This is a genomic window from Paenibacillus sp. EB106-04-04-XG159 (assembly GCF_058791835.1).
Map to the genome: position 1 here is coordinate 57,672 of NZ_JBYTDY010000014.1, position 57,671 is coordinate 115,342.

A 57,671-nucleotide genomic window follows, 5' to 3' on the forward strand; every position below is an offset into this window, starting at 1 on the left:
TTCATCTCCTTCAAAATGAAATCATTCGTCTGTCAGCCGAAGCGGAATCGGTTAAGAGCAAGGTGTCCGAAATGAGCGGTCTTGAATCACAGTTAGAGCAATTCATTCATACATATCTAGGTCAAGACGGAACCGAGCCTATTACGTCTCTTTCAAACGATGGCTGGAACAATGTCAGCAACGTGGGCGGTGAAGCTATCGGTGTCACGAACGAACAGCTGATATCATTGGCCCAAAAGTCCAGCTATGAGTTAGAAACTGTCCATGACATGCTAAGGTCTATGGAAGCTTCCATGCCTGTGACGCTAAACGAAGCTCGCAATGCACAAACGTTAATAGCCGGCACGCCGTCCATCTGGCCGACGACTTCGCGCCGCATCACATCAAGCTTTGGCTATCGGCAGGATCCGATAACGAAGCGAGCTTCTTTCCATGCCGGCATCGACATCGGCGGCGAGGTGGGCGATCCTGTATATGCCGCGGCAGACGGCAAAGTAGTCACTGCAGAATTCAATGCCTCCAGAGGCAATTACATCGTCATCCGCCACGCCAGCGGCCTCGATACTTGGTATATGCACTTAAGCAAGATTACGGTTGAAGAGGGCCAAGCAGTGACGAAAGGTGAACTCATCGGCAAGGTAGGCAGCAGCGGTCGGAGCACGGGGGCTCATTTGCATTTTGAAGTGATCCAGGAAGGCAAGACGATCAATCCACTGCCTTATATGAAGGCGGAGCGCACTTCAGCTCAAGAGAAGATTCGTTCGTAGAATGCAGTAACAGGGCTCCCTATCCCTTATGGAAGAGAAGGTGAAGGATGTATGTTTGGACGGAAGAAAAAGATGAAATCTGTTCGATCCAGCGGAACGATCGATACATTGATCAGCTATGGCACGGTGATCGAAGGAACGATACACAGCCCTGCCAATCTTCGGATCGACGGTGTATTTAAAGGTGAAATTATTACTCAAGGCATTATCGTTATCGGGGAACATGGAGAAGCTCACTCCAACATGACCGCTGAGCAGATTATTGTGGCAGGTAAAGCGGTCGGCGATTTAAAGAGCAGAGGCAGGCTGACCATCACCTCTTCCGGCGTCGTATGCGGCAATTGTGAATCCGAATATCTGATCGTTCATGAAGGCGGAATATTGAATGGCAGCAGCATTATCGACCGCAAGGAAGCCCCAGTGCCGATCCAGACCACTAAACCTAGTAAAGCCAAAGGAAATGATAAAGCGGAAGAACGGAAAGGAAAGCGAGAGGAAAAGGCGAACGAGAAGCAAGCGGGGTAACCACTTGCTTCTCGTTCTTTATGTGGAGGAGGAGGGATACCTATTCAAGTAAACAATTGATTAATGTTACATTTCGTATCATTACTGTACGTCAAATCGACCGCTCTGTCAAGTATTCCCTTTCCTAGCACGGACACTTTATGCCTGCGGCATCAGCTCTGACATGCAATCCGCAAGCGCTTCACGCCAATGACGCAGCGCGGGAAATCCGTTCAACCGCAGCGCTCTTCCTTCGAGCGCTGAATAGGCGGGACGCCGCGCTGGACGCGGGAATTGGGACGTCGGTGCGGATCGCACCAGCACGTCATATCCCGCTTCTTCCATAATCGCGCAGGCGAACTCATGCCACGAACATACACCCTGGTTCGTGATGTGGTACGTTCCGTAGCGGTCCGTACCGAGCAGCTTTATGATCGCTGCGGCTAAATCTGCAGTATATGTCGGGCACCCCACTTGATCGTGCACGACCTTAAGCTCCCGCTGCTCTTTGCCGAGCTTGAGCATCGTCTTCACAAAATTGTCTCCGTTCCTGGAGAATACCCATGAGGTTCGAACGATAAACGAGCGCAGCTGGAACTGGCGCACCATCTGCTCCCCTTCCCACTTCGAACGGCCGTATACGTTGATGGGATGCGGTTTCGCAAACTCATCGTATGCCTTCCCTGTTCGACCATCAAACACATAGTCCGTACTTACGTACACCAGCTTCGCGCCGATCTGCTGGGATGCGACCGCCACATTGCGTGTGCCGTATACGTTCACACGATACACTTCGTCACGCTCGGTCTCTGCCAGATCCACCTTCGTGTACGCGCCTGCGTGAATAACTGCCGCAGGTCGTTCTCTGTCCATTACCTCCATGACTTCCTCCATATCGGTAATGTCCAGCTCACTGCGGCTGCAAGCTATGACCGTATAACCCGCGGCTTCTAACGCTTGCACCATATCAAGGCCAAGCTGTCCTCGGGCTCCTGTTACTAGCACTCGTTCCTGCTGCTTCATCTCATTAATCACCTGTCTTTCGCTGCGTTCTGTTACGCAACATATCTGTCTCAGACCAGAACGGAAGCTGTCTGTCCTTATTCGATAACACGGCTTCACGAGTCGGCCAATCGATGTTCAGCTCCGGATCATCCCATCGAATGCCGCGATCATGCTCCGGCGAATAGTAGCTGTCTACCTTATATAACACTTCCGTATTCGCTACCAGCGTGCAGAAGCCATGCGCGTGACCCTTCGGAATCAACAACTGCCTTCTGTTCGATTCACTCAGGATGACGCCGACCCATTGTCCGCACTGTGGAGACTCCGGCCGAATATCAACCGCAACATCCCAGATCGCGCCGCGAAGCACTCGAATCAGCTTCGTCTGCGCATACGGCTCCAATTGATAATGAAGGCCGCGAACTGTTCCGCTCTCTACGGACAAAGAATGATTATCCTGCACATATTCATACGGAAGTCCGAGAGCACGCAGTCTATCTTTATGGTAGCTTTCCATAAAGAATCCTCGATGATCTGAATATGCCTTCGGTTCCAGCACATAGACTCCGTCTAAGGACGTTTCCCGCACCAACACATTGCTCAGCTCCGTTCTGCATAGCCATTAAGAATTCAGTATATTCCACTGCACTTCAGTTGGTTCTCCTAGAACATCTCATTTTAGCGTTGCATAGAATAGATATAATCTAAAAGAGAGGTGAATCAATATATGAGTTTATCAATATTGGATATACGAGATTATGGGGCAGTCGGCGACGGCGTTACAGATTGTTCGAACGCGATTCAACAAGCTGTGAACGATGCGAACGGCGATACCGTCTATATTCCAAGCGGCGTATTTATGTTGTCCAAGCCTATCCTTCTACCCGAAGGCAGAACTGTGCTGCAAGGTGTAGGTACCTTGAAGAAACGCAGCAACTTTCAAGGAACTGGCCTGCTCCTCGATTCGAATGGTGCTGTGGAAGGACTTACGGTCAGCGGGATCGCCATCGACGGCAATGAACAGAATCAGCCCCTGAATTCCAGCAACTATCATGTTGGTGTAAGACTCGACTCATCGCAGAACGTTACCTTTGACCAAGTTCGTTTCTACTATACAGGCTACCGCTCCATTGATACGCGATATTGCGATGGGGTGCTCATCACGAACTGCTTGTTCGAGAATTGCGGTATTGATATTGCGAAGCAGGGTGGTGCGAACAGCGTCAGCGGCAACGCGATCAGCTACGATTATTGCAAGAACTATGTTGTATGCAACAATATGTTTCGCCGTTGGGGAGATGGCGGCTGCGATGGTGTTGAAGGAAGCAACGTCACCATCCAGAACAACATCTTTCTAGGCGCAGGCTACTTCGGACAGCGGCCAACTGCGCAAGAGACTGCTATCGGGGCTTGCAGCACTTCCGATGTCATCATCTCAGGCAATATCGTGTACGCGCGCAAAGCGATCGGCGTTGAGCCTTTAACGATTAGCGGCAGCGATATTCTTATTTCCAACAATGTAATTAAGACGAAGGCTATCTGTGGTATTTTTATAACCGGACGAGCTGATCTTAACGCGAGCATCTCGAATGTTCGCGTCCAGAATAATACAGTGGAAATGATATTCCCAGGAGATGAATCGACTGGGGGAATCTATGTCGGAGCATATGTAAGTGATATCTCGATCACGGGCAATACCCTTTACGGCAACGGGGACAAGTCATCCAATATGGACGGCATTCACGGCATTACCATTCGAGGCGATCAACAATCGCACGCTATCCGTGTAACGATTAGCGATAACAGCGTGACAGGCTTCCGAGGATATGGAATATATGCTAGATATGCCGATACAATCGATATCTCACGCAATCTGTGCCGGGATAATTCCAAGCAGCATTCTCCAGTCGGCTATCGCGGCGACATCTATATGCTGGAATGCATAGATGCATTCTGCGATCGGAACAACGTAATAGCAGACCCTCGTCATTCTCTTAATGCGATCTTTATCAATACAAGCGTCTGTACGCTTGGCGCTAATTCGACAACAGCACCAAATATCTACGAAGAGGTAAACTCTAAGATCCTGCCGATCGCTTATGATGCAATTAAGATCGAAGGCTCGCGCATAGGCTTCGTGTCCGATCTGCCGCAAGAGGGAGCATACCGTCAAGGAGATATCCTCTATCGCAGCAATCCTTCCCCTGGAGCTTACATCGGATGGGTATGCACCACCACGGGAATAGCAAACCGCAACAATTGGGCGGCTCGCACGGCCTATGCGGAGGGTACGGAAGTTAACGCCAACGGTTATATATATCGCGCGACGAAGGCAGGAACTTCAGGTTCATCCTCCCCTTCTCGCACCAACGGTACCACCGTAGACGGAACGGTGCATTGGAAGTATGTGTCCCCGCTAGCCGTGTTCAAAGCATTTGGGAGCATCAGCACCTAAAGGCGGCGCTCCTGTTGGAAGCGTCGAGCAAGAGTTCCCGCATCCTATGATGCCTGTCATCCATGCCATGCAAGGAACTCTATGTGCTCTGCTTCAAGACAACTGCTCCGCGATCTGCTGATGAACCCGATCGATCTCTTCTTGATCGACCCCTAAATAGTAGATATGATCGATCAATTGTCCTTGACCGTGTATGGAGTCATGGATATAGGAATAATGCTGCGGCTTATATTCCATGAATAAGGTCTTCATTTCATCCCAGGTCAGATTCGTCTTCACCACTTGCTTCATGATGTCCAACACGCCTGGTAATTCGGCAATATTGCCAATATCCTTAATCGATTCGAACAGAGAGACAAGCACATCCTGCTGGCGCATCGTACGCCCTAGGTCACCGTTCGGATCTTCTTTTCGCATTCGAACGTAGGCTAGAGCCTCCTGACCATTCAGAACTTGCTCCCCCTGCTCGAACACGAAGCCATCCAGATCAAAGCGAAACTCGTTATTGACCTTCACGCCGCCGAAATTATCTACAATTCGAGTGAAGCCTTCCATATTGGTCTTGATATAATAATGAATTGGCACGCCTAAGAAATCTTCTACCGTCTCAACGGCCATCGCCGTGCCGCCAAACGCATAAGCATGATTGATCTTATCCGTCGTGTCCTTCCCGGCAATCTTCACGCGCGTGTCGCGTGGTATACTGATCATCAATACCTTCTGTTGATGAGGATTGATCGTGATCAGCATCAGTGTATCCGCCCGCCCTTTGTCATGTTCTGATTCATCTACTCCCATAACGAGCAGCGAGATCGGCTTGAGATCGGTGTTGCTGACATCAACAGACTCTTTCTTCGCTTCGTCACTGCTTGTCGGCACCTTGTCACTGAGATTAGACTGCTGGCTAGGGATAAGCACTATTTCCTTGCGTTTAGGCAAAGGCTCATACATGGAATCTACCGTTTCTTTGACGCTGATATATCCATATATCCCAATCCCCATTCCGATAAGCAACATGCAGAACACCACCGCTATCGCTATCTTTACCCATTTATGCATATCGATCAGTACGACTGCCGCTCCTCATCGTACCCCTCCTCAATCCGCATCATACGCATGCTGACATCCACTAGTCTGTACATCGACGGTATCGCTAGATCTTCAGGGATTATAACTACGATTGCTCTTCTCGGATCCAATCGTCGCAAACCTGCTATAAGATCATCATCATATAGCGCGTCAACATCGGTAATCCGATAATAGTCCGCACCGAGTCTACCAATCCTGTACGTGCCGCTAGGCGTCGTAACACACAATGTAGAGAAATGATAGATGCTGTGCATCTGCTCTGACTGATCATAATCAATCAGGCTATATACGGGTTCAGCTCCGATCTCAACGGATCTCGCGTCAGCTTGTACATACCATGCCGTCTTCTCTCGCGGTACGAAGCCAAGCCGCTCATACCAGCTTAGCGCTCTTGCATTCGAGACGAATACATCCAATGACAGCCCTGGTAGATGCCGCTCTTTAGCAAACGACATTCCCCATAACATAAGTAATTTCCCGATTCCTTTGCCGCGGTAAATAGGATGTATGAGCAGCTGATTCAGATGAAGAATATCCTCTATCAAGCGCCATTCCGCATAACCAGCCAGAAGACCCTCATGCATGATGCCGATGAACCACGTATTGCGGTGCTCTTGCTTCTCTTCCAATTGATTGCGGACATAGCGCTCGTATCCGATACAGGATGTGATGAAGTACGAATATGTTGGAACATGATCTTCATTTCGCTGCAATTCCGCTATTAGATTCGCATGTTCAGCTCCCAGCTCTACACAGTCGGCTATCTCAATCTCCTTATTCATATGCTCTCTCACTCACTTCACAGCCATGGATAAGCACTGCAGCAAGTGTTCAATGACAAAGGCTTGATTATCCAGCGTCAGATTAGAAGCGGAAGGCAGGCAGATCCCGCTCGCGAATAGTTCATCGCACACACTATGGTGCTCCTCGTGAGGATAGTATGGACATGCCTCAAACAGGGGCTGAAGGTGCATCGGCTTCCACACTTGCCTAGCTTCGATATCATAGTTCGCTAGAGTCTTCACTACATCAGACGGTTCCAACTCAAGCACGCTCTTATCCAGCGTGATCGCGGTCAACCACCGCGTCGAACGACCGAAGTCCGCCTCAGGCATAAAGGATATGCCCTTCACAGTGGACAGCGCTTCTTCATAGCGCTCATACACCGCCCGACGAGCGGATACTCGATCCTGCAGCACCATCAGTTGACCTCTGCCAATTGCTGCCGAGATATTGCTCATTCGATAATTGAAGCCCATCTCGCGGTGCTCATAATAAGCTACCTTCTCCCTAGCTTGCGTAGCCCAGAAGCGCGCCTTTTCGAGCGCCTCCAGGTCATTCGATACGAGCATCCCGCCTCCAGAGGTAGTAATGATCTTATTGCCATTGAAGGAGTAGATGCCGTAAGTTCCCACAGCGCCGCTGCACTTCTTGCCGTATGTAGCACCCAAGGATTCAGCCGCATCTTCAATCACAGGCACACCGTAGCTGTCACAAATGTTTATAATGGGCTCCATATCCGCGCTCTGACCGTACAAGTTAACCACGATTACCGCTTTCGGCAGCTTGCCCTTCCGTTCCGCGTCAACAAAGGCGCGCAGCAAGGCCTGCGGCGACATATTCCACGTATCCGGCTCGGAGTCGATGAATACCGGCTCTCCGCCTTCATATAGTATCGGATTGGCGCTTGCAACGAAGGTGAACGAGGAGCAGAACACCACGTCCCCCCTCCCCACTCCGACAAGTCGCAGCGCAAGATGAAGGGCAGCCGTTCCCGAGCTCAGCGCTAAGGCGCCCGCCGAACCGACTGAATTCGCCAGCTCCTGCTCGAAGGCGTCCACGTGCGGACCAAGCGGTGCGATCCAATTTGTATCGAATGCTTCCTGGACGAGCTGCCGCTCCAGCTCGCCCATATGAGGATTGGACAAATAAATGCGCTTGCTAGTCGCTAATGCCACAACCTTAACCTCCCATAGACTCTCCTATTGATGAGTTGGTGATCACAACGAAGCTATCTGTTCAGCAGGCGTTAGATTGGAGCGATAGATTGGAAAGTATGCCGCGCTAGTGTCATACCCTTTATCCTGCATGACTTGGCGGAGCTGCTCATATACCTGCTGATTATGCGTTTTCTTACCGATATAGAACTGATTCAGATTGTTAGGGGCAAAGGAGCGCTTGAATCGTAATATGCCGTCATTCTCCTCATAGCCTCCGCCCAGCAGATAGTATTGAATCCCCTTCTGCTGTGCCCACAAGATGGCATAATGCTTCAATAGATTTTCCGGACAGAGATAGAAGGTGTCCTGTATCGTACCGCCTAGCAAGGAGTATACGTAGGTATCATCATAGAAAGTGAGCTCAGACGAAATAATTCGGCCCTCATGCCACGCGTGGAACAAGACAAAGTCGCCCTTCATCCGCTTCACAATATCCTTGAAGTAGGATTCAGAGAAATAATAGTAATCCGAGGCGTTTCTACGATCCATCGTGTGATTGTAGATGTCCATGAACGCGTCTAGATGTTCACCTGTTTCATCCGCTGTGACATATACGCCAGAGCGCATTGCCTTTTTGACTTTGTTGCGGCAGTTAGGGCGATAAGAACTGAGAAAATCATCTTCAGTCCACTCCGGATGAATATGTACATAGACATTAAGCTTCTTCGCTTCTACCTCCATTACGTCCTTAAGCCATTGTGAGCCTGACATATGCGGCTGAAAGCGAATGAATTCTGCTATGATATGATGGCGTGCGCAGTACTCATCGAAATGCCGGCGAAATTCGATCATCAGTCGCTCTTGATGTTCTGGCGAAGCGAGTACGGCAGGTTCACCGAAGCCATAAGCCGTCGTGATGTCATAGTATTGGGAATTCATCGACGCCGGCAGCCACTCCAAATGGATAGCCCGCTTAAGGTACGGATAAAACACGAAGCCATCGCTGCCTTCATACACGGCAGCCTCTGGCATCCCCTCATTCATGTACAGCTTATAGTATTCCAGCTTCCACAGCACGGTATCTCGAAATCGGCTCACACATCTGTCCCATTCTTCCTCTTGCAAATGGCTAATGATGCGTAACATCGGCTTTATTCCCCCTTATATCATTCATTTTTGATCCGAATCTATCTCTCTTAAGTGCAACGACTATATATACAAACTCATAAAATGTCTGACGTATCCGCTGTTGGAAGTAGAATTGCGCAAGGAGACGTTGACCCACGGCAACATGAGCTCGATATCCACCAGCCGCTGTTCTGCCGCTAACAACGATATCGTTTCGGCTGTTGAGTATGCGTTCGAAGCGTCCACGCCTTGTCGAATAATGAGCTCGCCATCATGCTCAAGCTTAACTACACCCCGCAAGCGCCGATAAGGGGACGGCTTGAACCAGCCGTAATTCTTCGTTACTCCTGGACCGATCGTACTGTAATCGGATATCCACTTCTCATCGATCATGGGGTATGCCGGAACCGGCAGCGCAGATAGCGCAGCCCAAGCCACGCCTGTCAGCTGTGTCCCGCCTGCCTGATCTCCGCCGCTGACGAAGAGCAGCAAGCGATCGCCATGAGGAACCGGACATGATTTATATATTCGCCATGCCAGCTCAGGACATATATTCTTCGGAACACAAGGCATCTCATCCAGCAACCAGTTGTCTCCGTCCAGACTCGTGCCGTAATATAGCTGTGTAGTATTAAGCGTGTTGAATCCGCTCGTACCGGCGCTGGCCAGCACATGATACAGCCCGCCATCCCGCCACACCTCACAATGCCAGATCGTCAAATTCATTCTTACGTTCGTGCGGCACTGTCGTCCTGATCCCCAATCAATACCGTCGTCAGATTCATAGATGTAGAGCCCGCCACCTTGATCCTGCTGTCCAGCCCACATATACCATCTGCCGTTCATATAGAGAATGGACGGCGATACGACGACCTCGTTCGATGTGCATAGCTCGCGCGGAGTCCAAGTTGAGCCGTCTGTTGTCGATCGACGGAGCAATGTGGAACCGTCACGATAATACACATACAGCACTCCGCTCTTATATACGAGATACGGATCGGATTCAAAGGCACCGAGCACCGCCACATCAAGCGGGTTCGTAAACGATGGCGGAGCACTCCAAGTTGTCAGATCATTGGATACGAATATATGCGTGTTCTCATACGTTGCGATTCCATTCTTATAGCCTGATACCGCCATCCAGTATTTATAGCCGTTCCATCCCTCAGGAAAATAACGAACAGAAGGATGGACCGTCTGCCCGGAACCATCCGCTGTTGGCAGGAAGGGAAAGGTGATCTCAGAGTCTAATCGCAAGCGAGTTAGATAAGTCATATCAGAGCCTCCTCAGATTCATCCCGCAATTAATTGGTTTGGAGCACCTGCGCTCTTTCCTTATCCAGATCCTGCATAATAGCGTTAGGGTTCACGATCGTTCCTTCGCGCAGAATTACTTTCTTGGCGGTTAAGATCAAGATGATCAAGTCATTCGCTATACTCTGCTTCTCCACGTATTGCACATCCAACTCTAGCCGTTCCCCCCAGGAGAGCAGATTGCGCCCATTAATCTGGGATAACCCGGTAATTCCCGGTCGAACGGCATGCCGCTTGCGTTCGCGGGCCGTGTAATACGGCAGGTATTGTACGAGGAGGGGCCTCGGCCCAACCAAGCTCATATCTCCCTTCAGCACGTTAAACAGCTGCGGAAGCTCATCTAGACTCGACTTGCGCAGGAAGCTGCCGAAGGGGGTTAGACGCTGCTCATCTGGCAGCAGTCTTCCGTCATCTCCCCGTTCGTTGGTCATACTTCGAAATTTATAGATGGAGAAGGTATGCTGATATTGACCGATACGCTCCTGTGTAAACAACACAGGAGCGCCCAGCTTCCAGCGCACGAGCAGCCAGAGCACGAGCAACAGCGGAGATAGAACCAGCAGCAGCAGGACGACAACAGCGATATCAAAATACCGCTTGAGCATGTGAATCGCGCTGCTGCCAATGCTGTTGATACCAAGTGACAGCACGCTGCAGCCCTTCGCTGAAAGTAACTTGCGGCTCATACCCTAAGTACTGCTTGGCGAGCTGAATATCGGCTAAGCTATGCTGCACATCGCCTTGGCGAGCATCGCGGTACTGCGGCTGCAAGCTGCTGCCTAGCAGCTTGCTCAGCTGGCGATACAGCTCGTTGATCGAGATCTGTTCTCCACAAGCGATGTTGAACACTTTGCCGGATGCCTCTGAATCAGCATGGCACGCGAGCAGGTTCGCTTGTACGACATTATCGATATAAGTAAAGTCACGCGACTGCATGCCGTCCCCATAGATGTCAGGCGCTCGGTTCTCAAGCATGGCCTTTACAAACCGCGGAATGACGGCCGCGTACTGAGAATAAGGGTCTTGGCGAACGCCAAATACGTTGAAGTAGCGTAAACAGATGGTCTCCAATCCGTATACGCTGTGAAATACTGCGGCATAATATTCCGTCGCTACTTTAGATACCGCGTATGGTGATAATGGCGCGGGCGTAAGTGACTCCGACTTGGCCGCTGTCATCGCATTTCCATATGCGGATGAAGATGACGCCAGCACCATCTTCTGTACACCGGCATCTTTTGCCGCCACCAGCATGTTCAGCGTGCCGTCCACATTATGCTGATGCGTCGCGATCGGATCCTCTATGGATCGCGGCACCGATCCAAGAGCAGCCTGATGAAGCACATAGTCTGCTCCCTTTACAGCCTCTATACAGGTGTCGAGATCGCGAATATCTCCTTCGATCAGCTCGATATGATCTAGAAGATGAGCTAGATTCTCACGTTTTCCTGTTGAGAAGTTGTCCAATACCTTCACATCATGACCTAGCAGCACTAAGGTCTCGACCAGATTCGAGCCGATGAACCCGGCCCCTCCAGTCACCACATAATTAGACATAAGCAACCTCCGTCCGCACAGCAGAGCTGTTATCCGACGCTCGCTGTCCGCCTAATAGATAGATATGATCTCTTCGTATTCCCTTCGTGGCGTGACGCGTATCGTAGACAAGCGCGGCATGCTCCGCCACCCAGCCGTAGTCTATACAGCGGTGATCCGTCGTAATGATGATCAGATCCGCCTGCTGCAGCGTCGATTCCTCTAATGGAGCCGACAGCACCTCTTCACCGTTCTTGTCTCTGAAGCGTTCGACATACGGATCGTGGTAGCTGATATTCGCTCCCTTGCCGCGCAGCAGATGGAATATTTCCATGGCAGGCGATTCTCGAACATCATCGATATCGCGCTTATAGGCCATGCCCAGCAGCATGATGTTCGCGCCGTTCACCGACTTCCGGTGATCATTTAATAGATCGCTTACCTCCTGCAGAACGAAACGCGGCATATTTCCGTTCACATCGCTTGCCAGCTCAATGAACTTCGTGTAGAAATCATAGGTCTTCGCTTTCCACGACAAATAAGCCGGATCAAGCGGAATGCAGTGTCCGCCGATACCCGGCCCTGGATAGAATGGCATATAGCCGAACGGCTTGCTGGCAGCCGCGTCGATGACTTCCCATACATTAATCTTCATCCGCTCGCACATCAGCGCCATCTCGTTCACGAGCGCGATGTTGACACTGCGGAACGTATTCTCCAGCAGCTTCACCATCTCAGCTACACGAGTCGAGCTTACTGGAACGATGGTGTCGATAAAGCTGCCGTACAGCTCGATCCCCAGCTCCAAGCACTGCGGTGTTATCCCTCCGATCACCTTCGGGGTATTATGCGTGTGATAGACCGGATTGCCGGGGTCCACCCGCTCTGGGGAGAAGCAGACGAAGAAGTCCTCGCCAACCTTGTAGCCGAGCTTGGCTTCAATCTCATGAGCGATTAATTCTTCAGAAGTTCCCGGATAAGTCGTGCTCTCCAATACGATTAGCGTATCTTTACGCATGACGCTAACAATCTGCTCCACTGCCGCTGTCACATATGAGATGTCCGGATCTTTCGTCTTTCGCAGAGGAGTCGGCACACAGATACTGATCGTGTCTGCATCTTGAAGGATCGCATATTGCGTGCTTACGAGGAAGCGACCGCTGTCCATGCAATCACGAACCTGCTCATCCGACACATCCTTCACATAGGATCGACCTTCCATCAGCTGTTGAATCTTCTCCGGCGAAGTGTCGATCCCGTATACTAGATAACCGGCATTCACCATTTCCACTGCCAGCGGCAGTCCAACATATCCTAGGCCTACAACCGCTGTGACCGCTGATCGATCCACGAGCTTGCGTTTAAGTTCCATAACGGATCTCCTCTCTATTTGCCTGATGAGAATGGCGATGCAGCGCTTGGTAGAATTCACATCTTCGCTTCGTCAACACTTGAGTAGAATAAGATAATGACTTCTCATAATTGCGTTCGCCCATCTCTTGCATGAGCCGCGGATCTGAGAGAACGAAGAGAATCCTATCTGCCAATGCCGCGGCATCCTTTGGTCTCACCATGTCCTCGTCACGCAGCAGCTCTGGGATCCCCCCCACATTCGTCGCGATGCAAGGCAGGCTTCGCGCCATCGCCTCGATCAAGGCTCGCGGCAGTCCTTCGACCAATGACGGCAGCACAAACAGGTCGCACTGATCCAACTGAGAGGCGACCTGACGTGAACCGTGCAGCATACCGAGAAACCGCACGCGTTCGCTGATATGAAGTTGTTCTGCTAGTGTCTCGAATTGCGCTCTGCAGCGGCCATCGCCCACGAGCTGCAATTCAATGTCTAAGCCCTGATCGACACAGCGCTTAACCGCTTCAAGCAGTACATCTTGGGCTTTATAGGTCGTTTCCATACTGCCTACATGCGCGATCTTATACGGCTTCTTACCATTTATCTTCCTTGCTTGATACATCTCGTCATCCATCTCAATGGATGAATAATGGGAAGTCACAGCATCGATACGCGCTGGGTAGCGGCGCTGCAGCGTTCGTTCGGTTACATAGGAGACGCCGAAGGCTTGGCGGCACTGCCGTTTCAGCTCCCATGTGGACATGAGCCTGATCCATGGCCTCACAACGCTCTTAACCGTCCCTGGCGCTAGAGCCTCCCACGCATCGCTGCATACTTCAAGACTGTACCTCTTGCGCTGCTTCTTTAGCTCTTTCCATGCGATCGTCCCGATCGTCCCCGGCACTCGAAGAATTGCGCAATCGCACGTCGTTATCGCCTGCTTCGTTTCTCGAACAATACGACTCCGCACACGGGCGTACTGCCACGGGCCGATGTAGTACGGAAGATCGTGGAATTGCACCTTCGCCGAGTCCGCGCGAATCCATTTCTCAGGAACAGTTGAAACAGACTTCACTCGCGCCAACACCAGAATCTCATCAAATACTTGCAAGTACCGCTCCCAGAAGCTTGCGCCATTCTGCGCTTCTGTCCATACACTGCCATCGCTCGCGCGGTAGAATCTCGTCTCTACAGCAACCAAGCATTTCATAGACTCACATCCGCCCCGACAGGATCTATTCGTTTATGCAATAACTGATCATACAACTGCGCATGTCCCCGCCAAATGTCCAACGGTTGAAAGTCACGCTCCACTCGCTCCCGTCCTCGTTCCCCCATAAGTCGCGCTTCCTCAGGATGGCGCAGCAAATATTCCATCGCCTCGCGAATGCCGTTCACATCTCCGATAGGTACAATGATACCTGTAACCCCGTCTTGAACCCCGTCCACACAGCCAGTCGCCATCGATGTGATCACCGGCAAGCCTGAAGCGCAAGCTTCCAGATTAGCGCTGCTCATCCCTTCCCGATAAGAAGGAAACACAAATACATCCATACTCAAATAGTAAGGAAGTACAGGACTGACGTATCCAGGTGTTAAGATTCGCGGATGACGCTCGATGAGCTCCTTTGTCGACGGACTGATCGGATCACCCGCTTCATATTCGCCGCACAGCAGCAGATAGCATTCATCTTGATTGGCACATATGCTGTCAAAGGCGGCGACTAACTCTTCAATGCCCTTGTCCTTCGTCAACCGACCTACAAAGCCAAACACCTTCGCTTTATCAGGGATTCCTAGTGTCGTGCGAATCTCCTTAGCGTCCATCAGCCTCGATTCATCCAGCGTATAATCCTCTATCCTCACACCGGAGCAGCTCCCATGGTGGATGACTGCGGACTTGGCGCGCCTAGCAATCCCGAATGCCGCTGCCTGCTCTCTCAAGCTGTGGCTTACACACAAGACTTGATGGACGCAAGCGACCGCGACGCGTTCCATCTGAATCATAAGGCGCCGCTTGAACCCGCGCAGCGTCTCATGACGCAAGCCGTGCATCGTATAGATCCGAACCGGTATCCGCGTGACAAAGGCGGCGATGCTGCACAACAGCCCCGCCTTCGGGGTGCCCGCATTGATCACATCCGGCCGAATACGGCGAAATAGCAGGATCAGTCTCCATAAGCTCACGATGTCCTTGAGCACAGAGATTTCTCTCTCCATCGGCACCTCATATCGTTCCGCGTCGATCGATCCGATCTCACCAGGTGAACATACGATACCGACTCGATAGCCTTGCTGACGCAAATATTGGATCTGCCCTCTGTAGAATCCCGCGCTTGCGGCTATAGTAACAGCGAACACGATAAATGGCGCCCGTTCTTCCTTCCGACTCATGGCCCGTCTCACTCCTCAGATCTGGCCTTTCTCGAAACCAGCCATAGAAATAGAAATGGCATAAAACCCGACTTCACAATAAAGAAGACAAGATTGTCTGAATCTCCTACCAGCATCACGAAACAGAAATTAATAAGCAGCGGCAGCAGCAGGATCCGAATATCCCGGTCTCGCCAACGCTGCAGCAGCCTGCGAATCGCCCCAACGACAAAGCCCCATACCATAAAGGCCGCAGGAATCGCGATCAGACCAAAGTTCAACGCGCTCTCACCCAATAAGCCGTATACACGCGAGGACTGAAACTGAACACCCGCATAGGTTCCAGCACCGAACAGCACCTCAGTTCCGGCCTTTTCCTTCGTAGGTGGCTTATCAGACCACAGAAAGCTTGGTATAAGCAAGGACGCTGCCCCTAGATAAGTCTCGCCAAGAGCATAATCGTAGTCATCACCATGCTGAAGCAAACGATACAGCACATAAGACTGAATGTCGGTCCTCGCCAGATCGCCCAGCAGCGTCATCTTCAAGGAAGATCGATCATTCGATGACGAAGCTTGCTGTGTCTTGCCCTGCAGCATGTCCGTTATTCCTTCTATGCCTCTATCCTTGTAGAAGCCATACAGATACATAAATGCAATCACGAAGCACAATCCGACTAGAATAACCTTCTTCGTGATCGGGCGTATGTAGAGATGAAGAATGCCAACTGCCCAGAACAAGGACCATAATGTATTGCTGCGACTGCCGCGCAAGCCGCCGAACAGCAGCTGCAGCATCAGAAATATCGCGAGCACAAGCATCAATTTCCCCCAAGAAGGAATCTTATCGCTTCGGCTTCGATACCATAAGGCGCCGCCCATCATCAACAGAATAGGAAAGCTCTCGGAGAACATGAAGATAATCCCCATGCCAGTAAAAGCGTCGTCATGGGAAGCATAGGATTGGATATACCCCATAATGCCGCCAAATCGTGAATAAACGATCATCTGCAGACCGCAAGTTAACAGCAGCAGAGTAATCCAGATCGGCATCAGTTGTCCCGGCTGGAGCTTCCAAGCTTGAACGGGCCGCTGACTGCCGCTCCTCTTCCACGTCAGCGAGCGAGCCCAACGATACGCGATGATGCCCATTAGATTAAAGATCGACAAATACCCAACCCAGGTCCGCCAGTCATCCGGAGGCTGAACCTCGCCCATCCACAGATCCCATTTAATATGCAGCAGCGGAGCTAGAAAGAAATAGTGCATGCCCAGGAGACCAAGTATCCCCGCCAAGTCAAACGGATCGACCTTCCCTCTCATCCAGTCAACCGCATCCGGCAGAATGATGATGCCGCACAATAGGATCGGAATGAGGCTCCAATGCCATAAGGCCGAATTCGTGGCTAAGAAGCCCATTGCTATAAACAAAGACACATACACGGAAATGAGAGGACTAAGCAAATCGTAGGAGCGGACGGCTTGTAACGAACCTGTAGGGTATGATCGATCCGTCTCAGCATTAGCCGATCCGTTCCATCGACCGTTCCATCGATGATTCATCAAGCGTTATCCCTCCTTCATGTGCGACTATCCGCAATACATGGCTTGCAGTTTCTGACTAAGACCACCTATCTCCAGATTGCGCGCCACGATGCTCTGCTCGATGGTCTCCCAGGAAGCCGGCTTCCCGTTTAACGCTCGCTGCATGGCCGCCACCCATTCATTTGGCCCATGCTGGATACTGACCATTTCGATTAATCCAACACCCAGATCCACCTCCGCTGATAGTGAATCTGAGATCATGCACGGCAAGCCAGCCGCCTGGGCTTCCATGATCGACAGACCAAACCCTTCGTATAGGGATGGAAATAAGAACATGTCCATCGCCCTCAATACGTCTGGCACATCCTCGCGCACGCCCAGAAAATATACGCTCTCCTCTATACCCTGCTCCTTAACCCAAGCCTCCGACTCTGGACGCAGAGGTCCATCTCCTGCAAGAATGAGCTTGGCGGACGGCTGTTGACGCAGAAACTCGCGAAACACCTGCAGCAGGAAGCGATGGTTCTTCGGCGGATTGAACCGCCCGACATGCCCAACTAATACGTCCTCAATAGGCAATCCAAGCCTGCGACGCAGCTCAGCCTTGTCTTGAGGCGGTTCTCTGAACCGCTTTAGATTCAAGGCGTTATGCACGATCTCAATATTGTCCCGCTTCATACAACCCGGACCGAACAAGGCTTCACACGCCTCTGTTGAGACTCCCAACAAGTGAGTGGCGTGCCGCAATATTTTCTTCCTCATCGAAGCGCGGTAGCGATTGCGCAGCCATGAATTCTTATAGCCATCCTGTGTGCTGTTGCTATTCGCGATCCGCATGGTGATGCCGCAGGAATGAGCAATCTGAAGTATAACTCCTGAAAAATAGAGCACCTGGCTATGCACACCGCGAAATGGCCCTTCCTCCCGCAATATGCGAGTCAGCGCTTGGCGATACTGGCCGAGACGCTGCAAACGCGGCGGCTGAATCCTGAATATTCTTCCACCGAGACTGAGAATCTCCCGGTCATAGTGGCCTTCCTGCTCGGAGTGAACGACGAAATCAAATTGGACCTGATCGCGGTCCAGATGACGGTATACATCCATCACGAAGGTCTCCGCTCCTCCGCGATTCATCACGCCAAATACATGCAATATTCTAAACGGCTGTTGCGGCATATGCTTTCTTCTCAACCTCCCGATTACGGCGAACTGCGGCGATTATGACGATACCGCTAGCCAAAGTCTGAACCCCCGCTACAATCATCAGCGCGTATACTGCCCCTTCGATCCCCAGCTTAGGGATCAACAGCCATTGTGATATCAAGCTAACCGCGAAAGTAGCGGCAAAGAGATACGGCTGTATTCGAAATTTTCTGGCGGCTGACATCCCATAGCCCGTGGTCGAAGCCATATACAATACAGCCCCATACCCCATCAGCAGCACCAGCAGCGGGGAGTATGCTGCGAATTGCGGTGTATACAGCAGCGCAAGCAGCGGACTGCCGAGCCATATGGCGGCGCATATTCCCGCGATTCCTAAACCGAACGCGAGAAGAGCCATGTAGGATAGCAGCCGAAAGTATTGGCGGTATTCCCCTTGCGCGTAGTATTTGGCTAATCTAGGACTCGCCGATTGTCCTATAGCGCTCAGCACGGTGCTTCCAGCCACGATAAAGTATGCCAACGAAGAATAGATCCCTAGCATCTCGACGCCGAGATAATGCTCGATGAAATAACGCGGCAGGGCGTCATTCAGAGAGATAATCATCATGACGACGCCCAGCGGCAAGCTTAGCTTCAGCAGCGGGCGAACGTTAAACGCCGCGCGCGACCAGCGCAACATATGATGCTGAGCCGCATATCGCACGTCAACTAGGAGCAAGAGGAGCAGCCATGCGATACACATGCCGGCAACTCCTGCAATCAAGCTTCCCGTACTCCAGAATAGCGCGGCCATAACGAGCAAAGTGGCGGGTCCCCTGAGAAGCAGCGACTTCGAGATGAGATCCAGCCGTTCGCGCTGCTGCAGCAGCCCATAGATGACATCGCTAATCGCTTCAATCCCTTTCGATAGGCTGACAAGCAGTATAATGATTGCTGTTTCTGTGCTGTACGGGTTAACGATGAGGATGCCGCCAATGATCAGCATCGCTAGAACCAGCATCATAAGCCGCAATGCCACATAATTCTCGAAGCTGAATTGGCGCGCGGCATCCGTTGCTTGAATGGTGCGAAGCTGCAGATTCGTAAACATGAAGATAGGGGCGGATACAGCAAGCGCCAGCGCGTAGTGACCGACTGTCTCTGCCCCGCCCCATTTGGCCATAACAGCAATCATAGCCCACTGGCAGGCTGCGTAGACAACATTGCCAATGAATGTCCATGCGATATTTCCCCGCAGGGAGCGCACGCTCTCTCCTCCCATAACTGCGCGCCTTCCTCTCTAAGTGCCCGTTAACGCATACGCGCCTTGCGGATTCTCGATCATGACGGTATCATCCTTCGGTTGCAGCTGATAGCTTGGAACCATATGTTGAAGCGCCCCGCGGATCTTAGCGCCGTCAGGCAGAATGCTCACTTGCCTCAGCATTTCCAAGCCAAACAGCAGTCCCTCCGTGTTGATCTCTACTAATTTGCCGATAAAGATGCGCTCATGCTTCGTAGATGTTATCCCTTCCTCACTTGTAAGCAGCTCCTCATACAGCTTCTCTCCGCGGCGAATGCCGGTATACGTGATGGGTATATCCTGCTCAGGCTCGAATCCCGACAGACGAATGACATCTCTCGCCAGATCCGCAATCTTCATCGGTTTGCCCATATCCAGAATGAATACTTCCCCGCCCTTCGCTAACGCCCCCGCTTGCAGCACTAATTGCACAGCTTCGGGAATCGTCATAAAGTAGCGAATCATTTCTGGATGTGTTACCGTGACCGGTCCGCCTTGCTTGATCTGCTCTTGGAATCGAAGAATGACACTGCCTCTGCTGCCAAGCACGTTGCCGAAACGGACAGCGGCGAATATCGTCTCACTGCGTTGATTCATGTTCTGCACGATCATCTCGGCAATTCGCTTCGTCGCCCCCATGACGCTTGTCGGATTGACCGCCTTATCGGATGAGATAAGGACGAATCGCTCCGCCTTATATTCATGAGCGCATTCTGCTACATGCTTCGTCCCGAACACATTGTTCTTGATCGCTTCCGCGGGATTGCACTCCATGAGCGGTACATGCTTATGCGCCGCCGCGTGAAATACCACCTGCGGCAGATACTGGCGAAACACAGCTGCTATACGCTCGCTGTCCTGCACGTCGGCGATAATCGTTTCAAGCGCAAGCTGTGGAAACTTTCGCTGAAGCTCCATCTCCATCTGATAAATGCTGTTCTCCCCATGCCCGAGCAGCAGCAGCTTCGAAGGCTTTGCCAGCGCAAGCTGCCGGCATAATTCAGAGCCAATCGAGCCTCCTGCTCCCGTAACCAGCACAGTCTTGCTGTTCACATAGGAGCTTATACTTGCGAGATCCGTATGCACAGGCTCTCTTCCAAGCAAATCTTCCACCTGCACATCTCGAATCTCCTTTACACTGACCCGGCCCTCTATGAGATCATTCAGTGCAGGAATGATCATCAGTTTGGCTCTAACGCCTTGGCAGCACTCAATGATCGCTTTAATCTGTTCTCGCGACGCGGATGGAATCGCGATTATAATATCCTCGATCGCCATGTCCGAAACCACTGTTTCAATGCTATGCCGGTTGCCCACTACGGGAATGCCATGAATCTGGCATTTGTGCTTTCTCAAGTCATCATCGATAAACGCCACCGGCACAATATGAGTGGAAGGATGATGCTTCAACTCCTTCGCGATCATGCTGCCGCATTCTCCCGCTCCGATGATCAGCGCCCTTCTCTTGCCGCGCTTGTGAACATGAGCCTTGTCTTGAAACATTCGTCTAGCAAAGCGAATGCCGCCAAGTCCCAGCAGCGTGGCCTCAAACGACTCCAACGCTGATATTAAGGGAATCGTCACCGACAATACGGCCAGACTAAGAATATAAGAAGCAAGGCTGCTGATAAACACAGCCTTGAGAAGCAATAAAGCTTCATGAATACTCGCAAACCTCCATATTCGCTGATACAGCTTAAAGCCGTACATGACGACAACCTGAATTGTCGCGGTCATGATGGCGTACAGTAAATACGGGATCCACTCTTCTGAATCACCCCCTGCAGATGATTGCAATAGGCAGGTAAAAAGTACACACATGGAGACGATCATGTAATCCAACCCGAGAAAACCTGCCATTCGCTTTTGCATGTTCATAAACTACCTCCGTCAACAGTTGATGTAATGAGCAAATATAGATCAGTGCCTTATCAAAGTCACAATCATACCGTGATGCCTGATCCGTTCGCGTTCGGCATCACAGCATACATCTGACTTCTTATTACAGGGCATCTAACCCCTCCTCACGTCACACCCTTGACGATCTACGTCTAAGGTCGTTACACCCACAGCGCAACCGAGTGCCTCCCGTGATATAGGTTCAGTAGGCATGACCTTTGGCGCGCTCCAAGCGACCGCAAGTATGAAGTTATCCGTACCAACTAGGCGTCCTAGTCGTATTTGTACAGCTTGCTATGCTTATGAGGCTTTACTTGATTAAGAACGACACCTAATACGTTGGCCTTCACCATCTCCAGATTCAGCCTCGTCTTCTGTACAAGCCCGCGCTTTACTTTGCCTGCCTGCACGACGAGCACGACACCATCTACAGCAGTTGATAGGATTAAGGCATCCGTCAGGATATGTGCTGGCGGGGTATCGAAGATGATCAAGTCGTATTCCTGCTTCCATTCCTGAAGCAGCTCGCTGAGCCGCGGCGAAGCTAATATTTCCGCAGGATTCGGCGGCACCGGACCAGAAGGGAGAATCGATAAATTCACGAGGAACGTCTCCTTCACCGCATCAGCTTGAATCGCCGGCGACCTCGGCAGCGTGAGTAAGTTCGAAAGCCCGTAATAATTGGTTATACCGAAGAAGGAATGAAGAACTGGCTTGCGCATATCCGCATCGATAATCAACACCTTTTTTCCTTCCTGCGCATAGGAGACAGCCAGATTCGCAGCGATGGTAGACTTTCCTTCACCTGGCTGAGTTGATGTGATCATCAGTGTTTGTATGGGTCTATCCCAGCCTGCAAAGTTAACATTCGTGCGTATCGTGCGAAATGCTTCCGATATGAAGGACTGTGGATTGATGACGGTAATTAATTCTCTGTTACGCGCTTGTCTTGGCATTTAGTTCACCTGCTTGCTTCTCATTTACACGTACTGTTTTCTCTTCAAGGTCACTTTTCTTCATTCTCGTCACCGTTCCTAAAGCGGGCAGACCGAGCATCCCCTCTACTTCTGCCTCCGTCTTGATCGTGTCATCCAGCTTCTCGAGCAAGAGCGAGATCGCAAGCATGAACATAGAAGAGAGAACGAAAGCGATCATTAAGTTCAATAGGTGATTCGGGCTAATTGGAGCAGGGTGATCATCGGGCTTCGCTAGATCAAGCACCGACACATTATCTACCTTCATCAGCTGCGGAATATCTTCTTTGAAGACGGTCGCCATGGCGTTTACGATCTCAGCCGCTCGCTGATACGAAGTGTCTACTAGGGTTAATGTCATCACCTGGGATTCTCGCCCTGATATAATTCGCACCTGCTGCAGGAGCTCTGCGTACGGCTGTAAATCAGGGTATCGCTCCAGCACTTTATCCTTTATGCGGGCGGACTGCAGTATCTCCTTGTAAGAATTAATCAGCATAATGTTCATATTGATCGTGTTCACATCCACAGGCGCGGGGGCATTGTCCGAAAGATTGTTCACGAGCAGCTTGCTTGCGGCTTCATACTGCGGTGTGATCCAATTGAAACTGACGTACCCGACTGAAGCGCTTAGAAGGAGAACGAATACCGTCATGAACCAGAAACGTTTCTTAATGACATGAACTAAGTCTTGTAATTCCACTGCAACCAGTCCTTTTTCGTTATTGCAGGAATTTACCGCGTGGCAACAGCGCATATTTCCCTGCTTCGACCTGCTTGCCTGCTATAACTAGGTCCGCATTCCGCTTAACTTCTTCCATATACTCAACACTTACATGCTTGGCGATCATGGCGTAAGCTTCTTTCAGATGAAACTGTCTGGTATGGATATGGTGGGCATCCGAACCTAATAAGTGAGCCCATCGCTGCTTGCATATCCATATGGCGGTCTTCTGGATCTTGCGGCCATACTCTCCTATCAGCGAGGGTGCTGTCACTTGAAGCAGAATCCCTTTGGCGATCCAGCGTTCTAGAATGGATGGCTGATTTACAATCGTGAGATGTCTCTCAGGGTGAGCAATAACAATCTTCACCCGTGCGGCTGTCATATCCGCTACGAAACGATGGAAGTATACGGGGATACTCGATCGCGGCAGCTCCACGAGTAAATAACAGCTGTCAGCGAGTGTCTGCATATGACCTGCTTCGAGATCCTGCATATAGGCTGCGTTTAATCTATACTCTTGTCCTGTTAATAAACGTACAGGCAGCCTTGACTGCTCAAGCTGAATCTGAACCTGTCGAAGCACCTCACGTATCTTGTCCGAAGGATTGTCATGATGTCTCGTCCGATGATGAGGTGTCGCGACGATCGTGTGAACGCCCTGCTTCGCGGCATATGCAGCCATTCGCAGCGTCTCTCCCATGTCGCTGGCTCCGTCATCTATTCCCGGGAGAATATGACAATGAAGATCAATCACTCTTTGATCACCTGACTTTCGCGTGTGGTATGCTGGAGAAAAGCATGCTTATATATATAAATGAAACTTGTAGCGACTTTATTACTACTATTTATTGATTCTTTGTAAGTCTTCTGGATTATCTCAATTGTTGAGCGATCACAAAAAGCCATTCCCGCTCGACAAATATGAGAGGAATGGCTGCATGAACTTTATGAAATCTATATTCGACAAAAATGCTCTATGATAGAATAGATTCGCAAGGAGTTATGATATACCGTTTGATCATGGCACTGTAAGCTGCGTCTCTGGGCTAGAACGCGATAGAGCCTGCATGATAGGAGGTTAAATGTAAGAATGGATTACGGCACCCGAATAGCGGAGCTAAGAGAACATAAGGGATGGACCCAAGAGGAATTGGCTTCATCGCTGGGCATTACACGAGCCTCCCTCTCCCACTATGAGAAGAATAGACGCAAGCCTGACTTTGAAATACTTAACCAGTTGGCGGATATATTTGAGGTATCTATCGACTATATTATCGGCCGCACCAATCGCATACAGCCAGCCTTGTCCGATGATGTTCGCGGCTTTGTGGACAAGCTGGAGCTATCAGATGAAGATCTGCTGAAGAGCTACAAGCTGATGGTAGACGGTCGTGAACTGACAGACGAGGAAGCAAGACGGTTTATCGCCTTTGTTCGCGCTGAGCGGCTCATGAGAACCTAGACATAATGAGGCTCATTCCTTAAGCTGATTCATCAGCCTTAGGAACGAGCCTCTTCTAATTCGTATTGAGCTCATCTATACCAAATCCTAGAGATCGGAACACCTTTACGAATTAGCCCCATTTATCGAAAGGATCTGAATGATGCCCTCTGTATAACGCTCCGTCTCAATACCCATTTCATGAAGAATCTGGGCTACATCCAATACGATTCGTGAGTCCTCTTGATGCTCGTTCAGGCTGTCGGAATACCGATGTTCGTTCATACCTGTCCTAACCCCGCTTCATCATTATTCTGTGAAGTGTCCTTCTTCGCATGTATGCCTAGGACAACTTTAAGTATAGCGAAATCGTTCAAGGTAAACTGTCGGACAGTGGAGACAACCATGCATCATTCCAGTTCTATTTTTGTCGAATGCCTTGTAATACGAGGGCTAGATGTCAAAAGGTTGGGCGTACGCTGTCGCGCGAGATTCGCGGTGAAGATAAGCATGCACAGCAAAGCTGATAACGGACATGACTCCGATGATGATCGAGACGATGACTACTGCATCCAAGCCTCCTCCATCGTATGCTATTCCCAATACATAAGGTCCAATCATTCTGCCGACCGAGCTGATTCCACCCGCGACGCCCATATAGAATGGAGCTTGTCTTCCTGTCCGTGCCGCTAAGAACGCTGGAACCGCCGGCGAAACCAGCATCTCTCCAAGCGTTGCGATGAGCATGCCAAGCACGAAGCCGGGATATGAAGGGATGATCCATATGACCCCATACGCGATGCAATAGAGCACGGCGCTCCATGTCAATTGCGAGGTTATCGGCCGGGCTATCGTTCGTTTGATCCAATTCGTAATCGGCTGTCCGAGGAAAATGATGATTCCGTTGATCGTCCACAGCCAGCTGTACATCTTCATCTCCATGCCTTGATCCGTTAGGTGAGGCGCAACTCCTGAGCCCCACATCGAATTCGCAAGCCAAATCAGCATCGCCCCCACAGACAGGAACAAATACAGCCGCACGCTCTTGAGCTGATCCCACATCGTTAGAGCAGGAATTGTGCCTGTTTCAGGCACATGAGCAGGCTGCTTATATACTTTGGAACCGGTTGATGAACCAGCGCGATCTTGTAATTGATCTCTGCCGCTGTTGTCTGGTTCCTTTATTTCTATCTTACGTAAATAATAGTAGAAAAAGACCGCAAACCCCGCCGATGAAGCTGCATTCAACAAAAAGGTCAGATTAAAGGATATGTCCGCTAGTATACCGCCTATCGCTGTTCCAAGCGCAACACCGATATTGTTCGCCACATAGACGGAATTGAACAGCTCGTCCCTGCGTTCCGGCCATTGAAAGCCGATAAAGGACTGAATCGCCGGCATCGACATATTCGTGGTGAAGCCGATTAACGCCATCGTGATAATGTAGCCCCACCAATCATTGTAAGCCGTAAAGACTATCGATGCCTGCAGCAGTCCCGCTAGAGCCAGCGAGCCGATCAGCAGCTTGCGAACACCGAGCCTGTAGTACATGGATCCGCCCGCGAATTGACCGAGCATCCCGCCAAGCATCTGCATCATAATGACGAAGCCCGCATCAGCCAGTGACCGCCCCAGCTGTTGATGAACGAAGATTGTCGTCAGCGGCCACATGAGCGCCGCTCCTGTTGAATTAATCATACTCGCCCATATGAAGGAGTTCATCGCACGAGAATTACCGCGAAACATAGCCCATGGAGAATGATTCATGAATGTAATCACCATCTATTCTGAAAATGAAAAACCCTTACCATCAATCTACTAGTACTCACTTGTACTATCGTAGACGATGAATAAGGGTTATTCAAGAACTTCTAATACTTATTATGGAAGCTGCGGCGGCATTAATTGCCTGCCGCGCGGTTCAAGTCGCGCATATTCGCGTCAAATGCCGCTAACAACGCGGCTTCGCCAGTCAAGCCTCTCGCTTCAACCTTCGCGATCTGCTCCATCATCCGCTTATAATCCTTCGGAATAACGCGAACGAATTGCGGCAGCGTCGCCTTCCAATTGTCGAGGACGCGCTGACCGAGCTCACTGCCCGTATAACGAACATGCTGCTCAATCATCTGCTTCACAGCCGTCTCTTCCTCTTCGTCCTCGATGCGCTCCAGCAGCACCATCTCCAGGTTGCAGCGGTTCACGAAGGTATTATCGGGATCGAGCACATAGGCGATACCGCCAGACATCCCCGCCGCAAAGTTGCGGCCTGTCGTGCCCAGAACGACGACACGTCCGCCCGTCATATATTCGCAGCCGTGATCGCCGACACCTTCCACGACCGTATGCGCGCCCGAGTTCCGCACCGCGAAGCGCTCGCCCGCGATCCCGCGGATGTACGCTTCGCCGCTCGTCGCGCCATAGAAGGCCGTATTGCCGATAATGATGTTATCCTCGGCTTTATATGTCGCGCGTGGCGACGGCTTCACGATCAGCTTGCCGCCGGACAGCCCTTTGCCGACATAGTCGTTGCTGTCGCCGACGACCGTAAGCGTCATGCCGCGCGGCACGAACGCGCCGAAGCTCTGGCCTGCCGATCCTTCAAATGTGAAGCGGATCGTATCCTCAGGCAGGCCTTGCGCGCCATACTTGCGCGTCACTTCGCTGCCGAGTATCGTGCCCGTTGCCCGATTCACATTCGTAATCGGGAACGTGCCTTCCACGGCATCGCCCTGCGCGAGCGCAGCCTGCGCGGCTGATACGAGACGCTGCATATCCAGCGTCTCTTCGATGCCGTGGTTCTGCTCGCGCGTCTTGATGCGCGACGAGCCTTCAGGCAGCTCCGGCTGATACAGGAGCGTCGTCAGATCCAGATGCTTTGCCTTCCAGTGGCTGACCGCTTCTTTTATATTCAAGCAGCCGGTCTGACCGATCATCTCGTCTAGTGTACGGAAGCCGAGCTCTGCCATAATCTCGCGCAGTTCTTCAGCTACGAACATCATGAAGTTGACGAGATGATCCGGATCGCCCTTGAAGTTCTTCCGCAGCTCCGGATTCTGCGTCGCAACGCCGACCGGGCATGTGTCCAGCTGACACACGCGCATCATGACGCAGCCTACGACGACGAGCGGTGCAGTTGCGAAGCCGTACTCCTCGGCGCCGAGCAGCGCTGCAATCGCCAGATCGCGGCCGGTCATCATCTTGCCGTCCGTCTCCAGCTTCACGCGGTCGCGCAGATTGTTCAGGATGAGCGTCTGGTGCGTTTCCGCAAGCCCAAGCTCCCATGGCAATCCTGCGTGGCGAATCGAGCCCTGCGGCGAAGCGCCGGTACCGCCGTCATAGCCGCTGACAAGGATAATGTCGGCGCGCCCCTTCGCGACACCTGCCGCAATCGTGCCGACCCCCACTTCGGATACGAGCTTCACGTTGATCGCCGCGCGCGGGTTCGCATTTTTCAAGTCGTAGATCAATTCCGCCAGATCTTCAATCGAATATATATCATGATGCGGCGGCGGTGAGATCAAACCGACACCCGGTGTGGAGCCGCGAACCTCAGCTACCCATGGGTACACCTTGCGTCCTGGAAGCTGGCCGCCTTCACCAGGCTTCGCGCCCTGGGCCATCTTGATCTGGATCTCCTCCGCGTTAACGAGATAGTTGGACGTTACGCCGAAGCGGCCAGATGCGACCTGCTTGATCGCGCTGCGGCGCCAGTCGCCGTTCGTATCCTTCACGTAGCGCGCCGGATCTTCGCCGCCCTCGCCGGAGTTCGACTTGCCGCCGATGCGGTTCATCGCGATCGCGAGCGTCTCGTGCGCTTCCTTCGAGATGGAGCCGAATGACATCGCTCCCGTCTTGAAACGCTTCACGATGCTCTCTACCGGCTCAACCTCATCGATCGACACCGGCTCGCCCGCCGGCTTCAGATCGAACAGCGAACGAAGCGTACCGTTCTGGCTGTGTTCGCCCTGCACGAGCTTGGAGTATTTCTTGTACAGCTTATAGTCGCCTTTGCGGCAAGCTTCCTGCAGCGTGTGGATCGTCTGTGGATTGTACAGATGCTCCTCGCCGTGCTTGCGCCATTGATATTCGCCTCCGGTATCAAGCTCTCGATCACGTCCTTCTTGGCTCGCAAATGCTCGATAATGCTGAGACAGTGTCTCCTCCGCGATCTCCTCGAGACCGATGCCGCCGATGCGGGATGCTGTCCACGTAAAGTATTCATCTATGAAATCGGATTTCAATCCGATGGCTTCAAATATCTGTGCGCCGCGGTACGATTGTACCGTCGAGATGCCCATCTTCGACAGAATCTTAACGACACTTTTCGTTGCGGCTTTAATATAGTTCTTGACCGCCTTCTCATGCGAGACACCGCGAAGCAGCCCTTGTTTAATCATGTCATCCAGCGTTTCAAATGCCAGGTACGGGTTCACCGCATTCACCCCGTATCCGAGCAGCAGCGCATAATGATGCACCTCACGCGGCTCGCCCGATTCCAGCATAATGCCGACCTTCGTCCGTGTTCCTTGACGGATCAGGTGGTGATGCAAGCTGGATACCGCGAGCAAGGCTGGTATCGCCGCGTTCTCCGCATCAACTCCGCGGTCCGACAGGATGATAATATTATGGCCCTTCCCTATGAGCCGATCTGCCGCTTCGCACATGAGCTTGATCGCCGCGCGCAGACCTTCCGCGCCTTGCTCCGCCGTGAACAGGATTGGAATCGTAATCGACTTGAAGCCCGGGCGGCGAATATGGCGCAGCTTCGCGAACTCTTCATTCGCGAGCACCGGCGTCGCGAGCTTAATGTGGCGGCAGCTCTCCGGCTCAGGATTAAGCAGGTTGCGCTCTGGTCCAATCGTAGTTCCCGTCGCCGTTACAATCTCCTCGCGAATCGCATCGATCGGAGGGTTTGTGACTTGAGCGAACAACTGCTTAAAGTAGTTGTATAAACGCTGCGGCCGATCGGACAGCACCGCGAGCGGCGCGTCGTAGCCCATCGAGCCTATGGGCTCGACACCGCTTGTCGCCATCGGCTCCAGCGTCTTGCGCAGCTCTTCAAAAGTATACCCGAACGCCTGCTGCAGCTGAGTCACATTATCGTGATTCGGCTCCAATGCTTCCGGCGCGTCCGGCAGACCGTCAAGGTCAACGAGATGCTCATCGAGCCACTCCTGATATGGATTCTCGGCAGCAATCTGCGCTTTAACCTCTTCATCGGATATGATGCGGCCTTGTGCAGTATCCACGAGCAGGATACGACCTGGACGCAGGCGATCCTTATAGAGCACATTCTCAGGCGGAATATCCAATACGCCTGCTTCCGATCCCATTACGATCAGATCGTCCTTCGTCACATAATATCGAGCGGGACGCAAGCCGTTGCGGTCCAGTATAGCGCCGATCTGAACACCATCGGTAAACGCCATGGCCGCCGGTCCATCCCACGGCTCCATCAAACAGCTGTGATATTCATAGAAGGCGCGCTTAACTGGGTCCATGTTCTCATTGTTCGACCACGGCTCCGGTACCATCATCATCGCCACATGCGGCAAGGAGCGTCCTGCCAGGTACATAAATTCAAACGTATTGTCGAACATCGCTGTATCTGAGCCGTCCGGATTAATGACTGGCTTGATCTGCTCCAGCTCTTCACCGAATGCATCCGACTGGAACAAAGTTTGACGCGCGTGCATCCAGTTCACATTGCCGCGCAGGGTGTTGATTTCACCGTTATGGATCATGAAGCGGTATGGATGAGCCCGCTCCCAGCTCGGGAACGTATTCGTGCTGAATCGAGAGTGGACTAGCGCAATGGCAGAATCAAGAGTGTCTTGTTGAAGATCGAGGTAGAACTGACCAACCTGCTCCGTGGTCAACATGCCCTTGTATACGATCTTGCGGAAGGACATGCTCGGGATGTAGAACGTATCGGCGCCTTCTGCATCTGAGTAGCGAATGGCAAGCTCTGCCCGCTTGCGGATCATGTACAGCTTGCGCTCGTATGCAAGATCATCCGCAAGGTCGCTGCTGCGTCCGATAAACACCTGACGAACATAGGGCTTAACCGCCTTGGCGGATTGACCGAGCATCTCGTCGTAAGTCGGCACGGTCCGAAACCCGATACATGTCTGGCCCGCTTCTTCAATAATCTCCCGCAGCACTGCTTCATGCTGCTCACGAATACGCTCATCCTGCGACAAAAACAGCATGCCGACGCCGTATTGTCCGGCTTCCGGGAGCTCAATTCTTTGCTCCTTCATCTCATTCGAGAAGAAACGATGCGGAATCTGCAGCATAATGCCCGCTCCATCGCCAGTATTCGGTTCACTGCCTTGACCTCCGCGATGCTCCATACTGACCAATACGGCCAACGCTTGGCGAACGATGTCGTGGGACCGCTGGCCTTTAATATGAGCGACGAACCCCATACCGCAAGCGTCTTTCTCAAACTGCGGGTCGTACAAACCCTGCTTTAATGGTAAACCGTATCGATTCATAGAAAGCAACCTCTCTGTCCGCATTTTATTTCGAAGTATTGAATACTTATAATTATTCATTCAAATTGTTTTACTATTTTATCACCGCGCTCCAAGCCTGACAATTTAAATATTTTATGATTGCGATAAGATTTGTTTTTGCTTGGCAGCCGTCACTGTACCTATTCCCGCTACGCCCGACCGCATATGACATATTATATGAAGTGCATAGTTAATCATGCTTTTGTCTCATTTTGTAGCCTTAACATTGACGCGGTAAACCTGCTCATTCAGGGATGGGGCATCAGGCATGAATAATTGTATTTTTATGCATTATTATGAATACAAATATACATACACAACCATTCAAATCTATTCTCAAGCCATGCTCCTCACACCCACCAACCGTCTCGTCCAACCTGTTTTCAGTCCAAACTTTATGTCGAATAATGCAAAGACCGCAGCCCTCTTTAATAGAGAAACTACGGTCTTGATCCATCGATTATTTATTTGACTGTAACACGAAGCGTTGTCGATTTTCCATCAAATGTGATTTTGATCGACCCGCTTCCCTTAGACACACCTTGCACATTGCCTGGTGATACCTTGATCTTCGTACTTGAAGGAACCGCGACTACCTTCGAAGTGACATCAACCACTTCTCCTGTATCATAGATCGCGCTTACCTTCCATGTTGCGCTCTGACCTACCCCCAGCTTAATGCTGGAAGGATTCGCTTCAATCTTCAACAGCTTCGGCTTGACGTATACCGGTATTTCAAGCTTCGTTCCTTGGTACTCTCCAACCAGCTTGGTATTGCCGATACTTACGCCCTTCACGGAGCTGCCTCTAACAGTTGCAATCTTCTCATTTTCCACTTTCCAATCAATCTTGGAGCCGAGCGAGATCGTCTTGCCATTCTTGTACTTGCCTGTTACTTTAATCGTTTCAGACTTGCCTACATTCGTATAGATACTCTGCGGTTCAATCTCATAGCTCACAACCGCTTCTTCAATCGTAACTTTAAGCGACAGCTTCACATTGGAAAATGTACCATTCAACGTCATTTTGCCAGCGACCAGCGCCTTCAGCTTGTCATCCAGCACAAGCAGATTCGGAGAGGTGGATTCCCAATCCACTTCTTTCGTCACATCCTGCTCTTCTCCGTCCGTGTATATAACGGTGACGGTAGGAAGCTCTGATTCTTTACCGGTAATGAGCTTAAGCTCATCTGCGTTCGCCTGCATAATAAGTGCTTTGCGATTAACTTTGACGTTCAGAATCATCGTCTTGCCGTCAAGCACACCGATCAACTGCGCTTCACCGCGCTTTTGTGCTTCGATCTTGCCATCGTCGACCGTCACGATATCTTCATCGCTGGATGTCCACTTCATGATTTTGCTGACATCAACTTTGTCGCCACCAAGTGTTACACCATTAACGACAGGGATGTCCACGATATCATCGACATAAACGTCCAGCTCGCGAATTCCAGATTCGTTCGTATCTGTCTTCTCGTCTTTCCATTCAATGTCTTTAATTATTGGGTATACCGTTACTTCAAGGGACTTTGTCAAACCTTTGTACGACGCCGTAATCGTCGCAGTTCCCGCGCTCTTAAAGCGAAGAACACCCTTATCCACAGTCACGGCCATCACGTTGCTGGACGTCCATTCTGCTTCCTGGCTGACATCAATCGTATCCACTTGGCCTGTTGCGTCATTTTTCTTCATTACATATGTAGATATTTTCTCTTCTGGGTCGCCGATCATTCTATTCAGCTTCTCGCTTGGCTCCATGCGCATCGCTTGGAACGATGAACGAACAACAGCGGTTATGGAATCGGTGCGGCCTAGATAGGATACCGTAATGGTCGCAGTACCTACATTAATAGGCTTCACTTTACCATTCTTCACTTCTACCACATTGTTATCGCTCGATGACCATTCGGCTTTATCGGCTACATCCAGCATGGCACCGTCTGGTTGCTTAACCAACGCAGCCAATTGCTGTTCCGCGCCGCCGTATTCAAACTCCAGCAGTTTATCGGGAGCAATCTTAATCTCATCGTACGGAATGCCTACCGTTAACTTAATCGTCTTCGACATCCCTTTATACAATACCGTAATATCCGCTTTACCTTTGCTCTTTAGCGTGACTTTACCTTTAGATACATCCGCGACTTCCGTGTTGGAAGACGTCCAAGTTGCGAGATCCGTTACATTGTCTTCTGTAACAGGGTTGGTATCTTTCGCAATTGCTTTCCATTCCGGCTGCATACCTAGCTGTAAAGTTTGCTCAGCCGCAACTTCTAGGTTGGATTCCGCATTCTGTACAACAAGAGTGTCGTACATGTATTTGGAGACAACCGTTTTCTTCAATGTAAAGGACTGATACTTAGCGGTAATTTCCGCTTTCCCTTCACCTACACCTTTAACCCAGCCATTCTCTACGGTTACAACATTCGGATTAGAGGAGGTCCAGGTTGCTGCGCCTGTTACATCTCTCTTGCCGCTCTCTTCTTTAATCGTAGCCAACAATTTAAGCTGTACAGACTGGTCCTCTACAATAACATCAACCTGCGGCGATTGGTTCTCAAATTCGACATTGATCACGGTTTCTGCCGCCTGAGCGACTCCGTTGAATGGTAATACGCCAACAATCAGCGTTATAACTAGCATTAAGGCAAACCATGATGCCTTCTTGCGTCTTACATTCACTTGAACTTCCCCTTTCCACATGACGGTAATGTCACAAAGATTCATATACATACTATAACGGTTCTTTCGCTATAAAATGTTATGAGGAATCGACAAATTCCATTATTTTTGTGTAAAATGAGTCATTCATCCTAGTTCCTGCTTACGGCTATCTGCAACTATCTGCCATAAATAAAACACCTCTACCTGCGACCACAGATGGTCTACAGATAGAGGTGCTTTTCATAGATTGATTAAGCTGCTACTGTTGGGTTCTGCTGCGCCTCATTCTTGCTTTGGCGAGCTTTGACCGTAAAGAATGTGAATGTAATCGCTGCGAATACGACCATATATATTGCAAGTATGCCAACTTGATGCCACATCGCGCTTATATCTCCAGTTGAGATTACAGCTTTGAAGCCCATTACGGTGTAAGTCATTGGCAACAACGGTCCAATGGCTTGCATAAAGTCAGGCGTCAACTCAACTGGGAATGTACCGCCACAGGATACCAGTTGTAGAATTAGCAGAACGATTACCATGAATCGACCTGGGTTGCCTAGCGTCGTCACAAGGGACTGAACGATCAGCATAAAGGTTACGCTGGTCAGAATCGTGAACAAGATGAACATGCCGGTATCTTTCACTTCAAGTCCAAGACCTTGCATCATGACCCAGTCTGCGATCAGCGCTTGGACAACACCTACGGACAGGAAGAGCATTGTCTTACTGAAGAATCGGCTCCAGCCGTTTGCGAACGGATCAGGCGATTCTACCAATGGTATGATGATCGTCAAGATTAACGCACCTACGTACAAGCCTAAGGACAAGAAGTATGGTGAAAAGCCAGTACCGTAGTTAGGTACTTCATAGACACTGGATTCTACAAGCTTGACTGGTTTAGCGTACATTTCAACACGTTCGTCTGTTGATTTAATTTTCGAAGCACCGTCTGCAGCCTCGTTCAGCTTAGTCGAAAGCTCATTAGAGCCGTCTCCTAATTGAACTGTACCTTCATGCAGCGCCTCGCTGCCTGCTGCCAGCTTGCTTGCTCCGTCTGCCAGCTGATTGATTGCGTCTTCTGCTTGCGTTACTCCGCCTTGCAAGCCGGAAACGCCTGTTGCGAGCTTATCTGCTCCTGCTGCAAGCTGCTTGCTGCCCGCAGAAGCTTCATTCAGCTTCGTATCGAACTGCTTCATTCCTGCTGTCAGTTGATCCTGACCAGCAGTGAGTTGCTTCGCTCCTGCAGACAATTGCTGCTGACCTTGATTCAACTGGTCTGCGCCTTCAAGAACCGACTTGCTGGCAGCGACCAGTTGTTTCACCGCTGGGTTCTCTGCCAACTCTGGACTCATCTTCGTCAGCTGCTCTAAGCCGCCGGATAACGCTGCCGCGCCCTCTTTCAGCTTAGCACTGCCTGCTGCCGATGCTTCCAAGCCCTGCTCTAAGCCTGCAGCTCCTTGCTGCGCTTGCTGAGCACCATCCAGCAGCTGCTTATGTGCTCCAGACAGTTGACCAAGTCCGCTGCTCAACGAAGCTGCACCGCTGTTTAATCCGTTAACGCCATCCGTCAACTGCTTGACGCCGCTGTTGAGTGGAGCTACGCCCTGTTTCAACTGAATAGCGCCGTCTGCCAGCTTATTCAAGTTCTCATTCAACGTTTGAGCTCCATCTGCCAGCTCGACTGTTCCATCATGCAGCTTGCCAGCGCCGTCGCCGGCTTCCTTCAAGCCGTCAGAAGCCTTCCCTGCTACCTCAAACATAAGAGTTGTATAGGCCTCTGTTACATTACTGGATATCTCTGAATTGATTTCTTTTATAGCAGCGTCTCCGATCTGAGCCGCTAAGAAGTTATGACCTTCATTTGTTTCAAAAATGAGCTCTGCAGGCTTCGGCTCATCATCCATCAGCGTTGTCGCCTGCTTCGAGAAATCTTGCGGGATGGTTATCGACATATAATAGCGATCATTAATCAGACCATCTTTCGCTTCATCCGCTCCTACAAAGTTATACTGAAAATCATTGCTTTTCTTCAGTTCATCCGTAAGCTCTTCACCTACGGCGAAGGTTTTCCCTTCAAAAGTGACACCCTCATCCAGATTTACAATTGCGATAGGGAGATCTCCCAATCTCGCATACGGGTCCCAAAAGGTCCCGACAAACAAGCCGCCGTACATAACTGGGATTAACATGACTGCAATAACTGGTATGAGAAGCTTCGGACTCTTTAATATTTGCTTCCATTCTTTGCCGAACAATCTTAAACCTTTCATAGTGTTGTTCCTCTCTTTTATTTAGAATACTTCTTCTGGAGATGTGATATTTCACACTGACATCATTTGCCAAAACCATCTGACTATTTGGCTCATTTGGTCATTCGAGGCAAAAGGAAACGACTCGTCTTCCGGCCAACAATTCGCTTTAATCTACGAATCGTAAACCATTGTGTTGCGGAAGTCGTGACCTTTGGCGATCTTCTTATGAATCAGATATCGAGATTGCTTTGAAAATATGATGGTAGAACAGCCCTTTAATCGTCTGCTCTTCCAGCGGCTCATACATCTTGTTCCACTCGGTCGTAAGCGACTTGTACAACTGGTACATGATGAAACTAGTCAACTTAGGATCAAGCTGTTTTATCTCTTTCTTATCCATAGCCGTCTGCAGCTGACGCTCCATATAATGAAGGAGTTCATGCTCAAGCCTGTCGAGCGCTTCCTGCGCCATCGGTGTTCCAAAGTCGCGCAGCTCTTGAGACAGCTTCATAGCCAACTCATGCTTGCTGCGGAAGTAGAGCACTTGATCCAACACCTTGTACATACTCTCAAAGAAAGGGCGCTTCACTTTGATCTCGCGATCTGCAATCTCCTTCATTTCCAATATCACGGACTGTATGATCTGATCAAAGAGCTCTTCCTTAGTTGCAAAAAAGGTGTAGATCGTGCCTTTGCCAACCTTCGCAATCTTCGCGACTTGATCCATCGTCGTTGCCTTATAGCCGAATAAAGCGAATGACTGGGCGGCTGCTTCTATAATTTGTTTGCGTCGATCTACGGACATCGGTGTCACTCCTTTCCAGCTAACCGAATAACACTCATGTATCACAATCTAAACCCTAGTGACTGAATGACCAGTTTACTTATTTGGTCACCGAGTCAATGGAATCACTCTATCACAGTCGAATGTAAATTGCAACAGTCTTTTCTGAAAAAGTTCTGTTACATGTTATTGTTGTTTTTCATACGACAGGACCCTGACTAATCCAGCACTCTGAATTGCAATGTAATCGGCAAAGTGTTGTACGGAATACAACATTGTTGATCATCCTAAGCTCTTCGTATATCAACAACTAACCAAAACTAGCCTAATAAAATTACACATTAAATTATGTATATGGTTCTGGATGATTCTGTACGGATTAAAGGTTATAATATGATTGGGTGAAATAGATGAAAAAAACAAGAATCCTTCTATTATCTGAAGGTTTCGGTACTGGACATACACAAGCCGCGCATGCGTTGGCTAATGGATTGAAGCGTCTCGACCCCGATATCCATCCTCGAGTGATGGAATTAGGCAAGTTCCTTAATCCAACTGTAGCGCCGCTTGTCATTGAAGCTTATCGGAAGACAGTCAGCACGAGGCCGAGGCTCGTTGGTTTATTGTACCGTAAACAATATCAAAAGCCGCTTAATCGCATTACACAGCTTGCCTTACATCGAATTTTTTATACTCATGCATCTCTGGTTGTGCAGCAGCTTAAACCTGACGCAATCGTGTGTACGCACCCATTTCCGAACATCATTATGTCCCGTCTGAAGCGAGCAGGACTCCAGGTTCCTCTCTATACTCTCATTACGGATTATGATGCCCATGGATCTTGGATTAATGATGAAGTCAACCACTATCTCGTATCCGCCGAAGTTGTAAAGCGCAAGCTGCTGGATCGTGGAGTATCGCCGGATCGAGTCAACGTATCTGGAATCCCTGTACACCCGAAGTTCTGGGAACGTTCCTCTCAAGAAGATGCGCGAACTGCGCTCGGGCTTCGTTCTATGCCAACTGTCATGTTTATGGGCGGCGGATGGGGGCTGTCGCTTAATGATGTGAGGTTGGATGAAGTCACTCAAAGATGGCGTGACCGAGTTCAGTTTCTGTACTGTATGGGAAGCAATTATAAAATGATCGATCGAATGAAGCAGAACCCTGCCTTTCAGCATCCGAATGTACATATTTACGAGTTTACGAAAGAGATTCCCGTCATGATGGACGCTTCTAATCTGCTCGTAACGAAGCCGGGGGGCATGACCTGTACCGAAGGCATGTTGAAAGGAATCCCTATGCTGTTCGATTCGCCCATACCAGGTCAGGAAGAGGAGAACTGTTCGTACTTCATCGAACGAGGCTTCGCTCAGATGATGGACAATCATACGATCTTGGAGGAGTGGTTAGAGGCGATATCGTCCGATTCTGACAGTCAGATCAGGGACAAGTTCAGCAAACCGATCTCCAGAGAGTACATGGAGCAGTGTCCAAGAGAATTGCTCCAGCTCATTGAAGAAATCCGCTTGAAACCGGAACATATCCGAAATTAATCACGATACCCGCTTATTGCGAGCAAAGGTTATCATCACGGAGGAGAATTGTATGCTGTATAAGCCGTTTGGTATAGCTGGATTCATCTTGGTTGTTAGCTCGATGGTATTGAAGTCATTAGGTGTTACCCAAAATCTGACCATTCTTGGCATTATCGCACTTGCTGGACTTATCTGCTTTGGCATTGCAGAGAATCAATTCGGCAAACGTCATTGGCTTGTAAAGTACATTGACTACGCTCCGCTGGTTGTGTTCGGATTTTTATTTGCCGTTCAGATGAGAGACCACGTGACGTCGATCTGGTATGCTGCAGCCATCATTCCGTTAAGCGCGCTTTCCGGCTGGGAAGCGAATCGTATGGCGCGCAAGGAGAAGTACCGCACGATGAGGCGGATCGAAGAGATGCTGCCTAAGCAGCCGACAGAGCATAAGCATCATTAATGAAAGGGAGCGTACCTGTAGAGTTGATTACAGGTACGCTCCCTTTTTTAGTTGCCGGAGGTATCAATGGATACCTCCGGCAAGCCGAGCTGTGCGCTTGCGCGGGGCTGAGACGTTGATTTTCTGTGTCTCAGACCACTGAAGGGGCTTGGACGGCTCCTTTTGGTGGCTGAGATGCACTTTTTCGACGTCTCAGCTCATTTTCGCGCCCTTTTCGGGGCCGAGACGTTGATATTCTGCGTCTCAGACCGCTGAAGGGGCTAGGGTTGCACCTTTTGGAGGCTGAGATGCACTTTTTCGACGTCTCAGCTCATTTTCGCGCCCTTTTCGGGGCTGAGACGTCGATTTCCGACGTCTCGGACCGCTGAAGGGGCTTGGATGGCTCCTTTTGGTGGCTGAGATGCACTTTTTCGACGTCTCAGCTCATTTGCGTGCCCTTTTCAGGTCTGAGACGTTGATTTTCGACGTCTCAGACCGCTGAAGGGGCTTGGATGGCTCCTTTTGGTGGCTGAGATGCACTTTTTCGACGTCTCAGCTCATTTTCGTACCCTTTTCGGGGCTGAGACGTTGATTTTCTACGTCTCGGACCGCTAAAGGGGCTTGGATGGCTCCTTTTGGTGGCTGAGATGCACTTTTTCGACGTCTCAGCTCATTTTCGTGCCCTTTTCGGGGCTGAGACGTTGATTTTCTGCTTCTCGGACCCGGCAGGCGCATCGCTTGGCGCTTGTGCGGAGCTGAGATGGCAATTGGCAACGTCTTCGGTGGTTCATGATCTCAATTTTTTTGACCCGCTTTGTATTTCCCCTCATCCTTACCCTTCATGATTTCCCATAGTTTCATCTTGTGTCCCTCATCGTCAATCCGGTTTCTTTTACAGATAAGCGCCTAAGTCATATTTGAAATATGGTCCTTATGTAGCAAGTGTCCTAAAGGATTTCGCGGCTTTTCAAGTAAAACAAAAAGGGTTTATCCATTTGAAAAGGTCCATCAACAACCATATTTACCCAAATATTTCGAAACATATCTATCACGAACAGCGTTATATAGTCTGATAAGTTTATTGGGAACACGATCACGACAAGGAGTGAGAACATGAGAAAAACGGGTATTTTCGTAATTCTGATTAGCATATTCTTACTAACAGCTTGCACTAGCAGTGGAGGCAATCCACTCGATACATCCTTACCAGAAGAGAATTCTCTCCAATCAAACACGTCAACTGCAGAATCCAACAAGCCAGAAAAAATTGAGCTCCCAACTCTAACATCCTTTTTAAATTTTGATGAGCTAGAGCAGTATAGAATGATGACTGGAACCGGTAAAGAATTATCGGAGGAGGATCTAAAAACCCTTTCAATAGACAAAAAACAAAAAGATTATGTAGAGGTTGTAAAAGCCTACATAAAGCAAGAAATGAAGCAGGAGCCCATTTTCTTGGATAGTGTAGATGGAACCTATAATCCCAAAAAAGTAATCGTTGGATCAAAAGAAGGAAATATCTATTTGCTGCAACTTCAAAAGTGGTACAACTACAATGAAATATGGACAGTCAAGAATCACGCCCTTTTGGATGACAAAGAGAATGCAGTTTCTCCAAGAAAAAGTGTAGAGTACCAAATCGTTGATGAAAAAGATCTAAGCACGTCACTACAAAAACAATTAAATCAAAAGATTGCATCGGGAGAAAAACATAGCTACATTCACGAAGAAGGTATCACTTATATCCTACTTAAAGCTCCTGAAGGACAGTCTGTTGAAGTGAAAAACATATTTGGTGATGAATTCTCAATTGAGATTGATTACTCCGTCATAGGGAATACCTATCCTGAGTATGGGGAAAATCCACAGCTACTTATTAAGGTTGACTCACCAATATCTGATATTATTTTCAGAGAATATTCCTCAATAAAAACAGACCTTGAAAGATTAAATATGCCGTGAGATATAATTGAGGTACATGCGCTTGAATCGCCTTTACCATTTATAGCAAGATAATAATGGAATATATAGATCTTATATTAGAAAAGCGACCTGCTCCATTAGGAGAAATCGCCTCTAAGGTCTTAATTCACATTATTGTAGTCCTTCACGTCATACGTGAGATTCTCAGGGAAGGTAGCCGCGTCCGCCTCTATTAAGCCTGTACCGGCTCCGTTAGATTCGGAGCAGTCGATACCTTCACAACGCCTCCGCCTGAGCGAATCGATTCCGTCGCCGCACAGCCTACAGCTACGCTCATGCGCCCCGCAAGCGGCGTCGCGATAGGCTCCTTGCCATCCAGTATCATATCAACGAAATCCTTACAGATGACAGGATCAGCCCCTCCGTGCGAACCGTGAGCTTCCTTCACCTCGTACACCCGATCCGCAAGCTCTCGGTCTGTGTTCGAACGGCGCGTCCAGACGTATACCTTATTGTCCACCTCGCTGTTCTCCATGCGCCCCTCCGTACCGATGAAGGTATAATTGCGCTGATAATCCGGTGTAAAATGACACTGTAAATAAGAAGCCTTAATCCCGCCCTCGAGCTCCATAATGACCATGTTATTATCTTCAACATTTACTTCTTCACGGAATGCACACTGGTTCAGACTGCCGGAGCTTGCTTCAGTACATGTCTCCCTCTCCTTGCAGGTTGGGCATGTCAGATCATTCGGCTTATCGCCGCCGAAGAAGTCCAGACTTCCAAATGCCGACACCTTGGTTGCATAACTTCCGGTAATCCAATGAATAATATCAATGTCATGGGAGCCCTTCTGCAGCAGCAGTCCTGTCGTATTATTCGAATTGGCATGCCAGTCGTGGTAATAGTAATAACCGCCAAACCCGACAAAATGGCGCACCCATACAGCTTTTATCGTCCCAATCGCACCTGAATCGACGATCTCCTTCATCGTACGGTACATATTCATGTAGCGCATATTGAAGCCTACCATCAATCGCTTGCCGGATTCTTTCCACGCCTGCAATATGTTGTCGCAGCCCTCCACCGTGATCGCTAACGGCTTTTCACAGAACACATGCTTGCCAGCCCGAAGCGCTGCCACCGCATGCTCTTCATGAACATAGTCAGGTGAAGTAACGGCAATCGCATCGATATCATCACGAGCAATCAGCTCACGGTAATCTGTCGTTACGAAGGCATCTGGATTAACATCGTCTTTGAATTCCTGCAGCCTTTCTGGGAATATATCCGCCGCTCCTACAACGATGGATCGCCCTTCTGGATTATGCCAGTACTTGGCGATACCGCCTCTCCCTCTCGCTCCGATGATACCGATTCTAACTTGTTTCATGTGATCTCTCCTCCTACTCGCCTACTTGTTTTGAGTTTGAATTAGCTCACCTTAACACTGCATAACGCTCTCACTTCTTAATATCGATCATATGCGGTCTGATGGATCTCTTGATATCGCTTTACACTCATCTGCTCAAATTGCTAAGCGTAGCATGAGGGCCACACATCATCCATCTTAATGGAGTTCTTCTCGGCATCTTCCGCATTCTTCATTGTAAACGCTTCCTAAACCACCCTTATATAGCTTCGCCACATACTCAAGCAATTCCTTGTATTTCTACGTAGCATGGATGTGAAGGATATTTCACCAAGTGCTTCATTTGGGTAGAGACGATTGTGGTGATCGAGAAGCTTGATTCCTCTATCCAAAACATTGCGCAAAAAAAGATAATTTTGGGTAGTAATATGATAATAATTTTCGAAAGTAAATGTGCATTTTTTTTTGGAAAATCGAGGTTGTTTGTGCCATTATAGTACGCTAACAATTACATCGTCAACCCTTAATTTTCCAAAATAGAGTAATCATTCTTCATTTTTTGGGTGCAAATTTCCCAGATTATTTCTTCAGAGCCAAGCGACCCAGCTATTGAATTCGTAAGACGCAACAAAACCGCCGGAGCATTAGCCCCAGCGGTTTTTGAAATAAGGACATATGTGTTTTAGCCTTGAAGCAGCAGCTCTTCTGGATCCTCCAGCAGTTCCTTCACTGTACGCAGGAAGCTGACCGCTTCAGAGCCGTCGACGATGCGATGATCGTATGAGAGCGCGATGTACATCATTGGACGGTTCTCCATACGCTCTTCATCAATCGCGACCGGACGGAGCTGGATCGTATGCATGCCGAGGATACCTACCTGCGGCGTATTCAATATCGGTGTAGACAGCAAGGAGCCGAATACACCTCCATTGGTAATCGTAAAGGTGCCGCCTTGCAACTCATTAAGTGAAAGTGTGTTGGAACGTGCTTTCTCCGCCAGGTGCAAGATCTCTTTCTCGATTCCCGCAAAGCCTAGCTTGTCAGCATCTCGAACGACAGGCACAACCAAGCCTTCCTTCGCGGATACAGCGATACCGATGTCGTAGTGCTTCTTCACGATAATGTCCTCGCCGTCAATCTCCGCATTCAACAGCGGGTATTTCTTCAGCGCGCCGACAACCGCCTTCGTGAAGAAGGACATGAAGCCGAGACCTACATCGTTCTTCTCCTTGAACGAATTCTTGCGGCGCTTGCGGACGTCCATAATCGCGGTCATGTCCACTTCATTGAAAGTCGTCAGCATAGCTGCCGTTTGCTGCGCTTGCACGAGACGCTTCGCAATCGTCTGGCGGCGGCGCGACATGCGGACGCGCTCTTCGTGCGGAGCTAGCGCGACCGACTGCGACGCACTGGCAGGCTGCACAGCAGCACGCTCAACCGCGCGCTCAGCAGGGCGCTCTGCCCCGCTTGCTGCGCCAGCGCCTGTGCGCACATCACCCGCGTGCACGCGTCCGATCGGATCGCGCGGGCGGATATCGTCCAGCGCGACGCCTTGCTCACGCGCTAGCTTGCGCGCTGCCGGCGTAGCGTGCACCGCTTCGCCATTGCTCTGCGGCGCTTCGGCAGCAGCCTTGGCCGGCTCAGCAGCCGGAGCCGGAGCTGGAGCCGCAGTAGCCGCTGCCTCTAGAGCAGCCGCAGGGCTGCTCACCGGCACTACGCCCGCCGCTCCAATCGTTCCGATCACTTCGCCGACGCCAACTACCTCGCCTGCTTGGCGAATGATGCTCTCCATCACTCCGTCTGCTTCCGCACTTATTTCCAGATTAACCTTATCCGTTTCCAGCTCAGCCAGCACGTCTCCGTACTTAACCGCGTCGCCTTCCTTCACATGCCAACGATGAAGCGTTCCTTCTAGAATTGATTCTCCCAAGTCAGGAATAATGATATCTGCCATCTCGGTACCCTCCCATAAGATAACCTGTGTCATCTGCTACGCAGTCCATATCAATCACAATGAATTCCGTTTATTACACATCAAGAATCTATCGAATTCTATCCAGTGACATCGAGCTCGTTCACTCTCCGAGGCTTATCTCACTAGGGCTTCAACAAGGCGGGTGTCCAGCAGCGCCTCTGTTAAGAACAGATTCTGCTCATACGCGTGCACATCCGCATATCCTGTCGCAGTGGATGAACGTTCACCGCGTCCTACATAACGCAGCTGCTTATCGCCGACAAGCTCCAGCAAGCGCGGAAGCATGTAGGACCAAGCGCCCATATTGCGCGGTTCTTCCTGCACCCAGACGATCTCTTTCAATGCCGGCATGCGGCCGATCATTTCTTTCAATTCCACTTCAGGCAGCGGATACAGCTGCTCGACTCTAGCAATATGGAGCCAGCTCCAATCGCGGTCAGCGTCGTTTGCGACTCGATCAGCGAGTTCTAGAGATATCTTGCCGGAGCATAGAATCAAGCGCTCCACCTTCTCAGGCGCGCTGCCAAGCAGCGGTTCTTCCATAACTGGGCGGAAACGACCCTCCTCAATCTCCTGAATCGAGGACACTGCACGCGGATTGCGAAGCAGGCTCTTCGGCGCCATCAGCACGATTGGTCTTGCATCCATCGTTCCGCTGAGGGCTGCTTGACGGCGCAGCATATGGAAGTATTGCGCCGCGCTGCTCAGATTGGCGACCATCCAGTTCTCTTCTGCCGACAGCTGCAGGAAGCGCTCTAGACGCGCGCTGGAATGCTCTGGTCCCTGTCCTTCATAGCCATGAGGCAGAAGCATGATTAAGCTTGAATATTGGCGCCACTTGGCAAGGCCGGCGGAAATGAATTGATCGATAATTACCTGGGCCGCATTCGTGAAGTCTCCGAACTGTCCTTCCCAGAGGACCAGCGTCTCCGGCGCAAACACATTGTAGCCGTATTCGAAGCCGAGCACTGACGCTTCAGACAATGGGCTGTTGTAAACCGCGAACGATGCTTTCGCTTGCGGCAAGCCATGCAAGCTGCAATAGGTGCTGCCATTGTGCTCATCGTGCAGCACCAGATGGCGCTGTGCGAACGTGCCGCGCTCTGAATCCTGGCCGCTAAGTCTGATCGGCCGGCCGTCTTCCAGGATACTGCCGAAGGCCAGCGCTTCCGCCAATGACCAGTCGACCATGCCGTTCTCCTCCAGCGCTGCCGAACGGCGCTGCAGAATGCGGTTCAGCTTCGGATAGACGCTGAAGCCTTCAGGCGTCCGCAGCAATTCTCTGCTTATCCGGCGCGCACGCTCCGCTGTGATCGCAGTTGTGAGCTGCTCAGGCGCTACCTCGCGACTCAACTGCTTCGTTCCCATCGGTGCCGGGATCGACTTCACCGGCTCGGCCTTGATCTTGTCATAAGCCTGCTGCAGCTTATCTTGCACAGCCTGAATCATCGTTTCGAATTGCTTCTCCGCAATTACGCCTTCCTTCATCAGACGCTCCGCATACAGGTTAGCAACCGTAGCATGCTTTGCGATTCGATCGTAAATAATCGGCTGTGTCGCCGCGGCGTCGTCCATCTCGTTATGTCCGTGGCGACGGTATCCAACCAAGTCGATCAGGAAGTCTTTATTGAACGTCTCGCGGTATTCAACCGCCATCCGAATAGCTTCGATACATGCTTCCGGGTCGTCCGCATTGACATGGACGATCGGAATTTCATAGCCTTTGGCAAGGTCACTTGCGTACATCGTCGAACGTGAATCATAACGATCCGTCGTAAAGCCGATCCGATTGTTCACGATGATGTGAACGGTGCCGCCGTTTTGATAGCCGCGCAATTTATTAAAGTTCAGCGTTTCCGCAACTATGCCCTCTCCAGGGAAAGCCGCATCGCCGTGCATAAGCAGCATCGCCGCACGCTTCGTATCCTGTACCGGATATCCCGCCGCTTGACGATTATCCTGTGCCGCGCGAGTAAAGCCTTCTACAACTGGATTGACGAATTCCAGATGGCTCGGGTTATGGGAAAGAGTAACGCGCGTTTGCACGCGTCCTTCCTGTTCGAGCGCGAGATTCGCTCCAAGGTGATATTTTACGTCGCCGGACCAGCCATAATTGATGCCCATCGAGCCCTCGGAAGGCACTTGGTCCTTGTTCGGCGAATGGTGGAACTCAGAGAAGATCCGGTCATATGACTTGCCAAGCACATGCGCAAGCACATTCAAGCGTCCGCGATGGGCCATACCCATCATGACATGCTCAACCCCATCGAGCGTGAGCTCGCGGACTGCCGCCTCCAGCATCGGAACGAGAACATCTACGCCCTCAATCGAGAAACGCTTCTGTCCGACAAAGATCCGATGCAAGAACGTCTCGAACTGCTCTACCTGCAACAGGCTGTGCAGAAGCGCGATTCGCTCTACTTTCGTCATCGGCGTCTTAACGCCGGACTCCACCTTTTTCCGCAGCCATTTGCGTTCATTGCGATCATGAACATGCCCAAAGTCGAATGCGATCGACCCTGTATACAGCTCGCGCAGCCGCTCTATCGCCTCGTATGCCGTTGATACATCTTCCGGCGCATCCTGCCACACTAGACGAGATGGAAGCGCTCGCAATTCTTCGTCTGAAACATCAAATATTTCCGATTCAAGTCGTTTGATATCAGAAATACTGTCGAATCCAAGCGGATCAATATCAGCCGCCAGATGCCCATACACACGAATGCCGTCTGCCAGTCGAACTGCGGTGCCTACAGCCTCCATATTTGGAAGATTCCCCGATGCGGTCGCTTCTTCCGTAACTTGCTTATATTCAACCCCCGCTGTCGGCGGGCCGTAACGTTCAAACATTTCGCGATAATTTGCATCAACAGCATTGGCATCTTCAACGTAGCGCTCATACACCTGCTGAATATACCCCTCGTTAGGACCGATGAAAGACTTCCACACCTGCTGCGGCTCGAAATGTCCCTTTGCCATGAATCCTTACCTCCTCAGCCTCTCTATTCCTTTTGCAAATGAAACAAAAATGCTCAACCACTTGAACCTCTGTCATTGTGGAGATACTGGAATGATTGATGACGATAAGAGCTCATATTCATCTCATTTCGGCATTGAATCATTATCGGAGAGTTGGACTAAGAAGTGTTTCCACAACGCACTATTTTTTTGAATCCCCTTAATAAATACCATTTATTTCAATTAAATTGTTTAATTTTAAATTAAATATAATTAAAGTAAGGAAGAGTAACAATATCATTATTAGAACGGTCTACCCCCAAAAATTAGAACAATCAGGAAATTGACTTCTCATTTCGCAGGATATGGATTACGCTGTTGTCAGGAAATTCAGGAAATATCGTGTGACTAAAGGAGAATTATATTGAAAATAGATAGACTGCTATCCATCGTCATCCTGCTTATTAACCGAAAAATTGTGCAAGCAAAAGATCTTGCTGATACATTCGAGGTTTCCGTTCGGACCATCTATCGCGACATTGAGGCCATTAATCAAGCTGGGATTCCAATCGTGACCTACCAGGGCGCTAATGGCGGCATTTCACTCGCGGAGGGGTATAGACTGGATCGAAATCTACTGACTAACGATGAGCTTGCGGCGATCGTTACCGCCTTGCAGAGCATAGCATCGTCTCATCAAAGCTCAGACAATCAGATGCTGCTGGAGAAGATCACCAGCATTATTCCGCCATCAGAATCTGAGAAATTCAACATGAAGACACAGCAGATGATCGTTGATTTCTCGCCTTGGGGCAGTCATGGACGGCTGGAAGAGAAGCTTGTGCTGATGAAGCAGGCTATTGAGGAGCAGCATCCGGTTACCCTTACGTACTGCAGCGCGGATGGGTCGGTAACCACCCGCAGCATAGAGCCATATACGCTCGTCTTAAAGCGCCAGCACTGGTACGTGTACGCATACTGCCGACTTCGAGAGCAGTTCCGCTTCTTTAAGATGTTTCGCATCCGAGATATTCATATCGAGGATACCGCCTTTGTGCGACAGCCTATCGAGATCAATGAGCTGCCTTGGGATCAGGATTGGGGCAGGTCAGCACCGCCAGAAGCGATCGTGCTGCGCTTTGAACAGAACGCCAAGCATCTGGCGGAGGAATGGTTCGGGGTCGAAGAGCTGGAGGAAGACGAACATGGCAAATACGTCGTATCGGTTGCATTTCCTGAGGATAACTGGCTCTATGGCTTCATTCTCAGCTTCGGTGCAGGCGTCGAGGTCGTGAAACCAGAGCGTGTCCGACGCACGATTCAATCCATCGCCGCTCAGATTGCCGATAAATATAATTAAGCATCGCCTCATAAACCTGACAAATAGATGTCAAGTTCGTGCCTGTATACTGGAATCAAACCGATACAGGAGGGATTGCCATGATACAATCGACACAACCAATTCAATTCGCATGTCAAAGCTGCGGTATGCCGCTGCAATCAGAGGAGCAGTTCGGGACAGATCAAGATCATAACAAGACACAGGAGTATTGCATCTACTGCTACGAACAAGGGGCTTTCAAACAGCCGGATCTGACGATGGAGGAAATGGTCGAGGTATGCGTGCCGTTCTTAGTGGAAGAAGGAATGGAGGAGCAAGCCGCACGAAGTATGATGCAAGCTTGCTTGCCGCATCTGAAGCGCTGGTCTGGCAGCCAAGGGATTGAAGGCGCAGAAGAACACGCAAGACACACAGTCCGCATGGAGCCATACGCCATCGTTGAGCGAGAAGCCTTCACACTCGTCGGCATCACGACTCGCACAACAAACAGTCGCGAGTTTACCGCTGATGGTGCTATACCTGCGCTGTGGAACCGCTTCTGGCAGGAACAGACGCTGCAAGCTCTTGTCCAATCCGCGGACTCCCCAGAACCCGGCATCCTCTATGGCTGCTACTACAATTACGAGAACCAAGCCAACGGTGAATATACGGTGATGATTGGCACGAGCGCCAATTCTGAGCAGTCCACCTTAGCGGAAATGGAAACCGTACATGTACCTGCCGCAAAATATGCGGTGTTCACAACCGAACGCGGGCCGTTTGGCAAGGTTGTAGCGGATGCATGGCAAGCCGTGTGGGCATTGACAGCAGCTTCCGGCATCGAGCGCACCTATACAGGTGACTTCGAACGGTATGACGAGCGCTGCCAAGACCCTGAGAATGCCGTGGTGGAGCTGTATATCGCGATTAAGTAACCGCTTGAAGCTGCATACTGTTGCTTACTCAGCACACGAATGAGGAGGGGTACCCCTCCTCCCCTTGCGCAGGAATGGTCCATCTCGATGAAGCGGACACAGATGACGCTATTCCTTAAAATGTTCAGCATATTTGAGTCTTTGTGGACACAGAAGCCCTTATTTGCATCAAAACGATCATTTTCCTGGCGATTATGCTCAAATAGCAGATCTACGGTCCGCGTGGTTGGCGATACAGCGGCTAAAGTAACAAATAACGGCTCATGTGTCCGGATCGCCCGCCAACCGTCGCCGTCCATCTGTTCCATGCGCAGCCTCTTGCCGACAGAGTGAACACATTCCTAGCAAGTGCCAAAGCCGCACGCTGCGTCCCCTGCACGCAAGAAAGGAGGGGATTTCCCCCTCCTTCACTTCGAGCTTCGAACTTCGTACTTCATACTTCATACTTCGAGCTTCGAACTTCGTACTTATAATACTTGCATTTCGAACATTACCATTCATGCTTTTCCGCAATCCAAGCCGCATCACTCTACCGATTTCAACGATTCGATCATATGGATCTTTTTCAGCTTACGAGACATCACCAAGTTGACGAATAATGCAAACAATATCGTGATCACGACACTCAACAAGAAGCTGATCCCATGAATCTCTTTGGAAGGCAGTACCCCATCCAATGCTAAAGTGCTTAATATAAATCGATGGAGCGCAACTCCAAGCAACAGTCCTACTCCCGATCCAATAATCGTCAGCAGAATGTTCTCCCGGTATACGTACTTGGATACCTCATTGTCGTAGAAGCCCAGCACTTTGATCGTCGCAATTTCACGAATTCGCTCACTAATGTTCACATTGGTCAGATTATACAGCACTACAAATGCAAGCGCGCCGGCAGACACAATGATCAGGATGAGGACATAGTCAATGCTCTCGAATGACTTCTCAAACAGGTCTACTGCCGTTGAATTAAAGGAGACGGAAGCTATATTCGGATTCTCTATCATCTCTTGAGTCAACTGTTCCTCGACTTCCTTAGATGGCTCCTTCATCTTAGCAATCCAGCTGCTGTTGACCGCTTCCTCTTTAAATACCTGCTCGTAATAGCTAGGAGACATGTACACATAATGACTCAAGTAGTTCTCCGTGATCCCGCTCACTACTACGCTGCTTCGCTCTCCATCTCCATTGTCGAGCTGAAGGGTATCTCCCTCTTTAATGTCTAGATTGAGAGCAAGCTGATCGCTGATGATAACTCCATCATCCGCTAACGCCAGCTCTTTCTTGCTGCTGCCGTCTCGCAGTGTGACATATGTCTTGAACTGCTCTACATCCGTCGGTACGACGAGCGCTGCCTTCTTCTCCTCGCCATCAGCGGTTACGAGCTTCGCATTACTCTGGCTCACATTCATCATGGATGAGAAACGTTTATCTTCTTGCAGCTCAGCCAATGTCTGATCTTTCTGATCAACAGACAGACCCGCTTCGTACCGACCGGAGACATCATATTTGATAATATCCCCGAACTGGTTATGGACAACGGCTCCCATCGAATCTTTAATGCCGAAGCCCGTGAGCAGCAGCGCCGTACATCCCGAGATTCCGATCACGGTCATATAGAAGCGCTTCTTGTAGCGAAACAGGTTTCTCGCCGTCACCTTCTGTGTGAACGACAATCGTTTCCAGAGTAATGGAATTCGCTCTAACAGGATCTTCTTTCCCTGCTTCGGAGCTTTAGGTCTCATCAGCAGCGCCGGCGTCTCCATCAATTCGTTGTAGCAGGCGAGGAATGCCGCTAACGTGGTAATGATAACCGCCGCTAGTGTCGTCACCAGCACTAAAGGAATATCGAAGATTAGCTGTACTTCCGGCAGCAAATACATCGTATTCCACGCATCATAGATCACCTTCGGGAACACCGTAAACCCAATGAGCAACCCTACAACACTGCCTGCAATGCTGGCTGCAGCCGCATACGCAATAAACTTCGAGGCAATTGATATTTTGCTATATCCCAATGCCTTCAACGTTCCGATCATTTGCCGCTGCTCGTCCACCATTCGCGTCATCGTCGTCAGGCATACAAGCGCTGCAACCAAGAAGAAGAATACAGGAAATACTTTGGCTATCGCGTCCATTGTGGCTGCCGACTGCTTATAATCGGCATAGCCATATAGGGTGTTGCGGTCCAGCACGTACCACTTTGGCTCTTTGATGGCATCCACTTGCTGCTGCATCGCGGTCAACTGCGCCTGTACTTCTGGAGTTTTCTCTGCCCCAGGAGGAAGCTGACTCCGGAACAGTTCCATCTGCTGTTCCGCTTCATGCTTTACCTCATCATAACGCGCGGCGCTGCGCGCGATCCCCAGATTCTCCAATTCCGCCTTGACGTCGTTGATCGTCTCGTCATAACGATCCGAATACGTATCCTCTTGCATCGCGTTCTCTACTGTCAGCACAGCTTCTGTATAGGCATCCAGCTTGAAGTCGTCTTCAGGCACCATCATAAACAGATCAACCTTGCCATTGCCCAGCTCCGTCGCTTCTCCCTTTTCATACGAAATATAACGCGGAGACACCGCGGTTCCAACCACCGTATATTCTGTCGTCTTCAGCGAATCCGTCAGTTCCTGATCCGTTCCAGACGTTAATGTAATCTTAGATCCGATGGTTAAGCCTAATTCGTTCAACTCGCTCTGTTCGATCAAGCATTCTCCAGACTTCTCAGGATATCTGCCCTCAATAAGACGCGGTTTATTAATGAACTGCGGATCATCTTCACCCTTTAGGTCAGTCGGCATACCGAACACCTTCAAGACAACCTCTGACGATCCTGCCTTAGTCATAACATCCATGGAGTGAGTTGGATATACGCTGCGCACACCGGATATCTTCTCGATCTCTGCAATATCATCATCGGTCAATCCCAACGTCGATACCACTCTCAAATCCATCAGATTGTAGGTGTCATAATAGTGGTCCGCCGTATGCTCCATGACAGGGGCAGATACTTTAACCCCAGCAAAGAAAGCAACCCCAATCGCTATAATCGCGAATATGGACAAGAACCGACCGAACGATCTCTTGATCTCGCGCAGGGTATCCTTCGTTAAGGCATGCTTCATCACCATTCAATCCTTTCAACTGGCGTAGGATTGTCATTCACCGTGACTGAGCTTACCTTGCCGTTCTTCACCTGAATCACCTTGTCCCCCATCGGAGCCAGCGCAAGGTTGTGTGTAATAATGATCACCGTCATCCCTCGATTGCGGCATGTATCCTGCAGCAGCTTCAAGATCGCTTTACCCGTATTGTAATCAAGCGCGCCCGTTGGTTCATCGCATAACAGCAGCTTCGGATTCTTCGCTAACGCTCTCGCAATGGCAACACGCTGCTGCTCACCGCCTGACATCTGTGCGGGGAAATTGTCCTTACGCGCTTCCAGCCCGACAGCACGTATCGTTTCTCCGACATCCAACGGATTTTTGCATATTTGCGTCGCCAACTCCACATTTTCATATGCCGTCAGATTCTGTACGAGATTATAGAACTGGAACACAAACCCGATCTCATACCTTCTATAGGTAGTGAGCTCTTTCGCGTTATAATGACTGATCTCTTCATGATCGACATATATTTCACCGTTGGTGAGTGTGTCCATTCCGCCCAATATATTAAGAATCGTACTCTTTCCCGCACCGCTTGCGCCTGCCACAATGACAAACTCGCCTTTATTAATCGTAAAATCAACTCCGCTTAACGCTTCAATCTTTACCTCGCCCATCTGATAAACTTTTGTAACATCCTTAAATTCGATATAGCTGCTCATAAATAAGACCTCGCATGTCGTATAATGTTGACCTGTTATCGCTTAAGCATCTCTATTCTCTACGCTTCTTAAACCAACCGCTATTATCATTTTCACATGGTAAAATAAACTTATAATCAATGACCCCTGCGGTCAATGAGAATATATGTAAATCATAACACATCAGAAGCTAAGGACGTTTAATCCGCCTCATTTCGATTGAACACAAAAAAACGCCCCCTCATGACGAGGAAAGCGAATGACAGCCTTCTCTTGGAGAAGGTCATTATTAATGTATTTGAGTGAGTCATGGAATGTTAACCGTCTTCAAATGATTAAGATTCCAGCTTACCTTATCCCCAGTCGCATTGATAAGCTCGATCGCCTGGTTGTTTACCTTGTTCAGCAAGCCAATCTTATCCGGATGATCGCCGTGATCAAACATCACTAGATTCCCTTCAAGCCGCTTACACAATTCTTCAAATGTGCGTGACAGCGAGATGTGAACTGGATTGTAAGGCATCGATTGATGACTGAGTGAATAAGGCGTGATGTCTGGACGATAGGGAATTAACCATTTCAGATGATTCATGGATACAAACATTGCTTTATAGACGGGAGAATAAAAGACAAAATAGTCGTTCATAATACTGGTCAAATAGCCGTGAATAGGCTTATCTCCTGTTACGGCAATCTCAACAAACTGTCCTTTTGCATAATTCAATATTTTTCGAAATGAAAGGCTGTCTGATACATAATCGATCGGCTGTTCACTTGGAACCGCGCCTGCCCCTTCCTCCCCAGTCGGTGTAATTGGTTTGAACCGCTGGACATGAACTAAGGGGATGTAGTAAAACTGCTGTTCATGGAATAGAACCATCATATCTAGTCCAACGTCGATTAATACACCCTTTCGAATGTATTTTCCGGATATCTCTACCTCTACTTGTTTATTCATATATTGAGATAGATTACTCATTGCTGATACCTCCGTCTTCTAAGCCAATAAAATAATAGCTCCAAGTCACCCCATATGCGCGCACAACACCATTCCCTGCGTTATCTTTTCCCTCCCCTTATATATATCTCGGATGAATAATTGCTCTATATACATATATACGTTTCTGGGAAATAGCTCGTACTGAGCGATTCCCCAATTCTATTATTTTCAACTCTTTCATCACATAAATGTTCTCCTGTCCAATACATGCGGGTCATAGTTCCTGGCGAGAACTGTCTATGCCAGCCGAACACCAAAAAGCTGTCCCCTAAAGAGAGACAGCTTCTTCCCCTATATGCAAAAAAGTTTGCTTGAACTGTTCTAGCTCTTAGATCAGTCCAAATTCACGGCCCGCCTTCTGCAAAGCTTGCAGGGCAAATGCCAGATCCTGCTCCGTATGCTGGGCTGTAACGATCAGGCGAACTCTGCCCTTATCCATCGCAACCGTCGGGAACACGATCCCCTGTGCGCATACGCCTTCTTCCAGCAAGCGCTTCGAGAACTCTAGACTTCGCGCCGCATCGCCCACAATGATTGGGATGATCGGCGTCTCGCTCGCGCCGGTATCGAAGCCGGATGCTTGCAATGCGGCGCGGAAGCTGTTCGCATTCCGCCACAGCGTCTCGGTCAGCTCAGGCTCCGTCTGCAGCACTTCGATCGCAGCGATGCATGAAGCGGCTACAGCAGGCGGCAGCGAGGTGCTGAATAGGAAGGATCGCGAAGTGTTGATCATATAATCCTTTACAACCTGCCCTGTCGCCACATAACCACCGACAACACCAACCGCCTTCGATAAGGTGCCAATCTGGAAGTGCACGCGGCCATGCAGGCCAAAATGGTCTGTCGAGCCCTTGCCATGCTTGCCAAGCACTCCGCTGGCGTGCGCGTCGTCAACATAGACGAGCGCGTCATACTTCTCCGCCAGCTCGACGATCTCTGTCAATGGAGCGATGTCGCCGTCCATGCTGAACACGCCGTCCGTTATAACGACACGTTGGCGGTAGGAGCCGCATTCCTTCAGCACATCCTCAAGCTGATTCATATCCTTATGCGCGTATATCTTCCGCGCCGCCTTCGTCAATCGAATGCCGTCAATGATGCTGGCATGATTCAGCTCATCGCTGATCACCACATCGTCTGCTCCAAGAATCGCACCCAGCACACCTTGATTCGTCGTAAAGCCCGATTGGAACACAAGCGCCGCTTCCGTACCTTTGAACGCCGCAAGCTTCTGTTCCAGCTCATCATGGATTGCTAGAGTGCCCGTAATGGTGCGCACAGAGCCAGCCCCCACACCGTATTGCTCCGTTGCGGCTATAGCAGCCTGCTTCAGCTTCGGATGGTGTGTTAATCCCAGATAGTTGTTCGATGACATCTGCAGCACGCGCTGGCCGTTCGCCAGCGTCATCCACGCATCGGAGCCGTCCTGCCATACGGTCAGCGGACGATATCTTCCCGCCGCCTTTAGTTCTGCAAGCTGCTGTGCAATTGCTTCATATCCTGCCATGATTGCCCTCCTTCGATTATCTAGGTATGCAGTACAAGGTCTGCTGTCGTATCCGATCTGCGCTGTACAGGCGCCTGGTCGTGCCAGAATACGATCTTCCCGCAATTGCCGGAAGCCATTAAGCTGAATGCCTCTTCATATTGGTCCAATGTAAAATGATGGGTGACTAATGGAGAAAGGTCCAGTCTGCCTCGTTCCAGCAGCCCTTTAATCTGGTACCACGTGTCATACATCCGTCTTCCTGTGATGCCTTCTACTCGGAGGCCTTTAAAGATGATGTCCTCCGCCAGATCAAGCGCTACCTCCTTCGTCGGAATGCCCAGAAGCGAGATGCGCGCAGCTTGAGCAGCAGCCCGCAGCGCATCACGGATCGCAACAGGGTGGCCGGACATCTCAAGGATGATCTCCGCGCCTTCGCCGCCTGTCGCTTCAAGAATCGCCTCCACCATCGGTACTTCCTTGCTGTTGATCACGACATCCGCCCCCATCGTCTTCGCCATCGCCAAGCGATAAGGGTTAATATCAACCGCAATAATCTTACCGCTGCCGCACGCCTTTGCGACCGCGATCGCCATTAATCCGATCGGTCCGGTGCCGATGACAGCAATACTCTTGCCGACCACGTCGCTGACCAGCGTCGCCTGGACAGCGTTCCCAAGCGGGTCCTGCAAGCACGCGATCTCGAACGGCAGACTCGGATCGTTATGAATGATGTTGCTCGCCTTCACGAGCGCGAACTCGGCGAAGCAGCCTGGAATCGTAATCCCGAAGCTCTTCGTATGCTTGCATACATGCGCATTGCCGGTTCGGCACGCCTTGCACATGCCGCACACGACATGTCCTTCGCCTGATACATGCTCGCCAACCTTCACATTCTTCACTTCCGAACCGACGGCCTCCACAATTCCAGCGAACTCGTGCCCGAATACGTTCGGTGTCACAACCGTTTTCTCCGCCCAAGCATCCCAATTATATATGTGCATATCCGTTCCGCATATTGAAGTTGTCTTCACCCGTATGAGCACGTCATGCGGACCGCATGTTGGAATAGGCACCTCTTTCAGAACGGCGCCGGGCTTGCGTTCTTCTTTCACTAAACCAATCATCGTTCCGTTCAACATGTCATTGCCCCTTTTCGAGTTTTCTCCTAAAATAGAGGTAACATCATCAGACTGACATTTGTTGGTATCTGTATACTATATTACACATTCGTATGTTATATTGCACATGGATAATTGTTGTTTTTTACCAGAACTTAGAGAGATAGCGAGAGGGGATTTACCATGCAAGAAATGATTCATCAGAAGATCGGCCGGAACTTGCAAGAAATTCGCAAATCACGCGGACTAAGCCTGGATGCGGTATCTGAACTAAGCGGTGTCAGCAAGGGAATGCTCGGTCAGATTGAGCGAGGAGAGTCTAATCCTACGATATCCGTATTATGGAAGATTGTGAATGGGCTTCGAATATCCTTCGCTACATTGATGGAGGAGTCCTCTCCAACCGTTACGGTAGTCAAGATGGAAGACACGACGCCGCTGATCGAAGAGGACGGCGCCTATCGCGCATATCCCATCTTTCCATTTCAACAAGACAAAGGGTTTGAAGTATATAGTGTTGTGCTTGAGCCTGGCAGTACCTATACCTCTGAACCTCACTATGAGGGTGTGGAAGAATTCATCATGGTAATGGAGGGCACTCTTCACTTCGAACTCAATGGAGAGCTATATGTGCTTGAGCCCAGCCTAGCTCTGAGATTCTCTGCGGACCAGACCCATACGTATCGCAATGATACCGAGAAGCCGATTCGCTATATGTCACTCATTCACTATCCATCTGCGAATAAACCGATCTAGATCATAAGGAGCAGCAACACCCCGCATGCGAGGTCAGGATGCTCCTTCTTCATGTCTAGGTTTGCTGCTTGATGCTCTGACCATGATTTCGAAAGGCAGCAGCATCCGATACGGAAACGGATACGGATCCTTCAAGCTGTCGAGCAGCGTCTTCGCAGCCGCATAGCCCATCTCATACTTCGGAATATGAACGGATGACAGCGGCGGGGAGCTGTACTTTGCGACATCAATATTATCAATGCCGATAAAGGCGACATCCTCCGGTATTCGCAATCCTCGTTCTGTCACCGCGCGCATAGCCGCGATCGCCATCATGTCGCTGGCACAGAACA

Annotated in this window: 44 protein-coding genes (2 of these 44 cut by a window edge); 10 read left to right on the top strand and 34 right to left on the bottom strand. The window is 50.2% G+C overall.

Going from position 1 to position 57,671, the window contains the following annotated elements:
• Both AC3WTP_RS17085 and AC3WTP_RS17090 read left to right on the top strand, forming a co-directional pair.
• Positions 1-767, top strand: the 3' portion of a protein-coding gene (locus tag AC3WTP_RS17085; RefSeq protein ID WP_492395836.1) for a M23 family metallopeptidase. The gene continues 247 nt to the left of window position 1, outside the view; only the last 767 of its 1,014 coding nucleotides appear in the window; its start codon lies beyond the left edge, outside the window; the stop codon is at positions 765-767.
• A gap of 51 nt (positions 768-818) precedes the next feature.
• The gene (locus AC3WTP_RS17090) at positions 819-1,292 is read left to right on the top strand and encodes a bactofilin family protein (RefSeq protein ID WP_492395837.1); all 474 of its coding nucleotides are present in this window, start codon (positions 819-821) and stop codon (positions 1,290-1,292) included.
• Positions 1,293-1,430: 138 nt separating this feature from the next.
• Here the strand turns inward: AC3WTP_RS17090 and rfbD are convergent, their stop codons facing one another.
• Both rfbD and rfbC read right to left on the bottom strand, forming a co-directional pair.
• Complete coding sequence (gene rfbD, locus AC3WTP_RS17095; protein WP_492395838.1) at positions 1,431-2,294, bottom strand: dTDP-4-dehydrorhamnose reductase; 864 nt, start codon at positions 2,292-2,294, stop codon at positions 1,431-1,433.
• A 4-nt stretch (positions 2,295-2,298) separates the two neighbouring features.
• Positions 2,299-2,871, bottom strand: a complete 573-nt coding sequence (gene rfbC / locus AC3WTP_RS17100) for a dTDP-4-dehydrorhamnose 3,5-epimerase (protein ID WP_492395839.1) — start codon at positions 2,869-2,871, stop codon at positions 2,299-2,301.
• A gap of 132 nt (positions 2,872-3,003) precedes the next feature.
• Here rfbC and AC3WTP_RS17105 point away from each other — a divergent pair, with 132 nt between their 5' ends.
• The gene (locus AC3WTP_RS17105; protein ID WP_492395840.1) at positions 3,004-4,731 is read left to right on the top strand and encodes a glycosyl hydrolase family 28-related protein; all 1,728 of its coding nucleotides are present in this window, start codon (positions 3,004-3,006) and stop codon (positions 4,729-4,731) included.
• Between the two features lie 93 nt (positions 4,732-4,824).
• On the opposite strand, the gene AC3WTP_RS17110 is transcribed toward AC3WTP_RS17105, so the two are convergent.
• The 17 genes from AC3WTP_RS17110 to AC3WTP_RS17190 form a co-directional block, all read right to left on the bottom strand.
• Positions 4,825-5,748, bottom strand: a complete 924-nt coding sequence (locus AC3WTP_RS17110; RefSeq protein ID WP_492395841.1) for an LCP family glycopolymer transferase — start codon at positions 5,746-5,748, stop codon at positions 4,825-4,827.
• A gap of 47 nt (positions 5,749-5,795) precedes the next feature.
• A complete protein-coding gene (locus AC3WTP_RS17115; RefSeq protein ID WP_492395842.1) occupies positions 5,796-6,602 on the bottom strand; it encodes a GNAT family N-acetyltransferase in 807 nt (268 codons plus the stop codon).
• Between the two features lie 12 nt (positions 6,603-6,614).
• On the bottom strand, positions 6,615-7,733 hold the full coding sequence (locus AC3WTP_RS17120; protein WP_492395890.1) for a DegT/DnrJ/EryC1/StrS family aminotransferase: 1,119 nt from the start codon (positions 7,731-7,733) through the stop codon (positions 6,615-6,617).
• A gap of 87 nt (positions 7,734-7,820) precedes the next feature.
• The gene (locus AC3WTP_RS17125; RefSeq protein ID WP_492395843.1) at positions 7,821-8,906 is read right to left on the bottom strand and encodes a lipid II:glycine glycyltransferase FemX; all 1,086 of its coding nucleotides are present in this window, start codon (positions 8,904-8,906) and stop codon (positions 7,821-7,823) included.
• A 63-nt stretch (positions 8,907-8,969) separates the two neighbouring features.
• A complete protein-coding gene (locus AC3WTP_RS17130; RefSeq protein WP_492395844.1) occupies positions 8,970-10,163 on the bottom strand; it encodes a hypothetical protein in 1,194 nt (397 codons plus the stop codon).
• A 29-nt stretch (positions 10,164-10,192) separates the two neighbouring features.
• Positions 10,193-10,852 carry a sugar transferase gene (locus AC3WTP_RS17135; protein ID WP_492395845.1) on the bottom strand — a complete coding sequence of 220 codons (660 nt, stop codon included), beginning with the start codon at positions 10,850-10,852 and terminating at the stop codon, positions 10,193-10,195.
• Positions 10,788-11,759 (bottom strand): SDR family oxidoreductase, encoded by a 972-nt coding sequence (locus tag AC3WTP_RS17140; RefSeq protein WP_492395846.1) that lies wholly within the window; start codon positions 11,757-11,759, stop codon positions 10,788-10,790. The genes AC3WTP_RS17135 and AC3WTP_RS17140 overlap by 65 nt, the downstream gene beginning before the upstream one ends.
• A complete protein-coding gene (locus tag AC3WTP_RS17145) occupies positions 11,752-13,110 on the bottom strand; it encodes a nucleotide sugar dehydrogenase (RefSeq protein ID WP_492395847.1) in 1,359 nt (452 codons plus the stop codon). Before AC3WTP_RS17145 ends, AC3WTP_RS17140 begins: the two co-directional genes overlap by 8 nt.
• A complete protein-coding gene (locus AC3WTP_RS17150; RefSeq protein ID WP_492395848.1) occupies positions 13,100-14,299 on the bottom strand; it encodes a glycosyltransferase family 4 protein in 1,200 nt (399 codons plus the stop codon). Before AC3WTP_RS17150 ends, AC3WTP_RS17145 begins: the two co-directional genes overlap by 11 nt.
• The gene (locus AC3WTP_RS17155) at positions 14,296-15,483 is read right to left on the bottom strand and encodes a glycosyltransferase family 4 protein (RefSeq protein ID WP_492395849.1); all 1,188 of its coding nucleotides are present in this window, start codon (positions 15,481-15,483) and stop codon (positions 14,296-14,298) included. Before AC3WTP_RS17155 ends, AC3WTP_RS17150 begins: the two co-directional genes overlap by 4 nt.
• Before the next feature lie 8 nt (positions 15,484-15,491).
• Complete coding sequence (locus AC3WTP_RS17160; protein WP_492395850.1) at positions 15,492-17,024, bottom strand: hypothetical protein; 1,533 nt, start codon at positions 17,022-17,024, stop codon at positions 15,492-15,494.
• A gap of 27 nt (positions 17,025-17,051) precedes the next feature.
• Positions 17,052-18,182, bottom strand: a complete 1,131-nt coding sequence (locus AC3WTP_RS17165; protein WP_492395851.1) for a glycosyltransferase family 1 protein — start codon at positions 18,180-18,182, stop codon at positions 17,052-17,054.
• Positions 18,163-19,431 (bottom strand): lipopolysaccharide biosynthesis protein, encoded by a 1,269-nt coding sequence (locus tag AC3WTP_RS17170; protein ID WP_492395852.1) that lies wholly within the window; start codon positions 19,429-19,431, stop codon positions 18,163-18,165. The genes AC3WTP_RS17165 and AC3WTP_RS17170 overlap by 20 nt, the downstream gene beginning before the upstream one ends.
• An 18-nt stretch (positions 19,432-19,449) precedes the next feature.
• Positions 19,450-21,330 carry a polysaccharide biosynthesis protein gene (locus AC3WTP_RS17175; protein WP_492395853.1) on the bottom strand — a complete coding sequence of 627 codons (1,881 nt, stop codon included), beginning with the start codon at positions 21,328-21,330 and terminating at the stop codon, positions 19,450-19,452.
• Positions 21,331-21,623: 293 nt separating this feature from the next.
• On the bottom strand, positions 21,624-22,307 hold the full coding sequence (locus tag AC3WTP_RS17180) for a CpsD/CapB family tyrosine-protein kinase (protein WP_492395854.1): 684 nt from the start codon (positions 22,305-22,307) through the stop codon (positions 21,624-21,626).
• Entirely contained in the window at positions 22,288-23,028 is a 741-nt protein-coding gene (locus tag AC3WTP_RS17185) for a YveK family protein (protein WP_492395855.1), read from the bottom strand. Before AC3WTP_RS17185 ends, AC3WTP_RS17180 begins: the two co-directional genes overlap by 20 nt.
• 19 nt (positions 23,029-23,047) lie before the next feature.
• Positions 23,048-23,806 carry a tyrosine-protein phosphatase gene (locus AC3WTP_RS17190; RefSeq protein WP_492395856.1) on the bottom strand — a complete coding sequence of 253 codons (759 nt, stop codon included), beginning with the start codon at positions 23,804-23,806 and terminating at the stop codon, positions 23,048-23,050.
• Between the two features lie 309 nt (positions 23,807-24,115).
• Between AC3WTP_RS17190 and AC3WTP_RS17195 the strand changes: the two genes are divergently transcribed.
• Entirely contained in the window at positions 24,116-24,514 is a 399-nt protein-coding gene (locus AC3WTP_RS17195; RefSeq protein ID WP_492395891.1) for a helix-turn-helix domain-containing protein, read from the top strand.
• A gap of 105 nt (positions 24,515-24,619) precedes the next feature.
• Here AC3WTP_RS17195 and AC3WTP_RS17200 read toward each other — a convergent pair whose 3' ends face one another.
• The 6 genes from AC3WTP_RS17200 to AC3WTP_RS17225 form a co-directional block, all read right to left on the bottom strand.
• Positions 24,620-24,778: a hypothetical protein gene (locus AC3WTP_RS17200; protein ID WP_492395857.1), complete on the bottom strand. Its 159-nt coding sequence runs from the start codon at positions 24,776-24,778 to the stop codon at positions 24,620-24,622.
• Between the two features lie 168 nt (positions 24,779-24,946).
• On the bottom strand, positions 24,947-26,260 hold the full coding sequence (locus AC3WTP_RS17205) for an MFS transporter (protein WP_492395858.1): 1,314 nt from the start codon (positions 26,258-26,260) through the stop codon (positions 24,947-24,949).
• Positions 26,261-26,394: 134 nt separating this feature from the next.
• Positions 26,395-30,993, bottom strand: a complete 4,599-nt coding sequence (gene gltB / locus AC3WTP_RS17210) for a glutamate synthase large subunit (RefSeq protein ID WP_492395859.1) — start codon at positions 30,991-30,993, stop codon at positions 26,395-26,397.
• Positions 30,994-31,478: 485 nt separating this feature from the next.
• On the bottom strand, positions 31,479-33,692 hold the full coding sequence (locus tag AC3WTP_RS17215; protein WP_492395860.1) for an Ig-like domain-containing protein: 2,214 nt from the start codon (positions 33,690-33,692) through the stop codon (positions 31,479-31,481).
• Positions 33,693-33,925: 233 nt separating this feature from the next.
• Positions 33,926-35,944, bottom strand: a complete 2,019-nt coding sequence (locus tag AC3WTP_RS17220) for a YhgE/Pip family protein (protein WP_492395861.1) — start codon at positions 35,942-35,944, stop codon at positions 33,926-33,928.
• Positions 35,945-36,149: 205 nt separating this feature from the next.
• Positions 36,150-36,731 carry a TetR/AcrR family transcriptional regulator gene (locus AC3WTP_RS17225; RefSeq protein WP_492395862.1) on the bottom strand — a complete coding sequence of 194 codons (582 nt, stop codon included), beginning with the start codon at positions 36,729-36,731 and terminating at the stop codon, positions 36,150-36,152.
• Positions 36,732-37,120: 389 nt separating this feature from the next.
• Here AC3WTP_RS17225 and AC3WTP_RS17230 point away from each other — a divergent pair, with 389 nt between their 5' ends.
• The 3 genes from AC3WTP_RS17230 (at position 37,121) to AC3WTP_RS17240 (ending at position 40,649) form a co-directional block, all read left to right on the top strand.
• Complete coding sequence (locus AC3WTP_RS17230) at positions 37,121-38,266, top strand: MGDG synthase family glycosyltransferase (RefSeq protein ID WP_492395863.1); 1,146 nt, start codon at positions 37,121-37,123, stop codon at positions 38,264-38,266.
• A 52-nt stretch (positions 38,267-38,318) separates the two neighbouring features.
• Positions 38,319-38,708 carry a hypothetical protein gene (locus tag AC3WTP_RS17235; RefSeq protein WP_492395864.1) on the top strand — a complete coding sequence of 130 codons (390 nt, stop codon included), beginning with the start codon at positions 38,319-38,321 and terminating at the stop codon, positions 38,706-38,708.
• A gap of 1,092 nt (positions 38,709-39,800) precedes the next feature.
• Complete coding sequence (locus tag AC3WTP_RS17240) at positions 39,801-40,649, top strand: hypothetical protein (protein ID WP_492395865.1); 849 nt, start codon at positions 39,801-39,803, stop codon at positions 40,647-40,649.
• Positions 40,650-40,842: 193 nt separating this feature from the next.
• Here the strand turns inward: AC3WTP_RS17240 and AC3WTP_RS17245 are convergent, their stop codons facing one another.
• The 3 genes from AC3WTP_RS17245 to AC3WTP_RS17255 form a co-directional block, all read right to left on the bottom strand.
• Entirely contained in the window at positions 40,843-42,003 is a 1,161-nt protein-coding gene (locus tag AC3WTP_RS17245) for a Gfo/Idh/MocA family protein (RefSeq protein WP_492395866.1), read from the bottom strand.
• Positions 42,004-42,664: 661 nt separating this feature from the next.
• Positions 42,665-43,936 carry a 2-oxoglutarate dehydrogenase complex dihydrolipoyllysine-residue succinyltransferase gene (gene odhB, locus AC3WTP_RS17250; RefSeq protein WP_492395867.1) on the bottom strand — a complete coding sequence of 424 codons (1,272 nt, stop codon included), beginning with the start codon at positions 43,934-43,936 and terminating at the stop codon, positions 42,665-42,667.
• Positions 43,937-44,071: 135 nt separating this feature from the next.
• Positions 44,072-46,936 carry a 2-oxoglutarate dehydrogenase E1 component gene (locus AC3WTP_RS17255; RefSeq protein ID WP_492395868.1) on the bottom strand — a complete coding sequence of 955 codons (2,865 nt, stop codon included), beginning with the start codon at positions 46,934-46,936 and terminating at the stop codon, positions 44,072-44,074.
• 403 nt (positions 46,937-47,339) lie between these two features.
• On the opposite strand from AC3WTP_RS17255, the gene AC3WTP_RS17260 reads away from it, so the two are divergent.
• Together AC3WTP_RS17260 and AC3WTP_RS17265 are read left to right on the top strand one after the other, a co-directional pair.
• The gene (locus AC3WTP_RS17260; protein WP_492395869.1) at positions 47,340-48,275 is read left to right on the top strand and encodes a helix-turn-helix transcriptional regulator; all 936 of its coding nucleotides are present in this window, start codon (positions 47,340-47,342) and stop codon (positions 48,273-48,275) included.
• Between the two features lie 80 nt (positions 48,276-48,355).
• Entirely contained in the window at positions 48,356-49,171 is an 816-nt protein-coding gene (locus AC3WTP_RS17265) for an effector binding domain-containing protein (protein ID WP_492395870.1), read from the top strand.
• 524 nt (positions 49,172-49,695) lie between these two features.
• Here AC3WTP_RS17265 and AC3WTP_RS17270 read toward each other — a convergent pair.
• The 5 genes from AC3WTP_RS17270 to tdh all read right to left on the bottom strand — a co-directional run bounded on the left by AC3WTP_RS17270 (position 49,696) and on the right by tdh (position 56,601).
• A complete protein-coding gene (locus tag AC3WTP_RS17270) occupies positions 49,696-52,293 on the bottom strand; it encodes an ABC transporter permease (protein WP_492395871.1) in 2,598 nt (865 codons plus the stop codon).
• The gene (locus AC3WTP_RS17275; RefSeq protein WP_492395872.1) at positions 52,293-52,997 is read right to left on the bottom strand and encodes an ABC transporter ATP-binding protein; all 705 of its coding nucleotides are present in this window, start codon (positions 52,995-52,997) and stop codon (positions 52,293-52,295) included. Before AC3WTP_RS17275 ends, AC3WTP_RS17270 begins: the two co-directional genes overlap by 1 nt.
• Positions 52,998-53,283: 286 nt before the next feature.
• On the bottom strand, positions 53,284-53,955 hold the full coding sequence (locus AC3WTP_RS17280) for a DUF2642 domain-containing protein (protein ID WP_492395873.1): 672 nt from the start codon (positions 53,953-53,955) through the stop codon (positions 53,284-53,286).
• A 349-nt stretch (positions 53,956-54,304) separates the two neighbouring features.
• A complete protein-coding gene (locus AC3WTP_RS17285; protein ID WP_492395874.1) occupies positions 54,305-55,483 on the bottom strand; it encodes a glycine C-acetyltransferase in 1,179 nt (392 codons plus the stop codon).
• 20 nt (positions 55,484-55,503) lie between these two features.
• Entirely contained in the window at positions 55,504-56,601 is a 1,098-nt protein-coding gene (tdh, locus tag AC3WTP_RS17290; RefSeq protein ID WP_492395892.1) for an L-threonine 3-dehydrogenase, read from the bottom strand.
• Positions 56,602-56,766: 165 nt separating this feature from the next.
• On the opposite strand from tdh, the gene AC3WTP_RS17295 reads away from it, so the two are divergent.
• On the top strand, positions 56,767-57,339 hold the full coding sequence (locus AC3WTP_RS17295; RefSeq protein WP_492395875.1) for a helix-turn-helix domain-containing protein: 573 nt from the start codon (positions 56,767-56,769) through the stop codon (positions 57,337-57,339).
• A 33-nt stretch (positions 57,340-57,372) separates the two neighbouring features.
• On the opposite strand, the gene AC3WTP_RS17300 is transcribed toward AC3WTP_RS17295, so the two are convergent.
• Positions 57,373-57,671 carry the final stretch of a LacI family DNA-binding transcriptional regulator gene (locus AC3WTP_RS17300; RefSeq protein ID WP_492395876.1) on the bottom strand. 763 nt of this gene lie beyond the right edge of the window, so only the last 299 of its 1,062 coding nucleotides appear in the window; its start codon lies beyond the right edge, outside the window; it ends in the stop codon at positions 57,373-57,375.

Excerpts from the sequence above, each read along its gene's own strand:
- AC3WTP_RS17090 (WP_492395837.1), top strand. The coding sequence starts at position 819 with ATGTTTGGACGGAAGAAAAAGATGAAATCTGTTCGATCCAGCGGAACG.
- rfbD (WP_492395838.1), bottom strand. The coding sequence starts at position 2,294 with ATGAAGCAGCAGGAACGAGTGCTAGTAACAGGAGCCCGAGGACAGCTT.
- AC3WTP_RS17105 (WP_492395840.1), top strand. The coding sequence starts at position 3,004 with ATGAGTTTATCAATATTGGATATACGAGATTATGGGGCAGTCGGCGAC.
- AC3WTP_RS17110 (WP_492395841.1), bottom strand. The coding sequence starts at position 5,748 with ATGTTGCTTATCGGAATGGGGATTGGGATATATGGATATATCAGCGTC.
- AC3WTP_RS17115 (WP_492395842.1), bottom strand. The coding sequence starts at position 6,602 with ATGAATAAGGAGATTGAGATAGCCGACTGTGTAGAGCTGGGAGCTGAA.
- AC3WTP_RS17120 (WP_492395890.1), bottom strand. The coding sequence starts at position 7,733 with ATGGGCGAGCTGGAGCGGCAGCTCGTCCAGGAAGCATTCGATACAAAT.
- AC3WTP_RS17125 (WP_492395843.1), bottom strand. The coding sequence starts at position 8,906 with ATGTTACGCATCATTAGCCATTTGCAAGAGGAAGAATGGGACAGATGT.
- AC3WTP_RS17130 (WP_492395844.1), bottom strand. The coding sequence starts at position 10,163 with ATGACTTATCTAACTCGCTTGCGATTAGACTCTGAGATCACCTTTCCC.
- AC3WTP_RS17140 (WP_492395846.1), bottom strand. The coding sequence starts at position 11,759 with ATGTCTAATTATGTGGTGACTGGAGGGGCCGGGTTCATCGGCTCGAAT.
- AC3WTP_RS17145 (WP_492395847.1), bottom strand. The coding sequence starts at position 13,110 with ATGGAACTTAAACGCAAGCTCGTGGATCGATCAGCGGTCACAGCGGTT.
- AC3WTP_RS17150 (WP_492395848.1), bottom strand. The coding sequence starts at position 14,299 with ATGAAATGCTTGGTTGCTGTAGAGACGAGATTCTACCGCGCGAGCGAT.
- AC3WTP_RS17155 (WP_492395849.1), bottom strand. The coding sequence starts at position 15,483 with ATGAGTCGGAAGGAAGAACGGGCGCCATTTATCGTGTTCGCTGTTACT.
- AC3WTP_RS17160 (WP_492395850.1), bottom strand. The coding sequence starts at position 17,024 with ATGAATCATCGATGGAACGGTCGATGGAACGGATCGGCTAATGCTGAG.
- AC3WTP_RS17165 (WP_492395851.1), bottom strand. The coding sequence starts at position 18,182 with ATGCCGCAACAGCCGTTTAGAATATTGCATGTATTTGGCGTGATGAAT.
- AC3WTP_RS17170 (WP_492395852.1), bottom strand. The coding sequence starts at position 19,431 with ATGGGAGGAGAGAGCGTGCGCTCCCTGCGGGGAAATATCGCATGGACA.
- AC3WTP_RS17175 (WP_492395853.1), bottom strand. The coding sequence starts at position 21,330 with ATGAACATGCAAAAGCGAATGGCAGGTTTTCTCGGGTTGGATTACATG.
- AC3WTP_RS17180 (WP_492395854.1), bottom strand. The coding sequence starts at position 22,307 with ATGCCAAGACAAGCGCGTAACAGAGAATTAATTACCGTCATCAATCCA.
- AC3WTP_RS17200 (WP_492395857.1), bottom strand. The coding sequence starts at position 24,778 with ATGAACGAACATCGGTATTCCGACAGCCTGAACGAGCATCAAGAGGAC.
- AC3WTP_RS17205 (WP_492395858.1), bottom strand. The coding sequence starts at position 26,260 with ATGAATCATTCTCCATGGGCTATGTTTCGCGGTAATTCTCGTGCGATG.
- gltB (WP_492395859.1), bottom strand. The coding sequence starts at position 30,993 with ATGAATCGATACGGTTTACCATTAAAGCAGGGTTTGTACGACCCGCAG.
- AC3WTP_RS17220 (WP_492395861.1), bottom strand. The coding sequence starts at position 35,944 with ATGAAAGGTTTAAGATTGTTCGGCAAAGAATGGAAGCAAATATTAAAG.
- AC3WTP_RS17225 (WP_492395862.1), bottom strand. The coding sequence starts at position 36,731 with ATGTCCGTAGATCGACGCAAACAAATTATAGAAGCAGCCGCCCAGTCA.
- AC3WTP_RS17230 (WP_492395863.1), top strand. The coding sequence starts at position 37,121 with ATGAAAAAAACAAGAATCCTTCTATTATCTGAAGGTTTCGGTACTGGA.
- AC3WTP_RS17235 (WP_492395864.1), top strand. The coding sequence starts at position 38,319 with ATGCTGTATAAGCCGTTTGGTATAGCTGGATTCATCTTGGTTGTTAGC.
- AC3WTP_RS17240 (WP_492395865.1), top strand. The coding sequence starts at position 39,801 with ATGAGAAAAACGGGTATTTTCGTAATTCTGATTAGCATATTCTTACTA.
- AC3WTP_RS17245 (WP_492395866.1), bottom strand. The coding sequence starts at position 42,003 with ATGAAACAAGTTAGAATCGGTATCATCGGAGCGAGAGGGAGAGGCGGT.
- odhB (WP_492395867.1), bottom strand. The coding sequence starts at position 43,936 with ATGGCAGATATCATTATTCCTGACTTGGGAGAATCAATTCTAGAAGGA.
- AC3WTP_RS17255 (WP_492395868.1), bottom strand. The coding sequence starts at position 46,936 with ATGGCAAAGGGACATTTCGAGCCGCAGCAGGTGTGGAAGTCTTTCATC.
- AC3WTP_RS17265 (WP_492395870.1), top strand. The coding sequence starts at position 48,356 with ATGATACAATCGACACAACCAATTCAATTCGCATGTCAAAGCTGCGGT.
- AC3WTP_RS17270 (WP_492395871.1), bottom strand. The coding sequence starts at position 52,293 with ATGAAGCATGCCTTAACGAAGGATACCCTGCGCGAGATCAAGAGATCG.
- AC3WTP_RS17275 (WP_492395872.1), bottom strand. The coding sequence starts at position 52,997 with ATGAGCAGCTATATCGAATTTAAGGATGTTACAAAAGTTTATCAGATG.
- AC3WTP_RS17280 (WP_492395873.1), bottom strand. The coding sequence starts at position 53,955 with ATGAGTAATCTATCTCAATATATGAATAAACAAGTAGAGGTAGAGATA.
- AC3WTP_RS17285 (WP_492395874.1), bottom strand. The coding sequence starts at position 55,483 with ATGGCAGGATATGAAGCAATTGCACAGCAGCTTGCAGAACTAAAGGCG.
- AC3WTP_RS17295 (WP_492395875.1), top strand. The coding sequence starts at position 56,767 with ATGCAAGAAATGATTCATCAGAAGATCGGCCGGAACTTGCAAGAAATT.